This window comes from Comamonadaceae bacterium OTU4NAUVB1, assembly GCA_024372625.1.
In the GTDB taxonomy this organism is placed as follows: Bacteria; Pseudomonadota; Gammaproteobacteria; order Burkholderiales; family Burkholderiaceae_C; genus Variovorax.
Map to the genome: position 1 here is coordinate 401,872 of CP099605.1, position 57,671 is coordinate 459,542.

Below are 57,671 nucleotides of genomic sequence, written 5' to 3' on the forward strand. Positions count from 1 at the left end.
GAGCGCGCGTGCAGGCCGAGCGCGACCTTCAGGTCCTCGGCCTTGAACTCGTCGCCATGGCGCGCGAGCAGGTCCTGGTAGACGCCCAGCTTGAGCGGCAGGAAGCGGGCGCCGAACATCGACGGGTAGAGCTCGAACAGGCGCTGGAGCACCGGGTGGACCTTGTTGCGCGACGACGGCTGCTGCGATTGACCCTTCGGTTGTCCCTGTGCCTGCCCCTGCCCCTGCCCTTGGGCGGGCCGGCGCGGCGGCCGGGCGGCGTCGGGGTGGCGGTGCGAGCCACCGTCGCGGCGCGGACCGGGGACCGCGCCGGCATCGGCGGGAGCGGCCGCTGCGCGCTCGCCTGGGTGCTCGGCGACCTGATCGCCACCGTCGCCGGCGGTGCCGCCTTCGGCGTCGGGCGTGCCGGCGTGGTCGGCGGCGCTGCCGGCGGCGTTCGCGGACGCCTGGCCGGAGCGGCGTCGGCCGCGTCCGCCACGCGAGCGCCGCGCGCGCGGGGCGCCGGTCGCGGCGCCGGCTTCGGCATTGCCGCCGTCGTTGCCGCCGTGGTCCGTGCCTGCATCGGCGCCATCGCCGGCGTGGTCATGGGGGCTGCCGTCGGCGACGACGGCGTCGGACGCGCCGGTCCGTTCTTCGCGGGGCGACGCGGTCGGGCGCGTCGCGGGCTCGGCGGCGGCCGGTGCCTGCGGCGAGGGGGAGGAGGTGGCGTCGGGAGCGTCGGTCATCGGAATGCGGTGGTGGGAAAGGGAAAGGGCGCGCGCCGGGCGCGGCGCATCGCGTCTCGCGGCGTCGGCCCTGGGAGGCGTCGACCGGTTCGGCGGATTCGAGGAAGAAAGGATGGAAGGACGGCGGTGTGGTCGGCGCGCGGGTCAGCGTGGCCGGAACATGCGGAACCGATTGTCGGGCGTGATCGCGAAATAGTCGGCCGGGCCCCCCGCGCGCAGGATCGGCTCGGCCGCGGCGGTGTCGTAGACGCCGTCCTTGAGGAGGGTTCGCGCGATGTGCACGCCCACCACCTCGCCGAGCACCAGCCAGGTTTCCACGGGCGTTTCGTCGACGCCCTGGAGCTGCACGATCTGCGTCAGCCGGCACTCGAAGGACACCGGGCTCTCGGCCACGCGCGGCACGGCGATGGTGCGCGAGGCGACCGGCGTCACCCCGGCCAGCTCGAACTCGTCGACCTCCGGCGGCACGGCCGCGCAGCTCGCGTTCATGCGCTCGGCCAGGGGCCGCGTGACCAGGTTCCAACCGAACTCGCGCGTCTCGCGGATGTTGCGCAGGGTGTCCTTGGCGCCGATGCTGGCGAAGCCGACGATCGGCGGCGTGTAGTTGAAGGCGTTGAAGAAGCTGTAGGGGGCGAGGTTCAGCCGGCCCCCGGCGTCCCGCGAGGAGATCCAGCCGATCGGGCGCGGGCCGACCATCGCGTTGAACGGGTCGTGCGGCAGGCCGTGGCCCCGGGCGGGTTCGTAGAAGTGGAAGTCGGTGGGGGCTCGCGGGGCGTCGGACATGGCGTTCCTGGAAAGGGGAGGGCGGTGGATGGGAGGAAGGAGCGGGCGTCGCGCGCCGGGGCTCAGGGCATCGCGATCGCGTCGGCGTTCGCCGACGGCGGCTCGGTCGGGGTCGCCGTGGCGACCGAGCCGGCCGCGCGCCCGGCGCCACGCAGGATCTCGCGCGCCACCGCCTCGGCCACGCGGATGCCGTCGACGCCGGCCGAGAGGATGCCGCCGGCGTAGCTCGCGCCCTCGCCGGCGGGGAACAGGCCGCGCACGTTCGGGCTCTGGCAGTCGGCCTCGCCGCGCGCGATGCGGATCGGCGAGGAGGTGCGCGTCTCCACGCCGGTGAGCACCGCGTCGTGCATGTCGAAGCCCCGGATCTTGCGGCCGAAGACCGGGAAGGCCTCGCGCATCGCGTCGATGGCATAGCCCGGCAGCGCCGCGTGCAGGTCGGTGGGCGTCACGCCGGGGGTGTACGACGGCACCACCTCGCCCAGCGCGGTCGACGGCGTGCCGGCGACGAAGTCGCCCACCAGCTGCGCCGGCGCGCGGTAGTCGCCGCCGCCCAGCACGAAGGCGTTGGATTCGAGCTGCCGCTGCAGCGCCATGCCCGCCAGCGGCGAGCCCGTGGCGCCGTGCTCCCAGCCGGGAAAGTCTGACGGCTCGATGCCCACCACGATGCCGGCGTTGGCGTTGCGCTCGTTGCGCGAGTACTGGCTCATGCCGTTGGTGACCACGCGCCCGGGCTCGCTGGTGGCCGCGACCACCGTGCCGCCCGGGCACATGCAGAAGCTGTAGACGGCACGGCCGTTGGCCGCGTGGTGCACCAGCTTGTAGTCGGCCGCGCCCAGCAGCGGGTGGCCGGCGTGGCGGCCCCAGCGCGCGCGGTCGATCACGCCCTGCGGGTGCTCGACGCGGAAGCCGATGGAGAACGGCTTGGCGTCGATCCGCACGCCGCGCGCGTGCAGCATCTCGAAGGTGTCGCGCGCGCTGTGGCCCAGCGCCAGCACGACGTGGTCGCAGCGCAGCTCGCGCTCGGCGCCCGTGCGCTGGTCGCGCACCGTGAGGCCGCGCAGGTGGCCGTCCTCGATGCGCAGGTCGCTCACGCGCTGCTCGAAGCGGACCTCGCCGCCCAGCGCGATGATCTGCTCGCGCATGTGTTCCACCACCTTGACCAGCTTGAAGGTGCCGATGTGCGGGTGCGCGACGTAGAGGATCTCCGGCGGCGCCCCGGCCTTGACGAACTCCTCCATCACCTTGCGCCCGAGGAAGCGCGGGTCGCGGATCTGGCTCCACAGCTTGCCGTCGGAGAACGTGCCGGCGCCGCCTTCGCCGAACTGCACGTTCGACTCGGCGTCGAGCACGCCCTTGCGCCACAGGCCCCAGGTGTCGCGGGTGCGCTGGCGCACCGAGCGGCCGCGTTCCAGCACGATCGGGCGGAACCCCATCTGCGCCAGCAGCAGCGCGCTGAAGATGCCGCACGGCCCGAAGCCCACCACCACCGGACGCAGCGGCAGGCCCTCGGGCGCCCGCGCGGGCGGCAGGTAGCCCATGTCGGGCGAACGCGTCACGCGCGGGTTGCCGGCCAGCCGCGCGAGCAGCACGTCCTCCAGCGCGGCCGGATCGGGCCCGGCGAGCGTCACGTCGACGATGTGGACCTGCAGCAGGTCGGCCTTGCGGGCGTCGAAGCTGCGCTTGTGGACGTGGATGTGGCCGATGGCGCCGGCGTCGATGCCGAGCAGGCCCTGCACGGCGCGGTCGAGCGCGTCGGCGGGCGGATCGAGCGGGAGCTTGATTTCCGAGAGTCTGAGCATGGCGGGGCTTGTGTCTATCAAGCGTGCGATGGGGAAAAGAAGGAAGCGCCGGCTTTCCGTCGTGGACGGGAAGCCGGCGCAGCGATTTTCGTCGAAAGCCGCCCGGGGGTCCGTTCAGGCCGGCAGGAAGCCCTCGACCGACAGGTAGCGCTCGCCGGTGTCGTAGTTGAAACCCAGCACGACGGCATCGGCCGGCAACTCGGGCAGCTTCTGCGCGATGGCCGCCAGCGTCGCGCCCGAGGAGATGCCCACCAGCATCCCTTCCTCGCGGGCCGAGCGCCGCGCCATCTCGCGCGCGGCCTCGGCCTCGACCTGGACCACCCCGTCGAGCAGCGACACGTCGAGGTTGGCCGGCACGAAGCCCGCGCCGATGCCCTGGATCGGGTGGGGCGCCGGGCTGCCGCCGGAGATCACGGGCGAGGCCGACGGCTCGACCGCGAACACCCGCAGCGCCGGCCACCGCGCCTTCAGCACGCGGGCGACGCCGGTGATGTGGCCGCCCGTGCCCACGCCGGTGATCAGCGCGTCGAGGCCGTCGGGGAAGTCGGCGGCGATCTCCTCGGCCGTGGTGCGCGCGTGGACCTCGACATTGGCCGGGTTGTCGAACTGCTGCGGCATCCAGGCGCCGGGCGTGGCCGCGACGATCTCCCGGGCGCGCGCGATCGCGCCCTTCATGCCCTTCTCGCGCGGCGTCAGGTCGAAACTCGCGCCATAGGCCAGCATCAGGCGGCGGCGCTCGACGGACATGCTGTCGGGCATCACCAGCACCAGCCGGTAGCCCTTGACGGCGGCCACCATCGCCAGGCCGATGCCGGTGTTGCCCGAGGTCGGCTCGACGATCGTGCCGCCGGGGGCGAGGGCGCCGGAGCGCTCGGCGTCCTCGACCATCGCCAATGCGATGCGGTCCTTGATCGAGCCGCCGGGATTGGCGCGCTCGGACTTGATCCAGACCTGCTGCGCGTCCCGGGCCACGCCGGCGAAGAGCCGGGCGACGCGGACGTGCGGCGTGCGACCGATGGTCTCGAGGATGTTGCTGGCTTTCATGGTCGTGTCTCCTGGCAGGGAATATCGCCGGCGGGCGGCGGGGCGGGACGATTGTGGCGACATAATCCGCCCCGTGAAGCGGGCCAGACCGCCGCTGGTGCAAGTCTCGAAAGAGCGCACTGGAGGAACGTCCGGACTGCACAGGACAGCGCAGGAGCTAACGGCTCTCCACCGCGAGGTGAGGATCAGAGCAACAGAGACGAGTCGGCGAGGGGGTGACCCCGGGCCGGGTGAAACGGGCAATCTCTGCGCGCAGCAACACCAAGTAGGCCAGTATCGAGGTGGTTCCGCTGAGCTGGCGGGTAGGTGGCATCGAGCCGTCCGGGCGACCGGCGGCCCAGAGTAATGGCGGTCACGCCGGCATCGTCGCGAGACGGCGCCGGCGCACAGAATCCGGCTTATCGGCTCGCTTCACACTTTTCTTCTTCCGACGCCCCGACGCTTCAGCGCGGGCGTCCGAAGGCCTTCTCGATCTTCTTGTCGGTGCGGTACTGGCTCAGTGCGTAGACCGCCCAGATGGCCGCCGGCAGCCAGCCGATGAGGGTGATCTGCAGGATCAGGCAGATGATGCCGGCGATCGGCCGCCCGATCGTGAAGAAGGCGACGAAGGGCAGGAAGATGGCGAGCAGCAGGCGCATGGTTCGGTCGGTCGATAAGTTGACGATCGCGCCATGTTCGTCCGGTGCCCGGCGCCTGCCTGCCAGCCGAGGCCCCGTCCGCCCGCCCGTCCCGCTCAGAACCGCTCGTGCGGCAGGAGGTAGCGCCATTGCCCCGGCGCCAGTCCCGCGAGCGGCACGCGACCGATGCGGATGCGCTTCATCGCCAGGATGCGCAGTGCGACGCCGTCGCACATCTGCGCGATCTGCCCCGGCCACGCGCCCTTGATGGCGAAGCGCAGGCCGGTGCGCGCGCCGTCCTCGCTCTGGCGACCGATGCTCACGCGCGCCGGCAGCATCGCGCGGCCGTCCACCACCGGCGACTGGTTGAGCCGGTGCAGCGCCCGCGGGTCCACCGTGCCGGCGACGTCGACCATCACCTCGTTCTCGATCAGGCCGGCGTCCTCGACCAGCTTGCGCTCGATGCGCGGGTCCTGCGTGAAGGCGATCAGTCCGCCCGCGCCGGTCTCCAGGGGCGTCAGGCAGCGCTGGTCGACGAAGTGGCGCTGCAGGGTCGGGCGGCGAAAACCCTCGCCGTCGCCGTCGCTGCGCCGCTCGGGGAACACCAGCCGCCCGACCGGCGCGTCGAAGGCGATGCCCGGAGGCTTGTGCAGCAGCAGCGTGACGGCCTGCACCGGCTCGGGCCGCGCGGCGGCGTCGATCTCGATGCGCTGGTCCGCGCGCACGCGCGCGCCCGGCACCTCGACGACCCGGCCGTCGACGCGCACGGCGCCGTTCTCGATCAGCAGTTCGGCCTCGCGCCGCGAGCAGTCGCGCTGGGCCGCCACCTGCTTGGCCAGGCGGATGCCTTCGCCCTCGCTGCCGGCGGGGGGGCGCGGGCCGGCGATGCGCGTGCGACGGGGAAAGGGTTCGTTCATGGCGGGCGGGTCCGGGGAGCGTGAGGAAAAGGCGGAAGGCGAAATGGACAGGTCCGGCGGGGAGGGAGCGGCGCCACGGCGCTCGCTCAGGCGAGCGCCAGCCGGCGGATGCGCTCGACGTGCGCGGTCAGCGAGCGCGCCGCGACCGGCCACAGCCGCTCGGGCACGTCGGCATAGGCCATCGGCAGCCAGTCGTCGGGGCTGCCGTCCGGTCGCGCGCGCATGGCGGCGAGCACGCGCGCCTCGCGCCGCAGGCGGTGCATCCTCAGGGCGGCGATGGCGTCGCGCGCGGCGCCCAGCACGTGGCCGTGCGCGGGCAGGATGAACTCGATCCCGTCGGCGGCGCAGGCGGCGTCGAGCGCGTCGAGCGAACCGAGGTAGGCCGTCATGTCGCCGTCGGGCGGATCGACCACCGTGGTGCTGCCGTTCAGGACATGGTCGCCGGAGAACAGGAGGCCGTCCTCCTCCTGCACCAGGCACAGGTGGTTGGCCGCGTGGCCGGGCGTGTGGACGACGCGCAATGTGTAGCGCGCGGTGCCGTCGGCGTCCCGCAGCGTCAGGCGCTCGCCGTCGGCCAGGGCGCGGTCGGGCACGAAGTGGGAGGCCGCCCGAGCGGTCGGCGCCGAGGGCAGGCCCAGGATCGGCGGCCGTCCGGCGCACAGCGCCTGCAACAGCGCCGCGCCGGGCGCGTGGTCGGGGTGCGAGTGCGTGCAGACGATGGCGCGCACGTCGCCACCGGCGGCGCGGTGCAGGCGTTCGACGTGCGCCGCGTCGGCCGGACCGGGATCGATGGCGACGAAGCCGGTGGCCGCGTCGCCCACCAGGTAGGCGTTGGTGCCCGGGCCGGTCATGGCGCCGGGGTTGGGCGCGGTCAGGCGCCGCAGGCCGCGCAGCAGCGGCACGGCGACCTCGTGCTGCCAGTCGAGCGGATGCAGGATCTGGCCGTCCGGGCAGACCAGCGCCAGTTCGCCGAAGGGCGGCTCGTGCTCCATGTAGCGTGCCTCGCGTCCGCCGAGCAGGCCGGCGCGCGGGCAACTGGTGAACAGCGGCTGCTCCGCGACGCAGGCGGCCAGGACGGCGTCGACCGTGGGGTAGGCCGCCAGGTGCGCCAGCGTGCGCAGGGTCGGGAAGATCATGAGGAAGCCGCCGGCCTGGTGGCGCGCGAGCGCCGCGTCCGGTCGCACCCAGACCGGTTCGAACTGCTCGGTCTCGTCGGCCGACGGCGTCTGCCCCTCGGGCATGCGCGCCACCAGGAACGGCACGTCGAAGCGTTTGGGCAGGTCGCGGTCGGTGATCCAGCGGGCGAGGACGAACACGGCGTCGGCGGCCAGCCGCAGTCCGTGGGCGCCGCACTGGGCGGCGAAGGACGCGGTGCCGGCGGTCGTGGCGCGGTTCATGGCGGCGATCGTGGCCGCCGCCACCGGCGCGCCGTCGGCCGCCCGGCGCGCGAGCAGCACGCCCAGTTCCTCGAAGGTCTCGCGCAGCGCGGCGATGGTCTGCGTGAGCTGCGGGGCGCCCTGGGTCGGCCGGCGGTCGGCGAGGCCGTGGGCCGCGGCATCGCCGTCGTCGATGCGCCCGCCCGGGAAGACGTAGGCGCCGGGGGCGAAGCTGGCGCGGTCGGAGCGCCGCGTCATCAGCACCTCGATGCCCGCGGGCGTGTCGCGCAGCAGCAGGAGCGTGGCGGCCGGGCGCACCGGCGCGGGCTCGCGGTGCGGATGGAGTCGTTGGGCGGAGCGGACCATCGCCGGATTATCGGCATGGCAATATCCCCGCCTTCGCCGGACCTCCGGCACGCCACCGCTGCGAGACAGGCTCGCCCGTGCGGATCAACTGCGTCGTCCACGAGCACGGAGCCAGGCGTGCCGACATTCCCGTGGCGCGCATCGGCGAGCACCTGACGCGGCCGGGGCGCTTCGTGTGGGTGGCGCTCGCCGACGCCGCGCCCGACGAGCTGGCCGAACTGCAGCGCGCCTTCGGCCTGCATCCGCTGGCGGTGGAGGACGCGCACAACGGCCACCGGCGTCCCAAGGTCGAGGAGTACGGCGATTCGCTCTTCGTCGTGCTGCACCTGCTGGAAGCCGACACCGGGGGCGCGCAGACCACCGTGCAGGTCGGCGAACTCGACGTCGTCGTCGGGCGCAACTACCTGGTGTCGGTGCGCAGCCGCAGCACGCACGGCTTCGCCGAGGTGCGGGAGCGCTGCGAGCGCGAGCCGGCGCTGCTGCAGAACGGCCCGGGCTTCGTGCTCTACGCCTTGATGGACGCGGTGGTCGACCGCTGCTGGAGGCCGCCAACAAGCTGCTCGGCGTGCGCGTGCCCTCGGTGTGCATGGGCTCCCAGGAGTACTTCCGCGACGTCGTCGACCACCTCACGCGCATCAACGGCTCGGTCGAGGCGATCCGCGACACCATCGGCACCGCCATCCACGTCGACCTGTCGCTGGTCACCATCGAGGACGGCGAGGTCACCAAGCGGCTGGCCGCCTGGGCGGCGATCTTCGCCGTGTGCACCGCGCTGGCGGGCATCTGGGGCATGAACTTCGAGGTCATGCCGGAGCTGAAGTGGCGCTACGGCCATGTCGCCGCGCTGGGGCTCATCGCCGGGCTGTCGGGCCTGCTGTACTGGCGTTTCCGCAAGGCCGGCTGGGTCTGAGGCCTCTGCGGACGTCCCGCAGAGGCGGGGCGCGACCCATAATCCCTCGATGCGAATCCGCTTCACCAAGATGCAGGGCGCGGGCAACGACTTCGTCGTGCTCGACGAGACCCGCGCGCCGCTCGGCCTCTCGGCCGCGCACTACCGCTTCCTGGCCGACCGCCACTTCGGCGTCGGCGCCGACCAGATCCTCACCGTGCGCCCGCCGCCGGCCGGCGCCTCGCCGGAGATCGACTTCCGCTACGTGATCCACAACGCCGACGGCGGCGAGGTCGAGCAGTGCGGCAACGGCGCGCGCTGCTTCCTGCGCTTCGTGCGCGAGCGCGGTCTCACGCACAAGGCGGCGGTGCGCGTGCAGACGCTGGGCGGCGTCATCGAACCCCGCATGGCCGACGACGGCCGCGTCACCGTCGACATGGGCGCGCCGGTCTTCGAGCCCGGGCGCGTGCCCTTCGACGCCGCCGGCCTCGATCCGCATCCCGACGGCGACTGGCAGACCTGGCACCTGGCGCTGTCGACCCGGCCCGAGGACGCCACCGTGGCGCTGGCGATCGTGTCGATGGGCAACCCGCACGCGGTGCGCATCGTCGAGGACGTCGACACCGCGCCGGTCGAGCGGCAGGGTCCGCTCGTGGAGCACCACCCCCGCTTCCCGCAGCGCGTCAACGCCGGTTTCATGCAGATCGTCGATCGCGCGCGCGTGCGGCTGCGCGTCTTCGAGCGCGGCGCGGGCGAGACGCTGGCCTGCGGCACCGGCGCCTGCGCGGCGGTGGTCGCGGGCATCCGGCTCGGCCGGCTCGACGCGCGGGTCGACGTCCAGACGCGCGGTGGCGTGCTGACCATCGAATGGGCCGGCCCGGGCCATCCGGTCTTCATGACCGGCCCGGCCGTCACCGTGTTCGAGGGCGAGATCGAGGTGCCGGAGCTGCCATGACCCCGACCCGTCCCCCCGCGAGCGCCCTGCAGCCGATCACCGAGGACGACATCGTCGCCTACCTCGCCAACACGCCCGACTTCTTCGAGCGCCACGCGCAGCTGCTGTCCCAGGTGCAGCTCACCAGCCCGCACGGCGCGCGTGCCATCAGCCTTCAGGAGCGCCAGGCGCAGATGCTGCGCGAGAAGATCAAGGCGCTGGAGACCCGCGTGATGGACATGGTGCGCCACGGCACCGACAACACCGCGACGGCCGACCGCCTGCATGCCTGGACGCGCGGCCTGCTGGCCCTGCGCGAGCCGCGCGAACTGCCCGAATGCATCGCGGCCGACCTGCGCGAGATCTTCGGGGTCGCGCAGGTGGCGATCAAGGTCTGGGACTGCCATGGCGTCCACGCGCGCGAGCCGTTCGCCCAGGGCGCGAGCAGCGCGGCGCGGGCCTTCGCGGGCTCGCTGGTGCAGCCCTACTGCGGCGTCAACGCCGGCTTCGAGGCGGTCGGCTGGCTGGGCGATCCGCAGGCCGCGCAGTCGATCGCGCTGCTGCCGCTGCGTTCCGGCGCGGGCGAGGCGGCCTTCGGACTGCTGGTGCTGGCCTCGCCCGACGCGCAGCGCTTCCAGGCCGAGATGGGCCTGCATTTCCTCTCCCGCATCGCCGAGCTGGCCTCGGCGGCGCTGTCGCGGCTGCGGCACTGACGTGGCCCGCCCGAGCCTCGCGCCGGCGTCGGCCGAACCCGTCCCGCGCCCGGCGCTGATCGAGCGCTACCTGACGCACGTCCGGGTCGAGCGGCGGCTGGCCGCGCGCACCCTGGACATCTACGCCGAGCACCTGGACGCGCTGGCCGCGCGCGTCGCCGAGGCCGGCCTCGCGCTGGAGCAGGTGCAGACGGTCCATGTGCGGCGCTGGATGGCGCAGATGCACGGCGCCGGACGCGAGCCGCGCGGCATCGCCCTGGTGCTGTCGTGCTGGCGCAGCTTCTACCGGTGGATGGGCCACGAGCGGCTCGTCGAGGTCAATCCCGTGCAGGACGTGCGCGCGCCCAAGGCCGGGCGGCCGCTGCCCAAGGCGCTGTCGGTGGACGACGCCGTGCAGCTGGCCGACCTGCGCGACGCCGAGGCCGACCCGTGGGCCGAGGCGCGCGACCGTGCCATCGTCGAGCTGCTCTACGGCTGCGGCCTGCGCGTGGCCGAACTGGTCGACCTGGACGTGCGGGCGAGCCGCGAGGCGCGCGGCTGGATCGACCTCGACGCGCGCGACGCGCACGTGATCGGCAAGGGCAACAAGCCGCGCGTCGTGCCGGTCGGCGCCAAGGCGGCCGAGGCGCTGGCGGCCTGGCTCGCGGTGCGCGACGCCGGCGGCACCGCGCCGGTGCCGGCGGCACGGCCGGTGGAGCCGGCCGATGCGCGCGCGCTGTTCGTCGGGCGCCATGGCGCGCGGTTCTCCGCGCACGCCGTCTGGAAGATGCTCAAGGCGCGCAGCGCCCGGGCCGGCCTGGCCGCCACGGTGCATCCGCACATGCTGCGGCACTCGTTCGCGAGCCACGTGCTGCAGTCGAGCAGCGACCTGCGCGCCGTGCAGGAACTGCTCGGCCACGCCAACATCACGACCACCCAGGTCTACACGCGGCTGGACTTCCAGCACCTGGCCAAGGCCTACGACGCGGCGCACCCGCGCGCCCGGGCGATGCCCGAACGCGGCGCGGCGGCCGGGCCGGCGCCCGCGCCCGGCGGCGGGGACGAACCGGCGGACTAGGGCGCGTTAACACTATCTTCCCGACCCGCACAAGGTGGGGCAAGATCGCCCGATGCAACTCACCCGCGAGCAATTCGAGCAGATCGCCCCGCTGCTGCCGCGCCAGCGTGGCAATGTGCGCCTGGACAACTTCGACGTAGTCAATGCCATCCTCTTCGTCACGGCCAACGGCTGCAAGTGGCGCGCGCTGCCCGCGCATTACGGCCCCTGGCACACCATCTACACGCGCATGAGCCGCTGGGCCAAGGCGGGCGTGCTCGACCGGCTCTTCGAGCACCTGCAGCGCAAGCGCCTCCTGCGCGTGCGCATCGAAGCCCTCAGCCCGGACTCCACCGTCGTCAAGGTGCACCCCGACGGCACGGGTGCGCTCAAAAAAGCGGACCTCAAGCCATCGGTCGCAGCCGAGGCGGCTGGAGCACCAAGCTTCATCTGGTTGCCGCGACCGCGCGAGATGTCCTCACCTGGAGTTTGACGCCGGGGCAGGCAGGCGATGCGCCCGAAGGACGGCGGCTCATCGCGGCCCTCGGGGCCAGCCCGGTGCAGGCGCGGGTGGCCCTGCTCATGGACAGCGCCTACCAAGACGATGCCACGCGTGCGCTGGCCGAGTCGCGCGGCTTCGTGGCGGTGGTGCCGCCGAGCCCGCAACGCAAGCAGCCCTGGGTGCTCGACCGGGCACGCTATCGCAGGCGCAACGAGGTCGAGCGTCTCTTCCGGCGGCTCAAGGCCTGGCGAGGGGTCTTCACCCGGTATGACAAGACCGATGGCATGTTCGCCGCCTTCATCACCGTGGCGCTTATCGCTGAGGCTTTGCGATTGCGTTAACACGACCTAGGCGCGGGGCGAACCGCCGCCGTGTCCGCGAAAAGGGGGAATCCCCGGGGCCTGCAGCGCCGGAGGCCACTCGATAAACTGGCCGGTTCTCCAGTTCCCGTTTCAAGGCATCCCATGGCCCTCATCCCCGCCACCATCCTCACCGGCTTCCTCGGCTCCGGGAAGACCACGCTGCTCAAGCGCATCCTCACCGAGGCCCACGGCCAGAAGATCGCCGTGATCGAGAACGAATTCGGCGAGGAGAACATCGACAGCGACATCCTCGTGACGGAGTCCAAGGAGCAGATCGTGCAGATGAGCAACGGCTGCGTCTGCTGCACCATCCGCGAGGACCTGCGCGAGGCCCTGCAGCTGCTCGCGGCCAAGAAGCGCAAGGGTCTGCTGGACTTCGACCGCGTCGTCATCGAGACCACCGGCCTGGCCGATCCCGGTCCGGTGGCGCAGACCTTCTTCATGGACGACGAGATCGCCGAGAGCTACCTGCTCGACTCCATCCTGACGCTGGTCGACGCCAAGCACGCGCCCCAGCAGCTCGACGACCGCCAGGAGGCCCGGCGCCAGGTGGGCTTCGCCGACCAGATCTTCATCAGCAAGAGCGAACTGGTCTCGGCCGAGGAGACCGAGGCGCTGATCCATCGCCTGAAGCACATGAACCCGCGCGCGCCGCAGCAGAAGGTGCATTTCGGCGAAGTGCCGCTCGCGAGCGTGTTCGATCTGCGCGGCTTCAACCTCAACGCCAAGCTCGACATCGACCCGGACTTCCTCAAGGAGGACGACGACCACGCCGGCCACGACCACGCGCCCGGCGAGGCCTGCGACCATCCCTCGCACGCCCACGACCATGACCACGCCGGCCACCACCATCGCCACGACGACGACGTCAAGAGCTTCGTCTACAAGGCCGACCGCGCCTTCGACCCGGCCCGGCTGGAGGACTTCCTGGGCGCCGTCGTCAACATCTACGGCCCGCGCATGCTGCGCTACAAGGGCGTGCTCCACATGCAGGGGACCGACCGCAAGGTGATCTTCCAGGGCGTGCACCAGCTCATGGGCAGCGACCTGGGACCGCAGTGGGGCGCCGACGAGGCGCGCCAGAGCCGCATGGTGTTCATCGGCATCGACCTGCCGCGGGAAATCCTGGAGCAGGGGCTGACGCAGAGCCTGGTCTGATCCATAGAACGAAAGCACTGCGTCGAAAACGACTTCGTAGATACAATCTCGCGCCTGTCGGGCAGCCACGGACGGCCCCGCCGGCATCCCTGGCGATGGCCCGCCGGACGGGCGCCACGGGTTCCGGCACGCGCAGCCCGTGTTCCAGCCGTCTTCCGAAGGAGCCAGCCCCCATGAGCCACCCCGTCGTGAACGCACCGGCCGCCCTGCGCGGGCCGACGGGCGCGCAGGCTCCGGATCCATCGAAGGCATTCCATGCGGCTGCCTCGTCCCATCAACCCGTCGGCGCCCGCGCCGTCCCATCTGCTCCATCGCTCCCATGAAAAAACCGGCTGCCGCCACCCCGACGCCCCCGGCGACACCTCCCGTCGCCGCCCCCGCGGCACCCGCCGCCCGCGGCGGACGCGTCTCCCGCCTGTCGCAGCTGACCGTGCCCTCGATGGCGCAGTCGGTCGCCTCGACGGCCGCCAAGTCGAGCTTCACGCAGGTCGCTTCCACGGCGCTGGTGCCGCCGCCGCCGATGGTGGTCAAGAAGGACCCCAAGCTCGCCAACAACTGGAAGACCAAGGCCGCCCATGAGCTCGAGGACGCCGAGGTCATCGCCATGCCCGACGCGGAGTACATGAACGACAAGCAGATGGCGTTCTTCCGCCTGAAGCTGATCGAGCTCAAGCGCGGCATCCTGGAGAACGCCGGCGAGACCACCGAGCACCTGCGCGAGGACACGGTGGTCGTGCCCGATCCGGCCGACCGCGCCACGATCGAGGAGGAGCACGCGCTCGAGCTGCGCACGCGCGACCGCGAGCGCAAGCTGCTCAAGAAGATCGAGCAGTCGATCCAGCGCATCGACTCGGGCGACTACGGCTACTGCGACGAGACGGGCGAGCCCATCGGCGTGGGCCGGCTGCTGGCGCGTCCGACGGCCACGCTGTCGCTGGAAGCCCAGCAGCGGCGCGAGCTCAAGCAGAAGATGTTCGGCGACTGAAGCCCCGCGCTGCCACCGCGACCTCCCGACGTCCCTGCCGCTCCACCCCCGCCACCGCATGTCCAAGGAAGAACCCGGTCGCCTGCTGTCCAAGATGGCGAAGTTCGTGCGCAATCCGCTCAAGGACTGGGCCGATCTCGACGCGCGCGAGCCCGTGGCGGGAGAGCCCAACTACAGCCGCGAGATGGTCCGGGAGATGATCGAGCGGCGCCAGCGCAACGATTCGGTGCGCCGGCGCGAGTTCGACGCGCTGCGCCGCCTGCGCCAGCGCGGCGGGGTCACCGCCACCGACCTCGACCCGATGTCCTCGCTGTCCGCCGGCACCGCGCCCGGCCGCACCGAGGAGCGCGCCCAGACCCTGCGCAAGATCGACGAGATCGAGGCGCAGATGTCCAGGCACTGGTGGAAGAGCGATCCCAAGGCGGGCGACGGCAGCGATTCGGTGGTGCACCCGGAAGTGCTGGCGGCGCAGCGCGTGCGTGCCTACGCCGACACCACGCCCGGCATCCAGCCCGACCACCAGCCCCCGGCCCTGGCGCCGCAGGCCGCGCCGTCGCGCCTCGCCGGGTCCGCGCCGGGCGTCGCGGCCGGGGTCGCGCCGGAGGCCGACGACCCCGCGTTCGTCGCCTCGCCCATCTACGACGGCGCGCTCGACGAGGCCGCCCTTCGGTTCTCCCGACGCGACGACGCCGGTGCCGAGGCGATCCTGCTGCAGGCCGTGGGCGACGACGGTGCGCTGGCCGACCATGCCGACACCTGGCTCACCCTGCTGGACCTCTATTGCGCCACCGGTGAACCCGGAAAGTTCGAGGCCGCGGCCGCGCGTTACGCGCAGCGCCTGCGGCACAAGGCCCCGCAATGGACCTCGCTGCCGGTGCGCGCGGCCGATGCCGCCCTCGCGCAGACGCTGTCCGACGTGGCCGGCGACGACGTGCCCCCGGCCGACTGGCACAGTCCGCCACGCCTCGGCCGGTCCGACCTGTCCCAGCTCACGCGCGCCCTGTCGGCCGCCGGCGCGTCCTGGACGCTCGACTGGCGCGCGCTCACATCCATCGACGCCGATGCGACCGGGCCGCTGCGGATCCTGCTGTCCCACTGGGCCGATTCGCCGGTCGACCTGCGTTTCCACGGTGCCGGCCGGTTCGATGCGGTGCTCGAGCGGGCCACGCCGCTGGGCGACCGTGAGGTGGCGCAGGCCTGGTGGCACCTGCGGCTGGCCGCCCTGCGCGTGACGCACGCGGTCGATCGCTTCGAGGTGGCCGCGCTGCACTACTGCATCACCTACGAGACGGCCCCGCCCGAATGGGAGGAGCCGCGCGGGCGCTACGCCGCGCTCGAGATGGCGCTCGACCTCGACCTCGACGTCGGTGCGGCGGAGGACGTCGCGATCCCGGCGGCGGGCGGCTTCGGGTCGCCGATGGCCGAGGGTGGCGTCGCGGGGCCCATGCTGGCGGGCGAGGTCGCCGGCGAGTCGCCGGCGGTCTGGGCGCGGCTGGACGCCGAACTGGCGCGCGCGGGCGGCGACAACGCCCGTGGCGGCGCCGTCGTCGCGTGCGACGCATTGATCCGCCTGGACTTCGCGGCCGCCGGTGCCCTGCTCAACTGGGTGGCGACGCACGAGGCGCGCGGCCAGCGCATTCGCCTCGTCGGCGTGCACCGGTTGGTGGCCGCGTTCCTGCGCGTCGTCGGCGTCGCCGAGCACGCCGACATCGCCCTGCGTCAGCCGTAGCGGCGGGAAGGGCGGGGCGTCGACCGCCCGCCCGGCCTTGCATTGCGTCGCGCCATCCCAAATTGGCTGCGATGGAACAATTTCACGGAACCACCATCGTCAGCGTGCGCCGCAAGACCCCCCAGGGCGACCAGGTCGCCATCGGGGGTGACGGTCAGGTCACGCTGGGCAACATCGTCATCAAGGGCACGGCGCGCAAGGTGCGCCGGCTGCACCACGGCAAGGTGCTCGCGGGCTTCGCCGGTGCGACGGCGGACGCCTTCACGCTGTTCGAGCGCTTCGAGGCCAAGCTCGAGAAGCACCAGGGCCAGCTCGCGCGCGCCGCCGTCGAACTGACCAAGGACTGGCGCACCGACCGCGTGCTGCGCCGCCTGGAGGCGATGCTGGCCGTGGCCGACGCCACCACCTCGCTGATCATCACCGGCAACGGCGACGTGCTCGAGCCCGAGGACGGCATCGTCGCCATCGGTTCGGGCGGCGCCTACGCCCAGGCGGCGGCCAAGGCGCTGCTGCTGCACAGCGACCTGACGGCCCAGCAGATCGTCAAGCAGTCGCTGGAGATCGCCGGCGACCTGTGCATCTACACCAACATGAACCACACCGTGGAGACGCTCTGACCATGTCCATGACGCCCCAGGAGATCGTCTCCGAACTCGACCATCACATCGTCGGTCAGCCCGAGGCCAAGCGCGCCGTGGCCATCGCCCTGCGCAACCGCTGGCGCCGCCAGCAGGTCGAGGAGAAGCTGCGCGTGGAGATCACGCCCAAGAACATCCTCATGATCGGCCCGACGGGCGTGGGCAAGACCGAGATCGCGCGCCGGCTCGCACGGCTGGCCGACGCGCCCTTCATCAAGGTCGAGGCGACCAAGTTCACCGAGGTCGGCTACGTCGGCAAGGACGTCGATTCCATCGTCCGCGACCTGGCCGAGATCGCCGTCAAGCAGACGCGCGAGAAGGAGAGCGCCAAGGTCCGCGAGCGTGCGCAGGATGCCGCCGAGGACCGCATCCTGGACGTGCTCCTGCCTCCGGCGCGCCTGGGCGACGGCGGCGCCACGTCGGGTGCCGGTGCCTCGGGCGACGGCAATCCCACCCGGCAGGCGTTTCGCAAGAAGCTGCGCGAGCACCAGCTCGACGACAAGGAGATCGAGCTCGACCTGGCAGAGAACCGGATGCCCCTGGAAATCATGGGGCCGGCGGGCATGGAGGAGATGACCGAGCAGTTGCGCGGCATGTTCGGCCAGATGGGCCAGGCCAAGCGCAAGACCCGCAAGCTCAAGATCGCCGAGGCGATGCGCCTCCTGGTCGACGAGGAGGCGGCCAAGCTGCTCAACGAGGAGGAGATCCGCGCGCAGGCCGTCCACAACGCCGAGCAGAACGGCATCGTGTTCATCGACGAGATCGACAAGGTCGCCACACGTTCGGAAGCCCAGGGCTCGGACGTCTCGCGCCAGGGCGTCCAGCGCGACCTGCTGCCGCTGGTCGAGGGCACCGCCGTGAGCACCAAATACGGCGTGGTGCGCACCGACCACATCCTGTTCATCGCCAGCGGTGCTTTCCACCTGAGCAAGCCGAGCGACCTGATTCCCGAGCTGCAGGGCCGTTTTCCGATCCGTGTCGAACTCCAGTCATTGTCGGTGTCCGATTTCGAGGCCATCCTGATGCAGACGCAAGCCTCGCTGGTCAAGCAGTACCAGGCCCTGCTCGCGACGGAAGGCGTCACGCTCGACTTCACGCCCGAGGGCATCACGCGCCTCGCGGGCATCGCCTTCGAGGTCAACGAACGCACCGAGAACATCGGCGCGCGGCGTCTTTCGACGGTGATGGAACGCCTGCTCGACGAGGTCAGTTTCGACGCCGCGCAGTTGGAAGGCCAGTCGATCACGATCGATGCCGCCTACGTCGATCAGCGACTTGAGGCCTTAAGTAATAACGAAGACTTGTCGCGTTTCATCCTCTGACGCAGCCCCGCGACAGGGGCGGTTCACGCATCACTTTCACTGCAAGAGCTAAGTGCTTCCCCAGCAACGGAAATCGCTTTCGATCCAGGTTTAGAAACGCCGCTAAGTCCTTGATTCCATTATCAAAAAAGCCATCCAACCCGTCTCGTGGCGGGGTGGTTTCCTGATACAGTGGGAAAAAGTGCAGATAAGTGGGAAAAAGTGCCGGATGCCGTCTCGTCGAGGCGCGCGGCCTGTCCTACCAAAAGGGTTTCGTGGTCGTGTTTCAAGGCGCTTCATCGCTGAGTCTGGATGCAAAGGGGCGCCTGTCGGTGCCGACCCGGCATCGCGACGTGCTGAGTGCCACGGCCGGGGGCCAGCTCACGATCACGCGCCATCCTCACGGCTGCCTGATGGTCTTTCCCCGTCCTGCCTGGGAGCAGTTCCGCGAGCGCGTCGCCGCGATGCCCCTGAAGGACCAGTGGCTCAAGCGCCTGTTCGTCGGCAATGCGATGGACGTCGAGATGGACGCCGCGGGCCGCGTCCTGGTGTCGCCCGAACTGCGCGCGGCCGCCCGCATCGAACGCGAGGCGCTGCTGCTGGGCATGGGCAGCCATTTCGAGCTGTGGGACAAGGCGACGCACGACGAGCAGGAAGCCAAGGCCCTGGCCGCCGGGCTGGCCGAGTCCGCCGCCTTCAACGACCTCGCGTTCTGACGCGGCGAAAGAGAATCCGCGTTGGACCAACCCACTGCATGGACCCACACGACCGTCCTCCTCGACGAGGCGGTCGAGGCGCTCGTGGGCGGACGTCCCGCGCAGGCGCTCGAGGGCACGTTCGTGGACGCCACCTTCGGGCGCGGCGGGCACACGCGGCGCCTGCTCGAGCGGCTGGCGCCGGCGGGCCGGCTGATCGCGTTCGACAAGGACGCCGAGGCGGTGGCCGAGGCCGCCCGCATCGAGGACCGGCGTTTCTCGATCCGCCACGAGGGTTTCGCGAACCTCGGGGCGCTGGCGCCGGCCAGCGTGGCCGGACTGCTCCTGGACCTGGGGATCAGTTCGCCGCAGATCGACAACCCCGCGCGGGGTTTTTCTTTTCGTTTCGACGGCCCGCTCGACATGCGCATGGACACGACGCGCGGTGAAAGCGTGGCCGCCTGGCTGGCGACGGCCGAGACACAGCAGATTGCAGAGGTGATTCGTGACTATGGGGAAGAACGGTTTGCTGTTCAGATTGCAAAGGCGATTGATGCTCGCCGACAGGAACGGGGCCCAGTTTCAACCACCGCCGAGCTGGCCGAGCTCGTGGCTGGCACGGTCAAAACCCGCGAGCCGGGCCAGAACCCTGCAACGCGCACATTTCAGGCTCTTCGGATTTTCATCAACGCCGAGCTTGAAGAACTGCAACAGGCGCTCGAGGCCAGTCTGAAGGTGCTGGCGCCGGGTGGCCGCCTGGCGGTGATCAGCTTCCACTCGCTGGAGGACCGCATCGTCAAGCAGTTCATCGCCGGGCACGCCAAGGAGGTGTACGACCGCCGTGCGCCGTTCGCCGTGCCCAAGGCGATGCGGCTGCGGGCCCTGTCGCGCATCCGTCCGTCGCCCGCCGAGGTGGCGGGCAACCCGCGCGCGCGCAGCGCGATCCTGCGCGTGGCCGAACGCACCGGGGAGGCCTGAGGCCATGGTGCGGCTCAACGTCCTGCTGCTCATCGCCGTGCTCGCCTCGGCGCTCTACCTCGTGCACACCGAGTACCGCTCGCGCCTGCTGTTCACCGAACTCGACCGTCTCACCACCGAAGGGCATCGCCTGGAGGTCGACGGCGAACGGCTGCAGGTCGAGAAACAGGCGCAGGCCACGCCGCTGCGCGTCGAGAAACTGGCCAAGGAGCAACTGAAGATGCGCACCACGACGCCCGCCATCACGCAGTACGTGCGCCAGGACGGCACGGTCATCCCGCCGATCCCGCAGGCGGCGCCTGCCGCGCCGGCCGGATCGAAGCCGGGCGCGACCGCCGCGCGGAGGGCCGGCTGATGGCCCGCCGCAGCCCCAGCGTCCAGTACACGACCAGTCCCTTGCTCGCGAGCAAGACGCCGGTCTGGCGCAGCAAGTTCATCGTCGCGGCCATCGCGCTGGGCTTCGCGGTGCTGGCGGGCCGCGCGGCCTACGTGCAGGTCATCGGCAACGACTTCTTCCAGCGCCAGGGCGCGGTGCGCTTCGCCCGCACGCTGGAGATGCCGGCCAGCCGCGGCCGCATCTTCGACCGCAACGGGGCGCTGCTGGCCTCCAGCGTGATCGCGCCGAGCATCTGGGCCATTCCGGAGGACATCGAGCGCGACGACCCGGACGTGAAGGCCAAGCTCCGGCTCGTCGCCAAGCTGCTGGAGATGCCGCAGAAGGACTTCGACAAGAAGCTCCAGGACGAGGACAAGACCTTCGTCTGGATCAAGCGCCAGGTCGATGCGCCGATCGCCAAGCAGATCGCCGACCTCAACATCAAGGGCATCTACCAGCGCAAGGAATACAAGCGCCAGTACCCCAACGGCGAATCCGCCGCGCACGTGGTGGGCTTCACCAACGTCGAGGACCACGGCCAGGAAGGCATCGAGCTGCAGTTCGATCGCGAACTCGCCGGCCGCGCGGGCTCGCGCCGCGTCATCAAGGACCGGCTGGGCCGCGTGGTCGAGGGCGTGGGCGAGACCGTGCCGCCGCTCGACGGCAAGGACATCCAGCTGAGCGTGGACAGCAAGGTCCAGTTCTTCGCCTACCAGAAGCTGCGCGACGCCGTGATCGCGCGCCGGGCCAAGGCCGGCAGCGTGGTGGTGCTCGACGCCGTCACCGGCGAGGTGCTGGCGCTGGCCAACTACCCGAGCTACGTGCCCGACAAGCGCCAGAACCTCACCGGCGAACAGTTGCGCAACCGCGCCCTGACCGACACCTTCGAGCCCGGCTCGACCATGAAGCCCATCACCGTGGCCATGGCGCTGGAGGCCGGCCGCGTCCGGCCCTCGACCCTGATCGACACCGGCCCCGGGCGCTACCAGCTCGGCGGCTTCACCATCAGCGACACGCACAACTACGGCACCCTGAGCGTCGAGGGCGTGATCCAGAAGTCGAGCAACGTCGGCGCGCTGAAGATCGCGCAGAAGATGACGCCGCACGAGATGTGGGACACCTTCACGGCGCTCGGCTACGGCCAGAAGCCGCAGATCCAGTTCCCCGGCGCCGTCACCGGGCGCGTGCGGCCGTGGAAGAACTGGAAGCCGGTCGAGCAGGCGACGATGGCCTACGGCTACGGCCTGTCGGCGTCGCTGTTCCAGATGGCGCATTCGTACACCTCGTTCGCCCACGACGGCCGGCTGATCCCGCTGACCATCCTGCGCAGCCCCGAGCCGGCCGTCGGCGTGCCGGTGTTCTCGCCCGACAACGCGCGCGCGGTGCGCAAGATGCTGCAGATGGCGGCGGCGCCCGGAGGCACCGGCCCGCTCGCGCAGACGGTGGGCTATTCGGTGGGCGGCAAGTCGGGCACGGCCCACAAGCAGGTCGGGCGGGGCTACGCGAGCAACAAGTACCGCGCCTGGTTCACCGGCATGGCGCCGATCGACAAGCCGCGCATCATCGTCGGCGTGATGATCGACGAGCCGAGCGACGGCGTGTACTTCGGCGGCCTGGCCGCCGCGCCGGTCTTCAGCGAGGTCGTGCAGCAGACCCTGCGCGCGATGAACGTGGCGCCCGACCTCGCGGTCAAGCCCCTGGTCGTGACCCAGGGCGTGGACGAGAGCTTCTGATCCCGGACGCCCGCCTCACCATGAAGACCTTCGACACCCCGCACGACGCCGCACGCTGGCTGCAGGACCACGTGCGCGGCGCCCTGCGGGCCGACAGCCGCGCCATCGGTGCGGGCGACGGCTTCGTCGCCTGGCCGGGCGCGGCGACCGACGGGCGTGCCCATGTCGCCGCGGCCCTGGCGCGCGGCGCGGTGGCCTGCCTGGTCGAGCGCGAAGGGATCGAGGCCTTCGAGGACGGCTTCGGCGCCGCTCCCGGCGACGAGCGCATCGCCGCCTACGCGGGGCTCAAGGCCGCGACCGGACCGGTCGCCGCCGCGTTCCATCTGGCGCCTTCCGCCCAGCTCGACGTCATCGCGGTGACCGGCACCAACGGCAAGACCTCGACCGCCTGGTGGCTGGCCCAGGCCCTGTCGGAGGCGCGCGGCATCGACGCCGCGGCGGTGGTGCCCACGCCTTGCGGCGTGATCGGCACGCTGGGCATCGGCGTGCCGCCGGCGCTCGTCCACACCGGCCTCACCACGCCCGACCCGGTCGCGCTGCAGCGCGCCCTGCGCGATTTCGCCGACCGTGGCTTCGGAGCCTGCGCGATCGAGGCGTCCTCCATCGGCATCGCCGAGCGGCGCCTGGACGGCACGCGCATCGCGGTGGCGGTGTTCACCAATTTCACCCAGGACCACCTCGACTACCACGGCAGCATGGACGCCTACTGGCGGGCCAAGGCCGAGCTGTTCCGCTGGCCCGGCCTGCGCGCGGCGGTGGTCAACATCGACGACGTGCACGGCGCGGCGCTGGTGGGCGAGCTGGTCGACCAGGGCACCGGCGCGCTCGACCTCTGGACCGTCTCGGCCGCCGGCGCCCCGGCGCGACTGTCGGCCCACGCGGTGGGCTATGGCGCCCAGGGCCTGGGCTTCGAGGTGCGCGAGAACCCGGTCACCGGCGAACCCTCCTCGGGCCCGGTGCGCCTGGAGACGGCGCTCATCGGCGACTACAACGTCGCCAACCTGCTGGGCGTGATCGGCACGCTGCGCGCGCTCGGCCTGAGTCTGGCGCAGGCCGTGGACGCCTGCCGTGGACTGGACAGCGTGCCCGGGCGCATGGAACGCGTCGAGGCGCCCGGCCGGCCCCTGGCGGTGATCGACTACGCCCACACGCCCGACGCGCTGGACAAGGCGCTCGCCGGCCTGCGGCCGCTGGCGGCGGCGCGTGGCGGTGCGCTGTGGTGCGTCTTCGGCTGCGGCGGCGACCGCGACGCCGTCAAGCGGCCGCTGATGGGCGCCGTCGCCGAGCGCGGCGCCGACCGGGTCGTGCTCACCAGCGACAACCCGCGCAGCGAGAAGCCCGCCGCGATCCTCGGGCAGATCCTGCTCGGCCTGACGCGCCCCGAGGCGGCCCGGGTCGAGTCCGACCGCGCCGCGGCGATCGCCCGCACGCTGGCCGAGGCCGCGCCGCGCGACGTCGTGCTCGTCGCCGGCAAGGGCCACGAGGCCTGGCAGGAGATCGCGGGCGAGCGCATCCCATTTTCCGATCGGGCGCACGCGCTCGAAGCCTTCGCGCGCGGGAGCGCCGCATGAACCAGAGAGAGAGTTTCGTCGTTGAAGAAGAGAGCACATCGATGAGCGCCATGACCACGCTGGGTGGGGCGCTGCAGTGGATTCCGGGCGCGCGGCTCGTCGGCGACGCCGCGACGCCTTTTGCGCGCGTCCATACCGACACGCGCACGCTGGCCGCAGGCGACCTGTTCGTCGCGCTCAAGGGCGAGCGCCATGACGCCAATGCCTTCCTGGCCGATGCGCGCGCGCGCGGCGCCGTCGCGGCGCTGGCCCATGGCGGGCTCGAGGCCGCCGGCCTGAGCGGCCTGGAGGTGCCCGACACGCTGGCCGCGCTCGGCGCCCTGGCCGCCGGCTGGCGCGCGCGATTCACGCTGCCGCTGGTGGCGGTCGCCGGCAGCAACGGCAAGACCACCGTCACCCAGATGATCGCGTCGATCCATCGCGCGGCCTGCGGCGAGTGCGCCTTCGCGACCGAGGGCAACTTCAACAACGAGATCGGCGTGCCGCTGACGCTGCTGCGTCTGCGCGCCGCGCACCGCCTGGGCGTCGTGGAGCTGGGCATGAACCATCCGGGCGAGATCGCGCGGCTGGCCACCATCGCCCGCCCGACCATCGCGCTGGTCAACAACGCGCAGCGCGAGCACCAGGAGTTCATGGCCACGGTCGAGGCCGTGGCGCACGAGAACGGCGCCGTGCTGTCCGCGCTGCCGGCCGACGGCACGGCCGTGTTCCCGCACGACGACGAATTCACGCCGCTGTGGCGCTCGCTGGCGCACGAGGGCGCCACGCGCCGCTGCCTGACCTTCGGCGTCCAGGCCGATGCGGACGTCGCCCTGGAGCACGCCGAGTGGCAGGGCGGCGCCTGGCACGTGCGGGCGCGCACGCCGGTCGGCGCGCTGGCCACCACGCTGCGCATCGCCGGTCATCACAACGTGGTCAACGCACTGGCGGCGGTCGCCTGCGCGCTGGCCTCGGGCGTGTCGCTCGACCCCATCGCGCAGGGACTGGCCGCCTTCGAGCCGGTCAAGGGCCGTTCCCGCGCCAGCGAGATCGGGCGTGCCGACGGCCGCACGCTGACATTGGTGGACGACACCTACAACGCCAATCCCGACTCCGTGCGTGCGGCCATCGACGTGCTGGCCGCGCTGCCGGGCCCGCGCCTGCTGGTGCTGGGCGACATGGGCGAGGTCGGCGACCAGGGCGCGCGCTTCCATGCCGAGGTCGGCGCCTGGGCGCGCGAGCGCGGCGTCGAGACGCTGTTCGCGCTGGGCGACGAATCGGCCGGCAGCGTCGCGGCCTTCGCCGCCGCCGGTGGCATCGACGGCCGGCACTTCGACGCCGTCGAGCCGCTCAACGCCGCCGTGCTGGCGTGCCTCCCGACGACGGCCAGCGTGCTGGTCAAGGGCTCGCGCTTCATGCGGATGGAACGGGTGGCGCAGGCCATCGCCGCCACGGCGCAACCGCGTCCGCAACCGGGAGGCCGGCCATGAGCGATCGTCATGCACCGCGCGCAACCCCATGCTGCTGAGCCTGGCCCAATGGTTGCAGACGCTGTCCCCCGAATTCGGGTTCCTGCGGATCTTCCAGTACCTCACCTTCCGCGCGCTGATGGCCGCGCTGACCTCGCTGCTGCTCGGCCTGGCCGCCGGCCCGTTCGTGATCCGTCGCCTGACGCTGCTCAAGATCGGCCAGCCGGTGCGCGGCTACGGCATGGAGACGCACCTCTCCAAGAGCGGCACGCCCACCATGGGGGGCGTGCTGATCCTCTTCGCCATCGCGTTTTCCACCGTGCTGTGGTTCGACCTGGCCAACCGTTTCGTCTGGATCGTGCTGTGGGTGACGCTGGGCTTCGGGGCGATCGGCTGGGTCGACGACTGGCGCAAGGTCGTGCGCAAGGACCCCGAGGGCATGCGTTCGCGCGAGAAGTACATGTGGCAGTCGCTGGTCGGCCTGGTGGCGGGCTTCTACCTGCTCTTCAGCATCTCCGAGAGTTCCAACTGGCGCGTGCTGGAACTGTTCGCCGACTGGGTGCGCTCGGGCTTCGCGCTGGAGTTCTCGCCCAAGATCAACCTGCTGGTGCCGCTGTTCAAGGAGATCAGCTATCCGCTCGGCGGCATCGGTTTCGTGATCCTGACCTACCTGGTGATCGTGGGCGCCAGCAACGCCGTGAACCTGACCGACGGCCTCGACGGGCTCGCGATCATGCCGGTGGTGATGGTCGGCTCGGCGCTGGGCGTGTTCGCCTATGTCACGGGCAGCTCGGTCTATTCGCGCTACCTGCTGTTCCCGCACATCCCCGGCTCGGGCGAGCTGCTGGTGTTCTGCTCGGCGATGGCCGGCGCCGGACTGGCCTTCCTGTGGTTCAACACGCACCCGGCGCAGGTCTTCATGGGCGACGTGGGCGCGCTGGCCCTGGGCGGCGCGCTGGGCACCATCGCCGTCATCGTGCGCCAGGAGATCGTGTTCTTCGTGATGGGCGGCATCTTCGTGGTCGAGGCGATCTCGGTCATGACGCAGGTGATGTACTTCAAGTACACCAAGAAGCGCTTCGGCCAGGGCCGGCGCATCCTCAAGATGGCACCGCTGCACCATCATTTCGAGAAGAGCGGCTGGCGCGAGACCCAGGTGGTCGTGCGCTTCTGGATCATCACGATGCTGCTGTGCCTCGTGGGCCTTTCCACGCTGAAGCTGCGCTGACGCCATGAAGCACCTCCAAGACCTCCACGTGCTGATCCTGGGCCTGGGCGCTTCCGGCCTGGCGATGGCGCGCTGGTGCGCGCGCCACGGCGCGCGCGTGAGCGTGGCCGACACGCGCGCGACACCGCCTCAGCTCGCGGCCCTGCGCCGCGACGCGCCGGACGCGGCCTTCGTCGGCGGAGCGTTCTCCGCCGCCCTGGTCGAGGGCACGCCGGTGCGCGCGGTCTACCGCTCGCCGGGCCTCGCGCCCGCGGACATCGCGCCGGTCGTGGACGCGGCGCGCGCCATCGGCCTGCCGGTGGGTGGCGAACTCGACCTGTTCGCCCAGGCGCTGCAGGACCTGCGCGAGGTCGACGACCCGGCCGCCGGTGCGGAAGACGGCGCCGGCGCTCCGGCCGCCGTCCACGCTCCCGATCCCGATGGGGAGCCGGACATCGAGCCCCGCACCGAGACCGGCCCGGCCGCCGCGCCCGGCTCCGCGCCCGCGAGCCCGCCCGGTCCCGAGGTCGCGCCCGGCTCGGTGCCCGATCCCGCGCCTTCGGCCGCGCCCGGCGCGACCGCGCCGCCCGGTGCCGACGATCCACCGTCCGCCGTGGGGACGTCGTCGGTGACGGCGCCCGCGCCGGACCGCGAGGCCGCCGCGTCGCCGCATTCCGCCGCGCGCGAAGCCGCCGCCTTCGTCGCCCGCATCGCCGAACGCTCGATGGCCGCGCCGGCCGCCGAGGACGAGGCGCCGATGGCGGCCGTCGTGCCCGACGCCACGCCGGTGCCCGCCGGCTATCGCCCGGTGGTGCTGGCCATCACCGGCACCAACGGCAAGACCACCGTCACCTCGCTCACCGGCCAGCTCGTCGAGCGCGCCGGCCGCAGCGTGGCGGTGGCCGGCAACATCGGCCCGACGCTGCTCGACACGCTCGCCGGCCACCTCGACGCCGGCACGCTGCCCGAGGTCTGGGTGCTGGAGCTCTCCAGCTTCCAGCTCGACGGCGTGCAGGGCTTCGAGCCGACCGCCGCCACGGTGCTCAACCTCAGCCAGGACCACCTCGACTGGCACGGCGACATGGCGGCCTACGCGGCCGCCAAGGCGCGCGTCTTCGGCGACCAGGGCCTGATGGTGCTCAACCGCGACGATCCGGCCGTGATGGCCATGCTGCCCGCGCCCCTGCGCGTGCGTCTGCAGCGCCCCCGGCTGCGCGCCCACGTCACCTTCGGTGCCGGCCTGCCGCGTCGTCCCGGTGACTACGGCATCGAGCACGTCAACGGCATGGCCTGGCTGGTGCGCGCGCTGGAGGCCGACGAGACGCTGAAGCGCCGTCGCGGTGCCGTCGCCGGCGAGGAGGAGATCATCCTGCAGCGCCTGATGCCGGCCGACGCGCTGCGCATCCGTGGCCAGCACAACGCGCAGAACGCCTTGGCGGCGCTGGCCCTGGCCGGCGCGGCCGGTTGCGCGCTGGCCCCGATGCTCTATGGCCTGCGCGAGTACCGGGGCGAGCCCCATCGCGTCGAGCCCATCGCCATCGTCGACGAAGTCGAGTACTTCGACGACAGCAAGGGCACCAACGTGGGCGCCACCGTCGCCGCGCTGGGTGGACTGGGCGCCGAGCGCCGCGTCGTCGCCATCCTCGGCGGCGAGGGCAAGGGGCAGGATTTCGCGCCGCTGGCCGCGCCGGTCGAGCGTTTCGCGCGCGCGGTGGTGCTGATCGGACGCGACGCGCCGCTGATCGAGCGCGCGCTGGCCGCCACGGGCGTCGCGCTGCTGCGCGCCGCCTCGATGGACGAGGCCGTGACGCTGGCTGCGGGCCGGGCCCGGCCGGGCGACGCCGTGCTGCTGTCGCCGGCCTGCGCCAGCTTCGACATGTTCAGGGACTACGCCCACCGCGCCGCCGTCTTCGTGGCGGCGGTGGAGGCACTGGCCGACGGGTCGGCGACGGCGTCGCTGGACGCGGACACCGAGGAGAACCATTCATGAGCCGCAACGCCGCCACGGCCGATCCCTCCGCCGACGCGCCCGATGCGTCCGATGCGCCCGCCGGCCGCCTGCGCCGCTGGTTCGGCCGTGCCGCCAAGTCGGGCATTGACGCGTTGCCGATGCACCTGCCGGTGCGCCTGGGCGGCGCCGACGTGGCGCAGACCAAGGCCGCGCCGGTGCGCGTGCTGGGCTTCGACCAGGCGCTGGTGTGGGTCACCTTCGCGCTCATGGCCTGGGGGCTGGTGATGGTGTATTCGGCCTCCATCGCCATGGCGGACAACCCGCGCTTCGCCCGCGCGGGCAACGGCCCGACCTTCTACCTGGTGCGCCACGGCCTGTTCATCGCGATCGCCTTCGTCACGGCGCTGCTGGCGTTCCAGATCCCGATGAAGACCTGGGAGCGCGTCGCGCCGTGGCTGTTCGTGCTGTCGATCCTGCTGCTGGTGGCGGTGCTGGTGCCGCACGTGGGCCGCGTGGTCAACGGCGCGCGGCGCTGGCTTCCGCTGGGGATCATGAACTTCCAGCCCTCCGAACTGGCCAAGCTGGCCATGGTGCTCTACGCGTCGAGCTACATGGTGCGCAAGATGGAGATCAAGGAGCATTTCTTCCGGGCGGTCTGGCCGATGGGCGCGGCGGTGGTGATCATCGGCATGCTGCTGCTGGCCGAACCGGACATGGGCGCGTTCATGGTCATCGCGGTGATCGCCATGGGCATCCTGTTCCTGGGCGGCGTCAACGCGCGCATGTTCTTCGTCATCGCCGCGCTGATGCTGGTGGCCTTCGGTGTCATGGTGATGACCAGCGAATGGCGGCGCCAGCGGCTGTTCGCCTACCTCGATCCGTTCAGCGAGGCGCACGCGCTGGGCAAGGGCTACCAGCTGTCGCACTCGCTCATCGCCATCGGGCGCGGCGAGGTCTTCGGCGTCGGCCTGGGCGGCAGCGTCGAGAAGCTGCACTGGCTGCCCGAGGCCCACACCGACTTCCTGCTGGCCGTGCTGGGTGAGGAATTCGGCCTGGTCGGCGTGCTGCTGGTGCTGGGCATGTTCCTGTGGCTCACGCGCCGCGTGATGCACATCGGCCGTCAGGCGATCTCGCTGGACCGCGTGTTCTCCGGCCTGGTGGCGCAGGGCATCGGCATCTGGATCGGCTTCCAGTCGTTCATCAACATGGGTGTGAACCTGGGCGCGCTGCCCACCAAGGGCCTGGGCCTGCCGCTCATGAGCTTCGGCGGCTCGGCCATCCTGATGAACCTGGTGGCGCTGGCCGTGGTGCTGCGCATCGACTACGAGAACCGCGTGCTGATGCGCGGTGGCCGCCTGTGACCCGCACGGCGCTCGTCATGGCCGGCGGCACCGGCGGCCACATCTTCCCGGGCCTCGCCGTGGCCGAGGCCTTGCGCGAGCGCGGCTGGCGCGTGCACTGGCTGGGCGCGCCGGGCGGCATGGAGCAGCAGCTGGTGCCCCCGCGCGGTTTCGCTTTCGAGCCCGTGCGGTTCGGCGGCCTGCGCGGCAAGGGCGCGCTGACGCTGGCGCTGCTGCCGGTGCGCCTGCTGCGCGCCTTCTGGCAGAGCGTGGGCGTGCTGCGCCGCGTGAGGCCCGACGTGGTGGTCGGCCTGGGCGGCTACATCACCTTTCCGGGCGGGCTGATGAGCGCGCTCGTGGGCCGTCCGCTGGTGCTGCACGAGCAGAACTCGGTCGCCGGCCTGGCCAACCGGGTGCTGGCGGTGGTCGCCCACCGGGTCTTCACCGCCTTCCCGGACGTCATCCAGGGCGCCGAGTGGATCGGCAACCCGCTGCGCGCCGCCTTCGTCGACAAGCCCGAGCCGGCCGCGCGCTTCGCCGGGCGCACCGGTCCGCTGAAGCTGCTGGTGGTCGGTGGCAGCCTGGGCGCGCAAGCGCTCAACGCCATCGTGCCGCAGGCGCTCGCGCGCATCGCGCCGGAGGCCCGCCCGAGCGTGATTCACCAGAGCGGCGCGAAACAGATCGACGAGCTGCGTGCCAACTACGCCGCCGCCGGTGTCGCGGCCGAGCTCACCCCCTTCATCGAGGACACCGCCGCCGCCTATGCCGACGCCGACCTGATCGTCGCGCGCGCGGGCGCCAGCACCGTCACCGAGATCGCGGCCGTCGGCGCCGCAGCGCTGTTCGTGCCTTTCCCGTCGGCGGTGGACGACCACCAGACCACCAACGCGCGCTTCCTCGTCGAGGCGGGCGGTGGCTGGCTGGTCGCCCAGCCCGACCTCACCCCCGAACGCCTGGCCGATTTGCTACAGACAACCGAACGCTCCACGCTGGTGGACAAGGCGCAGCGCGCCCGCACGATGAAGAAGACCGAAGCGGTCGACCGGATGGTCCGCGCCTGCGAGGAGCTCGCCGACCGGCGCGCCGCCCGCCGCGCCGCACGTGAGGGACGCGCCTCGTGAAGCACGCCATCCGTCACATCCATTTCGTCGGCATCGGCGGCGCCGGCATGAGCGGCATCGCCGAGGTGCTGCTCAACCTCGACTACCGTGTCTCCGGCTCCGACCTGTCCGACAGCGCCACGCTCAGGCGCCTGGCCGGGCTGGGCATCGCGACCCACGTGGGCCACGACGCGTCGAACATCGAGGGCGCGGACGCGGTGGTCACCTCCACCGCGGTGCAGGCCACCAATCCCGAGGTGATCGCCGCGCGCGAGAAGCGCATCCCGGTGGTGCCGCGCGCCATGATGCTGGCCGAGCTGATGCGCCTGAAGCAGGGCATCGCCATCGCCGGCACCCACGGCAAGACCACCACCACCAGCCTGGTGGCCAGCGTGCTGGCCGCCGCCGGGCTCGACCCGACCTTCGTCATCGGCGGACGCCTCAACAGCGCCGGGGCCAACGCGCAGCTGGGCGGCGGCGACTACATCGTGGTCGAGGCCGACGAGTCCGACGCCTCGTTCCTGAACCTGCTGCCGGTGATGGCGGTAGTCACGAACATCGACGCCGACCACATGGAGACCTACGGGCACGACTTCGGCAACCTGAAGAAGGCCTTCGTCGATTTCCTGCACCGCATGCCGTTCTACGGCGTGGCGATCCTGTGCACCGACGACGCGGCGGTGCGCGAGATCGTTCCCCAGGTCACGTGTCCGGTCACCAGCTACGGCTTCAACGAGGACGCCCAGGTGCGCGCGGTGGACGTGCGCGCGGTCGGCGCGCAGATGCACTTCACGGCCCAGCGCCGCAACGGCGTGACGCTGCCCGACCTGGACGTGGTGCTCAACCTCGCCGGCGAGCACAACGTGCTCAACGCGCTGTCGGTGATCGCGGTGGCGGTCGAGCTCAACGTGCCCGACGCGGCGGTGCTTCAGGGCCTGGCCGAGTTCAAGGGCGTCGGTCGCCGCTTCCAGAGCTATGGCGACGTGCCGATCGCGAACGCGGGCGACTTCGGCGATTTCACCCTCATCGAGGACTACGGCCACCACCCGGTGGAGATGGCCGCGACCATCGCCGCGGCGCGCGGCGCCTTCCCCGGGCGCCGGTTGATGCTGGCGTTCCAGCCGCACCGCTACACCCGCACGCGCGACTGCTTCGAGGACTTCGTCAAGGTGCTGGGCACGGCCGACGCCGTGCTGCTCGGGGAGGTCTATGCCGCGGGCGAGGCGCCCATCGTGGCGGCCGACGGCCGCGCCCTGACGCGCGCCTTGCGCGTGGCCGGCAAGGTCGAGCCGGTGTTCGTCGACGAGATCGGCGCGATGGCGCAGGCGGTGCTGGACAACGCACGCGCCGGCGACGTCGTGGTGTGCATGGGCGCCGGCTCCATCGGCACCGTGCCGGGCCGCGTGGTCGAGCTCGGCGGCACGGCGCCACCTCCGGCTTCGGGCCAGTTCACGCGGGAAGGACGCGTCCTGTGACGACGACGAACACCACCATCGACGCCCCGGTCGCGCCGGTGATCGACATCGTCGCGCTCGGCAAGGTCGCCGTCCTCCAGGGCGGCACCTCGGCCGAGCGGCCGATCTCCCTGCTGTCGGGCGCCGGCGTGCTGGAGGCGCTGCGCTCGCGCGGCGTCGACGCGCACGCCTTCGATCCCGCCGAGCGCGACCTCGCCGAACTGCGGCGCGAGGGCTTCGCGCGCTGCTTCATCGCACTGCACGGCCGCCATGGCGAGGACGGCACGGTCCAGGGCGCGCTGGAACTCCTGGGCATTCCCTACACCGGCTCGGGCGTGATGGCCTCCAGCGTGGCGCTCGACAAGGTCATGACCAAGCGCATCTGGCTGGCCGACGGCCTGCCCACGCCGCGCTACGTGCGCCTGGCCGCCGACCTGCAGGGGCCCGAGCAGGTTCGCGCGGTGCCCGAGGTGCTGGGCCTGCCGCTGATCGTCAAGCCGCCGCGCGAGGGTTCGTCGATCGGCGTGACCAAGGTGAGTGGCCACGCGCAGATGCAGGACGCGGTGACCCTGGCGGCCCGGTACGACGCCGACGTGCTGTGCGAGGAGTTCGTCGAGGGGGAGGAAGTGACCTGCGCGGTGCTGGGGGCCGGCGCCGCGGCCCGGGCGCTGCCGGTGGTGCGCATCGCGGCGCCCGAGGGCGCCTACGACTACCAGAACAAGTACTTCACCGACGACGTGAAGTACCACTGCCCGAGCGGACTGCCCGAAGCCGAGGAGGCGGAGATCCGCCGCATCACGCTCGCGGCTTTCCGCACGCTCGGCTGCCGCGGCTGGGGCCGTGCCGACGTGATGATCCGCGCGAGCGACCGCAAACCCTTCCTGCTGGAGATGAACACCTCTCCGGGCATGACCACCCACTCGCTGGTTCCGATGTCCGCGCGCGCCGCGGGCATCGGCTACGAGGACCTCTGCCTGCGCGTGCTCGCCGCGGCGGCGCTCGACTCGGCGGGCGCGCACTGACCATGGCCACCACCGCACCCACCCCCTTCGACATCCGGCTGATGAACTTCACCGCGACGCTGGTGTTCGTGCTGTTCGCGCTGACGCTGGTCGGGGCGGGCGCCTGGTGGGTGCTGCGCCAGCCCTTCTTCCCGATCGCCGCGCTCAAGGTCGATGGCGAGGTCACGCACAACAGCGCCGTCACGCTGCGCGCCAACGTCGCGCCGCAGCTCGCGGGCAACTTCTTCACCGTCGACCTGGCGCGCGCGCGCGCGGCCTTCGAGTCCGTGCCCTGGGTGCGCCAGGCGGTGGTGCGGCGAGAATTTCCGAACAAGCTTCGCGCCACGCTGACCGAGCACGTGCCGGTCGCGCACTGGGGCGAGGAGGCCGGCTCCCGCCTGGTCAACGGCTACGGCGAGATCTTCGAGGCCAACGTGGGCGAGGTCGACGACCACAAGCTGCCGCGCCTGGACGGCCCGCCCGAGCAGGCCGGACAGGTCCTGGGCATGTACCGCATGCTGGTGCCGCTGTTCGCGCCCTACGAGATCGGCATCGAGGAACTCGGCCTGTCGAGCCGTGGCAGCTGGCACGTGCTGCTCGATACCGGGGCCATGATCGAGCTCGGGCGCGGGCGCAGCGAGGAGGTCGCCGCGCGCACCGAGCGCTTCCTGCGCACGGTGGCGCAGGTGGCGGCCCAGTACGGCCGCACGGTGGCGTCGATCGAGGGCGCCGACCTGCGCCACCACGAGGGTTACGCGCTGCGCATGCGCGGCGTCACCACCGTCGCGAGCGAGCCCCCCAAGAAAAAATAAGCGAACAGCGAGGACACACACACATGCCCAGGGAATACAAGGACCTCGTCGTCGGTCTCGACATCGGCACCGCCAAGGTGATGGTGGTCGTGGCCGAGGTGCTCGGCGGCGGCGCGCTCAAGCTCGCGGGGCTCGGCGTCGCGCCCAGCAACGGCCTGAAGCGCGGCGTGGTGGTGAACATCGACGCCACCGTCCAGAGCATCCAGCAGGCCCTGAAGGAGGCCGAACTGATGGCCGACTGCAAGATCGGCCGCGTCTACACCGGCATCACCGGCAGCCACATCCGCGGCATCAACTCCAGCGGCATGGTGGCGGTCAAGGACAAGGAAGTGACCGCGGCGGACGTCGCCCGCGTGGTGGAGACGGCGCGCGCCATCAACATCTCCAGCGATCAGCGGCTGCTGCTGGTGGAGCCGCAGGAGTTCGTCATCGACGGACAGGACGTCAAGGAGCCCATCGGCATGAGCGGCATGCGGCTGGAGGCCAAGGTGCACATCGTCACCGGCGCCCAGAGCGCGGCGGAGAACATCATCAAGTGCGTGCGCCGCTGCGGCCTGGAGGTCGACCAGCTGATGCTCAACCCGCTGGCCTCCAGCCTGGCCGTGCTGACCGAGGACGAGCGCGAGCTCGGCGTGGTGCTGGTGGACATCGGCGCGGGCACCACCGACGTCGCCATCTTCACCAACGGCGCGATCCGCTTCACGGCCGTGATCCCGATCGCCGGCGACCTCATCACCAGCGACATCGCCATGGCGCTGCGCACGCCGACCAAGGACGCCGAGGACATCAAGGTGGAGAGCGGCTGCGCCAAGCAGCTGCTGGCCGATCCGGACACCCAGGTCGAGGTGCCCGGCCTGGGCGACCGCGGCCCGCGCATGCTCAGCCGCCAGGCGCTCGCCGGCGTCATCGAGCCGCGCGTCGAGGAGATCTTCTCGCTCGTGCAGCAGGTGGTGCGCGAGTCGGGCTACGAGGAGGTGCTGTCCTCCGGGGTGGTGCTCACCGGCGGCAGCGCGGTGATGCCGGGCATGGTCGAGCTGGGGGAGGACATCTTCCTGAAGCCCGTGCGCCGCGGCATCCCGAAGTATTCGAGCGCGTTGTCGGACATGGTGGCGCAGCCGCGCGCGGCCACCGTCATGGGCCTCCTGGAGGAGGCCCGCTTCGGGCGCATGCGCGGCTACAAGGTCGCGCAGAAGAACGGCTCGGTCAAGACCGCCTTCGGGCGCTTCAAGGACTTCATCGTGGGGAACTTCTAGCCATGCCCGTCCACACATTGGGGTTCGCCCATCGTCACCCGCCCCTGCATTTCAACGAACGATGGCGACGCACCGGCCCGCCCGCGGCGAACGCTTCCGGCCACGAACGGCAGACGACGCAATTTCCAGAAACAACGGCAACACAGCAAACGCATATCCAAGGAGTCAGAAATGGCCATCGAAATGATTGAAGTCGAAGAGTTCAACCAGGGCACGCAGATCAAGGTCATCGGCGTGGGCGGCGGCGGCGGCAACGCGGTCGCGCACATGATCGAGCGCGGCGTCCAGGGCGTGCAGTTCTCCTGCGCCAACACCGACGCGCAGGCGCTCTCGCGCAGCAACGCGCCCAAGCTGATCCAGCTGGGCAGCAACGGCCTGGGCGCGGGCGGCAAGCCGGCCAAGGGCCGCGAGGCGGCCGAGGCGGCGATCGACGAGATCCGCAGCGCCATCGACGGCGCGCACATGCTCTTCATCACCGCCGGCATGGGCGGGGGCACCGGCACCGGCGCCGCGCCCGTGATCGCGCGCGTGGCCAAGGAGATGGGCATCCTCACGGTCGGCGTGGTGACCAAGCCCTTCGACTGGGAAGGCGGCAAGCGCATGAGCAACGCCGACGAGGGCCTGGCCGAACTCGAAGCCAACGTCGATTCGCTGATCGTCATCCTCAACGAGAAGCTGCTCGACGTGCTGGGCGACGACGTGACGCAGGCCGAGGCCTTCGCGCACGCCAACGACGTGCTGAAGAACGCCGTCGGCGGCATCTCCGAGATCATCAACGAGTACGGCGGCGTGAACGTCGACTTCGAGGACGTGCGCACCGTCATGGGCGAGCCGGGCAAGGCCATGATGGGCACGGCCGCGGCCAGCGGCCCGGACCGCGCCCGCATCGCCGCCGAGCAGGCCGTGGCCTGCCCGCTGCTCGAGGGCATCGACCTGTCGGGCGCCAAGGGGGTGCTGGTGCTGGTGACGGCGTCGAAGAACTCGCTCAAGCTGGCCGAGTCCAAGCTGGCCATGAACACGATCCGCGCCTACGCCTCGGCCGACGCGCACGTGATCTACGGTGCCGCCTACGACGAGGCCCTGGGCGACGAGATGCGCGTGACCGTGGTCGCCACCGGCCTCTCGCGTCCGGCCGACGCGCGTCGCCAGGCGCCCGCGCTGGAAGTCATCCGCACCGGCACCGACAACATCCCGTTCCCGATGCCTTCCCTGGGCGGGCTGGGTCAGGCCGGGCAGGGCCACCACCAGCCCAACTACGAAGGCATGGCGGTGCCCAGCGTGTGGCGCACCAACCGCACCATGGCCGCGGCCAAGGTCGACGCGCTGTCCTCCGGCGGCATGGACGACTTCGAGATCCCGGCGTTCCTGCGCCGTCAGGCCGACTGATGACCGGGCGGCCGCCGCCGTGCGTTCCCGTCGCGGGACGCACGCGGTGTCCCGCACCGGGCCGGGGCGCGACGCCGCGCACGGCCCGCTCCTATGGCGGACATAGCGGGTGCGCCATCGCCGGGCGCCGCCCGCACTCCTAGAATCGCCGCCGTGCTGCAACAACGAACCATCAAGACCATCACCCGTGCCGTCGGCGTCGGACTGCACAGCGGCCAGCGCGTGGAACTCACGCTGCGGCCCTCGGCGCCCGACACGGGCATCGTGTTCCGCCGCGTCGACCTGCCCGAGCCGGTCGACATCCCGATGACGGCCGAGGCGGTCACCGACACCCGGCTCGCCTCGACGGTCTCGCGCGGCGGCGCGAAGGTGCAGACGATCGAGCACCTCATGTCGGCCTGTGCCGGCCTGGGCATCGACAACCTGGTCATCGACATCACCGCCGACGAGGTGCCCATCCTCGACGGCTCGGCGTCGTCGTTCGTCTTCCTGCTGCAGAGCGCGGGCATCGAACGCCAGCAGGCGCCGCGGCGCTTCATCAAGGTGCTCGAGCCTGTCGAGGTGCGCGAGGGTCAGGACGCCAACGCCAAATGGGCGCGGCTGGAGCCGCATCACGGCTTCAAGCTGAGTTTCGAGATCGATTTCGATCACCGCGTGGTCGACTCCACGGGCCAGCGCTTCGAGTTCGATCTCGGCCTGGGCTCGTACAGCCGGGACATCGCGCGCGCGCGCACCTTCGGCTTCACGAAGGAGGTCGAGTACATGCGCAGCCGTGGCCTGGCGCTCGGCGGCGGGCTCGACAACGCCATCGTCATGGACGACACCAAGGTGCTCAACGCCGGCGGATTGCGCTACGACGACGAGTTCGTGAAGCACAAGATCCTCGACGCGATGGGCGACCTGTACGTGGTCGGGCGGCCGCTGCTGGCTTCCTACAGTGCGTTCCGCTCGGGCCACGCGCTCAACAACAAGCTGCTGCGCGAGCTGCTCGCGCATCCCGACGCCTACGAGATCGTCACCTTCGACGACGAACGCCGCGCCCCGCGCGGGTTCGCCGAAGTCGCGCGCGCCTGGTAGGGCGCTCGCACGGATCACGCGCCATGCTGCTGTTCCGCTGGGCGATCCTGCTGTTGCTGCTGATCGCGGGGGTGTCCTTCGCCTTCTACGCCGGCACCGGGCAGACGAGGTATCGACGTTTCGGCTGGATCACGCTGAAGTGGACGCTGCTGGCGGCGTTCGGCTTCTTCGCCGTGCTGATCGCCGAGCGCGTGGCCTGAATCCGCGCGCCCGGCCGCTCCGTCAGCGCGTGCGGCCCTGGCGGTACATGCCCGAGGTGCTGCGCGTCAGGCCCGCGGCTTCGCTCAGCCGCGCCATCGAGCTGCCCACGTGGGCGTGCGTGATCGCGATGCCCAGCGCATCGGCCGCGTCGCTGCCGGGCAGCCCGGGCAGGTCCAGCAGACGTTTCACCATCTCCTGGACCTGTGCCTTGGCGGCCTGGCCATGGCCGGCGACGGCACGTTTCATCTGCAACGCGGTGTACTCGGCCACCGGCAGATCGCGCGTGACGAGCGCCGTGATGCAGGCGCCACGCGCCTGACCCAGCAGCAGCGTCGACTGCGGGTTGACGTTCACGAAGATGATCTCGACGGCGGCCTGGTCGGGCTGGTAGCGCGCGGCGACTTCGCCGATGCCGTCGAACAGCACCTTCAGGCGCGCGGGCAGGTCGCCGAGCGTCATGTGGCGGGTGGTGATGGTGCCGCTGGCCACGTAGCGCAGCGACGCGCCCTCGGCGTCGACCACGCCGAAGCCGGTGGTCTGCAGGCCGGGGTCGATGCCGAGGATGCGCATGGATCGGGACGACGACCACGCGCCGCGGGACACGCGGCGTGGTCGCAAAAGGAAGTAGGGGACCGCGACTGTAGTCGACGCCGCCCGCCCGCGCGCGCCGGCCGCGCGGCCGGCCGGGGGCGTCGGCGCTCAGAAGCGGTGGCGCACGCCGATGGTGTAGCCGTTGCGGCTGCGGGGGCCGCCGGGGGTCGTGGTGCCGTTGAGGTTGGCATCGCCCTTCAGCCGCGTGGTGTCGAGTTCGACGTACGCATCGGTGCGCTTGGAGAACGCGTAGTCGGCCGCCATCACGAAGAAGGTCGCCCGCGCGTCGCCGGCGAGGGTCGGCCCGGACTGCTTGGTGCGGAACAGATGGGCGCCCAGGTTGAGCTGCGGCGTGATCTGGTAGCCCACGCCCAGCTTGGCGATCTGGCGCTTGTCGGCCGCCAGGAAAGCCGGACCGCCGAAGTTGCCGTTCGACGGTGAGGTGCCGCTCCACAGCGACGACAGGATCGCCAGGTCGACCGGCGCGGTCAGCAGGCCGCCGTCGAGCTTGTTCTGGCCGAGGCCGGCGTTGAAGTACCACCGGTTCACGCGGTAGGAACCGCCCAGGGTCCAGGCCTCGATCTTGCGGCCCGATCCGAAGACGTAGTTCTGCACCGCGCCGCCGATGGCCAGGCCGCCGCTCGCATAGCGCAGGTAGCCGCCGGCGGTGCGGCCGCCGGTGGGCGCGTCCTCTCCGGGCGAATACTGCACGCCGGCGCGCAGCGGGCCGTAGTCGATCACGTACTTGATCATGTTGCTCGCGCGGGCGCTCAGCGAGAAACCGATCTCGGGCTTGAAGGCCTCGAAGTAGGGTGAGTAGGGGAACGACGCATAGGTGGTGGTGACGACGTCGAACAGCACGTTGTACTGGCGACCGAACGTGAGGCGGCCGAAGCTGGCGCTCTGCAGGCCGACCCAGGACTGCTGGAAATAGTTGGTGGTCGCCGGGCTGCCGGTATCGGCCAGGAAGCGGTTCTCCAGGTTGGCGAGCACCTTCAGGCCGTTGCCGAGGTCCTCGGTGACGTTGATGCCCCAGCGGCTCTGCGACATGCCTCCGCCGACCATCTGCGTGAGCTTGCCGTCGCCCGACGCGCCCTCGTTGGTGGTGTGGCGGATGGCGGCGTCCACGATGCCGTAGAGCTGCACCGTCGACTGCGCCCATGCGGAGGGCGCCGACACGGCGATGAGCGCGCTGGCCAAGAGCGGTTTCGTATGCATCCGTCCACCTCGTCTTTGTTGTCGAGCAGGAACTTTATGAGAAATGCGTCATATCGGTGCGTCTCATCGTGTCATCGATTTCCCCGATGGGACGCGGCGGCGCGTTCCGTTAGACATCGCCTCGCGAAGCGGCCGAAGGGCGCGCCGACAGGGTGCGGTGCGGCGCCCGGACCGACGCGCGGTCGTCGACGGCCTCCGGCCGAGCGACCCGGCGTGGCGTCCGGCGACGATGATCGATGTCATGCAAGACGACCTCTCCCGCGATGCCGCCGCCATGGCGCGGCCAGCCTCGCCATGGCCCTTCCGTTGGCGCTTCGATGCCCGTGCCGCGGGCGGGGCGCTGGTCGTGTTCGTGCTACTGGTGGGCATCGCGACGGCGGGGGCGCGCACCGGATGGCTGCGCGGTTTCTTCGGCGACGTGCTGGCGGTCGCATGGCTGTACCTGTGCTTCAAGGCATTGATCGACACGCGGGCCTGGCCGCTCGCGCTGGCGGCCTTCGGCGTGGGTTGCGCGCTGGAATGGTCGCAGTACCTGGCCCGCCTGTGGCATTGGCACATCGCCCATCCGGTGCTGCGCGTCCTGGTGGGCAGCACGCCGGACTGGATGGACGTCCTGGCCTACGCGATCGGCGCCCTGGGGGTGCTGGCGCTCGAAAGGGCGGCGTCGCGCCGCCGCTGACGAGGGTTCAGGGCAGTTCGACGGCCGGCATGCGCGCGGCGATGGTGGCGGCGCGCGCGTTGAGGTAGGGGGAGTTGGGCCGGCGCTCGAACGACTTCGGGCTCGGCAGCATCACGGCCAACCGGGCCGCTTCGCCGGCGCTCAGGCGCGTCGCGGCTTTGCCGAAGTAGTGCCGTGCCGCGGCTTCGGCGCCGAACACGCCTTCGCCCCATTCGACGCTGTTGAGGTAGATCTCCAGGATGCGGCGCTTGCTCAGCAGCAGCTCGAGCGTGGTTGCCAGCATGACCTCCTGGCCCTTGCGCAACAGCGTGCGCTCGCCCGACAGCAGCAGGTTCTTGGCCAGCTGCTGCGTGATGGTCGAGCCGCCGTGCACCTTGACCGGTGCCGGCTCCCTGCCGCGTGCGCGCACCTGCGCGGCGCGCCGCGCCGCGATCTCCTCGGCCCTGGCGTTGCGCGCGCGGGCGCGCTCGATCGCTTCCCATTCGACGCCGCGGTGGTAGACGAACTCGGCGTCCTCGCTGGCGATCACCGCGCGCTTGAGGGTGTCGGCGATGCGGTCGTAGGGCACCCATTCCTGGGCCCACGCGGGCTGCGCGTCGCCACGTCGCGCGGGCGCGTCGCCGGTGCGTCCCTGCGTCGCGATCCGCCAGGCTTCCGAGCGCTGGAACGCGGTCGATTCGGGATCGACGACGGCCATGGCCGCGATGCGCGCGACGAAGAAGAGTTGCAGGGCCAGTCCGGCCACGGCCAGGCAGGCCAGCCAGCGAACGATGGCGCGCAGGGCGCTCAAGTGCCGCGCGCCGGCACGGTGGCACGCAGGACCTCGCGCAACTCGGCGAGCACCTGCGCCGCCGGCGGGCGCACGCCGCGCCAGCGCTCGAAGGCCTCGGCCGCCTGCTCGACCAGCATGCCCAGGCCGTCGCGCGGCACCGCGCCGTGCGCCTCGGCCCAGGCCAGGAAACCGGCGGCCGCCGGGCCGTACATCATGTCGATGGCGAGGGCGCCCGGGCGCAGCACGCGCGCCGCCACGGGCACCGCGCCGCCCGAGAGGCTGGACGCGGTCGCGTTGACGACGAGGTCGAAGTCGCCCGGCACCGCCTGCAGCTCGCAGGATTCGAGCCGCGTGCCATGCGCGTGCGCGAGGCCGGTGTGCCGGCGCACCAGGGCGATAGCCTTGTCGAGCGTGCGGTTGGCGACCGTCACGCGCCGCGCACCCGCCTCGATCAGCGGACCCAGCACGCCGGCGGCCGCGCCGCCCGCGCCGATGAGCAGCACGTCGCGCCCGGCCAGCGCCACGCCGGCATTGCGCACGATGTCGTTGACCAGGCCGGCGCCGTCGGTGTTGTCGCCGCTGACCGCGCCGCCCGCGGACGGGTCCTCGAAGACCAGCGTGTTGACCGCCCCGGCCAGCGCCGCGCGCGCGCTCAGGCGGCCGGCGGCGACCTCGGCGGCGTCGAACTTGAACGGCACCGTGACGTTGCAGCCGCGTGCCGTGCCCGACGGATCGGCACGGAAGGCGGCGACCGCTTCGGCGAATCCGCCCAGCGGCACCAGGCGGCGCTGGTAGTCGAGCGCCTGGCCGGTGAGCGCGGCGAAGCGGGCCTGGATCCACGGCGAGCGGCTGTGCTCGATCGGGTTGCCCATGACGCAATAGAGATCCATGGCGGGTGTTTCTTCGTTGGCGTGGCCGCGATCCTAGCGGCTCGTCCGGAGGGTCTCGTCGTGGCCGAACTGGAAGCGCGAGGGCAGCACGATCTGGTCGGCCTGCGCGCGCATCGCATCGGGGAAGCGCCCGAAGCCCCCGATGCTGGTCACGATGGCCTGGGCGCGGCGGTCGAGCAGGTCGATGCCCGAACCCTGCAGGATCTCGGCGCCGAGCAGGCGACCTTCGGCGTCGACGGTCACGAGCATGGTCAGGTCTCCATAGAGCTTGCGTCCGTCGAGTTCGGGGAAGTTCTGCGTGCCGCGCGCCTCGATGCGCCGGCGCAGGCGATCGACGTAGGCCGCGTAGGCGGCCTCGCGCGTCGACGGGCTGACGTAGCGCTTGCGAGGCTGGGCGCCGTCGCGGTTCAGGCGCCGCTCGATCTCCGCGAGCTGATCGACCAGCTGCCGCTGGCGGTCCTCGGGCGCGAGGCTGGCCTGGATCTCGGCCGGCGACGTCTGGGGGCGGGGCGGCGTCGGCGGCGTGGCGACGGACTGCTCGGCCGGCGCGGCGCGCGTCAGCATGGCGAGCGCCTCGGCCGGTGCCGCCTCGGCCTGACGCCGCGCGTCCTCGGCCGCGTCGCCCTCGGCGGCGAAGGCCGAGCGCGGCAGCGGACTGGTCGATCGCCCCCGCTGCGTGGCGCCCCCGCCGGCCAGCGTGTGCAGCGCGATGGCCGAGAGGCGGTCGGGTGCATCGGGAGCGTCCTTCGGGCGCGCATTGACGAGGACCACCTCGAGCGGTGATTGCTCCGGCGACCGCGCGACGTCGGACGGGCCGGCCAGGCGCACGGCCAGCACCGCCGCGTGCAGCGCCACCGAGACGCCGAGCGCGATGGGGAGGACGCCCGGGCGCGGTGGTTTCATGGCTGCAGGGCGGCGGCGCGCAACCGCCCGACCTCAGGCCGGCGTGCCGGCGGGCGCGGGCGCCGCGGCCGGTGGCTCGGCATCGTCCAGGTCCACGGCGATGGCGATCGGTCCCGCCACCACGTCCTCTTCCTCGCCCGCGTCGTCCGCCGGTCCCTCCGCAGCGTCGGTGTCGGGCACGTCGAGCCGTTCCAGCACGGTCCCGTGCACGTCCAGCGCGATCTCGTCGATCTCGCCCAGCTTCACGCGCAGGCGGGCGCCGCGCGGTTGCTGACCCGCCACCGGGAACACCAGGGGCAGCGCCTCCGCGCGCACCAGCGCGCCGTTGGGCAGGTCCTTGATCACGCTCACGTCGAGCTCGGTGATGCCTTGCTGCTGGAGGTACTTCAGCGTCCAGAAGCGTTCCATGCCGCCCTGGTAGGCGTTGTAGGTGGCGTAGGCGGCATCGAAGCCCGAGAGGATCGAGAACAGGTCCGCATCCTTGGGCTTGAAGGGTGCGACCAGCGCGGCGGTCCGGCCGTGGCGCGCGGCCGCGATGATCTGCCACTGGTTGACCAGGTCGGTGTAGCGGCGCAGCGGCGAGGTGCTCCAGGCATAGCTCTTCACGCCCAGGCCGGCGTGCGGCAGCGAGCGCGTGCCCATGCGCACCTTGATGCCGGGCGCCAGGCTGGCCTGGCTGCGGTAGAGCCCGGGCACGCCGAGTTCGCCGAGCCAGGCGCCCCAGCTGCTGTTGGCCAGGATCATGGCCTCGGCCACGATGAGGTCGAGCGGTGCGCCGCGCTGGCGCGTCGTGATGGCGACCGGCTCGTCGCCCACCGGCTCGCCGCCATCGCCGGCGAGGCGGAAGTTGTAGTCGGGCCGGTTGAAGTTCTCCGGCTTGCCGCGCGCCACCTCGCGCTGCGCCTTGAGCTGCTTCGCGAGCCGGAACAGGAAGGACAGCGGACCGCGCAGGGCGGCGACGTCCTCGGGCGTGCCGGGGCTCGCGACGTCCACGTCCTCCAGCCACGCCTGCGTGATGACGCCGTCGAGCACGTCGTGGCGCAGGTTGGCGACGATCGGCACGCGTTCGAGCTTCGTCTCGGTGCCCTGCAGTTCGAGCGTGGCCTCGTCGAAACGCGCGTAGAGCGACACCGCCGGACGCTCGCCGCCCGCGAGCAGGGTGTAGGTCTGCACGACCTCTTCGGGCAGCATGGTGATCTTGTGACCGGGCATGTAGACCGTCGACATGCGCGATCGCGCCACCTGATCGACGGCACCGCCCGGCACCAGCGCCAGGCCGGGCGCGGCGATGTGCACGCCCACCGTGACCGTGCCGCTGCCCAGGCCCTGCACCGACAGGGCATCGTCGATCTCGGTGGTCTGGGAATCGTCGATCGAGAAGGCCGCGACGCCCTCGGCCAGCGGCAGGTCGTCGGCGATCGCCGGGGCGGCCAGCGCCGGGAAACCGGTGCCCTTGGGGAAATTCTCGAACAGGAAGCGCCGCCAGTGGAACTGGTAGGGCGAGTCGATGGCGCCGGCGCGTTCGAGCAATTCGAGCGGCGCACGCTGCGCCGTGCGCGAGGCCTCGACCACGGCCTTGTATTCGGGCGCGTTCTTGTCGGGCTTGAAGAGGATCTTGTAGAGCTGGTCGCGCACCGGCGCCGGGCAGTCGCCGGCCACCAGTTGCGCCGCCCACTCCGCGATCTGCGCGAGCACCTGCTTCTTCTTCTCGATGGCCGCGAGCGCCTGCTGGACGATCTCGGCGGGCGCCTTCTTGAAGCGCCCCTTGCCCGCGCGGCGGAAGTAGTGCGGCGCGTCGAACAGCGCGAACAGCGCGGCGGCCTGCTGCACCAGCGTCGGGCTGGCCTGGAAATATTCCGCGGCGAGGTCGGCGAAGGAGAATTCGCCCTCCGGCGCGAATTCCCAGGCCAGGTCGAGGTCCATGGCGGCGACCAGCTCGCGCGCCTGCGCGATCAGCTCGGCCGGGGATGGCTTGTCGAAGCGCAGCACGATGTGCGCGCTCTTGGCCTTGACCCGCTTGCCGGTGTCGAGTTCGACCTGGGCGGAGGCCTCGGCCTCGGAAATGACACGTCCGCCAAGGTACTTGCCGGCTTCTTCGAACAATACAAACATGGGCGGGATTCTCCCATGCCCGTTTCCGGGGTCAGGCCGGCTCGAGGAAGGCGAGCACGTCGTCCAGGTGCCGCGCCTCGAAGTCCGACAGCGCGTGGTCGCCCCCTTCGAGCAACCGGATCCGGCTGCCTGGATAGCGTCCGATCATCTCGCGCCAGTCGAGGACTTCGTCGCCCTTGGCGACGATGGCGAAAGTGAGCTCGGGACGGCTCGGCGCGCCGACTTCCAGGGCACGCAGTTCGTCGATGAACCGCGCCTGGAAATGGAAGTGCTGCGTCGGGTCGTGCCAGGCGGTCTGGTCGCCGATGTGTCGCGCGAGATCGCGCGCCGGATCGACCGCCGGGTTGAGCAGCACCGCCGGGCAGCCCGTCCGGACCGCGACATGGGTCGCGTAGAAGCCGCCCAGCGAGGAGCCGATGACCGCCATGGTGTCGCGCGGCCAGTGCGCGATGCCGTCCATGAGCAGCGCCATCGCCTCGCGCGGAGAGGGCGGCAGCTGCGGGCACCACCAATGCACGTCCGGATGGCGCTCGGCCATGCGGTCGGCGACCAGTCGTGCCTTGGTCGAGCGCGGGGACGAGCGGAAGCCGTGCAGGTAGAGCAGGTGGGTGGTGGGCATGGCGGCATGCTAGCGCCGCTTGCGTCGCGCGGTGAGTGCGGACCCGCGCCAATGAAAAGGCCCCGCCAGGGCGGGGCCGGGAAGGACGGTGGCGCCCTCGGACTATTGAAGTCGGTAGGTCGCGATCTTCTTGCTCATCTCGACCTGCCGCGCATTGCGACCCCAGAGCTCGAACATGTTGAGCGTCGTGCCCTGCGCGTACTGCGTGGGAGAGGCCGCATCGCAATGCACGTCCGCCGCGCCCTGCTTGGAGCATTGAATGAGCGCCTTGCGCGCTGTGATCGACACGCTGGTGACGTCGTTGTAGCGCATGCCCTGGACGCCGTTGATCGTGGGTGCACGACCGTAGGCGCTCAGCGAGGTCGGCGCCAGCGCGCCGTTCGGCACCGTCCAGCCGGCCGTGTCGCCGGCGGCACTGAAATCGACGACGTTGGGCTCGGCGGGATCGAGTGCGCCGAACAGCAGGTTGCCCGATGACGAAGCGGCCGTCTCCGCGATCAGCTCGGCGCGCAGTGCCGGGGTGACGTCGGCGAACGCGAGCTGCCGGATCTCGGCGATCGATTGCGCGCGCGACAAGGTGCGGTACGTCTGCACGACGTTGGCCGTCTGCGGATCGACATGGAAGAATTCCAGCGTCCAGGTGCTCTGGTCCTTGAGGTTGCGCAGGCCGCTCTCGTCGTACTGGGGGCTGGCGATGAAGAAGTTCTCCTTGCTTGCCGGATTGCCGGCGGTGGTGGCGAGCTTATAGGCGGCTGCCAGCCGGTAGATGTTGGTGCCGGTGGGGGTGGTGCCGTTCAACGCCACCAGATAGGACAGGCCGGCACTCGGCACGTACGTGAGCCGGTCGCCCAAGGGCGTGGTGACCAGGACCTTGGAGAAGACCGGATTGCCGCTGCCGTCGAGCCGGTTGTCGATGCTGACGTTGTAGCCGGTGGTGAAGGAACTCAGCGTGGGCGTGTTGATGAGGTCGCGATCCTCCGAGATGGGCCGCACGCTCGCGCCGTAGCGATTGCCATTGCCCACCAGCTTGAGCATGCCGCCGACGTTGCGCGCGAGGAGCGTGTCGTTGTCGGCATTGCCGGTGGCATCCAGCCAGCGATAACTCACCACGACGTCGCCGTTGGTGCGCAGGAACTCGACGTTGCCGCGCTCCCATTTCAAGCCGGTGGCGCCGCTGCGGAACAGGCTGGCGAACGAACCTCGGTTGTTGGCATCGCGACCGACGCCGCTGCCATTGCTGGCGTAGGTGGCCGGATCGTCGTTCAGGAACAGCGTGCGGCAGGCTGGGGCCACCACGTCGGCCGCGGTGCCGCTGGTCGTGCCGGCATCGTTGCCATGGTTCACGCGCTGCGACGCGGGCAAGGCGTAGCAGGCCGTCATGCGCCCCAGCAGGTCGGCCACCAGCGCGGGCGATGGCACCGCCTCGAGTTGTTCGGCCGTGACGGCGGGCAGCACCGACACGGTGGCATCGTCGGTGCGGTAGATGAGCGACAGCGATTCCTCACCGGGCGTTCCGGGCCGTGCCTTGACCGTGATCTCGATGTTGGCCGCGACGCCATCGGGCCGTACGCTCACCGAGATGGCATCGAGCACCTTGTCCTGGCCGGTGCCGTCGGCATTGAAGACGCCCGACATCGGGTCGAACGAAGGCGTGTCGAGTGCGCTCAGGAGCGGCCGCAGCGTCGTGAGCAGTTCCCCGGTCTGCCGGCCGATGGTGGAAGCCGTCACGGTGTCCGGTTGCCTGACGATGGCACCGGCCAGGCTGGCCGGGTTGCCATCGGGCGAGAGCTGCGACACCACGATCGTCGTCAGGGGCGTGACGTTGGCGATGCCGCCGACGGCGCTGGCGGTCGTGCCGTAGAGCTGGACCTCGTCGCGGCTGGCCTTGACGACGAGCGGCGCCTGTACGCCGGGCGGCAGCGTGCAGGCATAGGCTCCCTTCGGATCGGTGCGCGTTTCGCAGACCGTCGAGCCGCTGCGGTCGACGACCGTGACGCTCGCATCGGCGAAGGCCGCGCCGGTCGCGGCCACGCCGCTCAGCCGTGCGACGACCGGACCTCCCGAGCCACCCGGGTTGCCGGCACCACCCGCGTCGCCGGTCGCACCGCTCGCACCCGTCCCGCCTCCCGCTGGCGTGTTGTCACCGCCATCTCCACCGCCACCGCCGCAGGCGACGAGCGCAAGCACCGCGCCGAGCGCCAGCGTCGAGCGGATCATCCGATTGGTTTTCATGAAAAAACTCCTCCCTTTGCATTTGTTACATTGGTTTTCTATGAGAAACGAAATGTCTTATGAGAAAGCATTTGTTGCATCGCATGAACCCGTGATTCCACGTCCATGGCCGCAGGAACCAGCGCTTATGCTTGGTCTCATGCATACCGAGGTATTCAATGAGCCTCCGAAGCCCTGCACGGTGCTGGTCGTCGAGGACGACGTGCGCGCCCGCAACGCCTTCGAGCGCAGCATTCGTGCGAGCCCTCGGTTGTCCTGGCTCGCCGGGCTCGGCACGGTGCGCGAGGCGCTGGCATGGCTGGCCGGCGGGTCGCCGGCGCCGGACCTCCTCCTGGTGGACCTGGGACTGCCCGACGGCAGCGGCCTGGCGGTGATTCGCGAGACGGTGGCCCGCTTCCCGGCCTGCGATCCGCTCGTGATCTCGATCCATGGCGACGCGGCGAGCGTGCTGGCCAGCATCGAGGCCGGCGCCGTCGGCTACCTTCATAAGGACGCGTCGCCCGAGGACATCGCGCAGACGCTGCTGGACGTGAAGGCCGGAGCCTCCCCCATCTCGCCCATGATCGCGCGCGGCATGCTCGCCAAGTACCGCAGCCTGCATCTGGCGGCGACGACCGGCGCCGGTGCGCGTGGCGAGACGATGGTCGCCGCGCGTGGCCCGACGTCTCCCAAGGCCGGCGCGACGGCGCTCCTGTCGATGCGCGAGCAGGAGGTGCTCGACCTGATCGCCCGAGGTTTCTCCTACGCGGAGATCGCCCGCGTGAAGGGATTGAGCGTCAACACGATCCAGACGCACATCAAGAACCTCTATGGCAAGCTGGCCGTGCATTCGAAGAACGAGGCCGTGTACGAGGCGACACGGCTCGGGCTCCTGCACCACCTGGACTGAGCGATGCGCGCGATGTGGCGCGCCCTCGTGCTCGTGTTCGCGGTGCTGTGGGTCGCCACCGTTCGCGCGGACACCCCGGACGCGCGCGTCCCGGGTCCGCGCATGCTGCGCACGGCCACCGTCGCCAGCACGGTCGACGGCGTCGTCCGGCAGGCGCATGTGACGCTGCCCTATCACTGGGACCGCGTGCACGACGGCCGACCGGGCGAGGCGATCTTCACGCTGCCGTTCGCCTTGCCCCAGGCGCCGGCCGAGCCCTGGGGCCTGTTCATCCCCCGCGTGGGCAGCGCGTTCGACGTCGCCGTCAACGGCAGCGTGCTCCAGGCCTATGGCGATCTCGCGCGCGCGCACGGGGCCGACCACGCCAAGGTGCCGATCTATCTGCCGGTGCCGTCCCGGCTGCTGCACGCGGGCGACAACGTGCTGGAGATCCGCGTGCGTGCCGATTCGGGCCGTCGCGCGGGCCTGGCCGCGCCGACGATCGGCCCCGCGAGCCTGGTGCGAGAGCGGCTGTTCGCCCCGGCCTATGCCTGGCGCTTCACCGGCGCCGTGCTGCTCTCGGCGTTCAGTCTGGTGGTGGGGACGATCGCGCTGGCCCTGTGGCTCACGCAGGTCGATGCCGCGGCCACCGACCCCGGTGGCGGACGACCGCGGCGCGAATCCCTCTACTTCTGGGCGGCGCTGGCGGAGTTCTGCTGGGCCTTGCGCGTGGCCGATGGCGCCATCGTCGAGCCACCCCTGCCCTGGATCGCCTGGGGCATGCTGATGACGGTCTGCTATTCCGGCTGGGCGGCGTCGTGCGTGATGTTCTGCCAGCACCTCGCCGGCTGGCAGGATCGGCCCGGGACACGATGGCTGCGGCTCGCGGTGGCGGTGATCTTCTCCGTGGCGGTGCTCGCCTGCCACGTGGCGCTGACGCGGGGCGAGCCTTTCTGGCTGACGGGCTGGCTGGGCGTGGAGATCGTCGCGATCACGGGCTACGTCGTGTTCTTCATCGGCGCGACGCTGCGGCGGCCGAATCCCGCGCGGGTGCTGGTGGCGTCGGTCCTGGCGATCACCCTGGCGGTGGCGGTGCGCGACTGGCTCGTCATCCGCATGAGCGACGCCTACGGCGAGACGACCTGGGTGCGCTACACCTCCGTGCTGTTCGGTCTCGCGCTGCTGGGCCTCGTGCTGATGCGTTTCCGTGCGGCCAGCACCCAGTCGCGCGAGTTGCTGCGCACCCTCGCCGTGCGGGTCGACGAGCGCGAGCGCGAACTGGCCGCGGCCTACGAACGCCTGGAGACCGGCGCGCGTGCCCAGGAACGCACGCGGGAGCGCGAACGCATCCTGCGCGACATGCACGACAGCGTCGGCTCGCACATCAGCACGGCGATCCGCCAGTTGCAGTCCGACGCGGTCCGTCCGGCCGAGGTGCTGCACACCTTGCGCGATTCGATGGACCACCTCAAGCTGTCCATCGACGCACTGCAGCTGGCGCCGGGCGACGTGCAGGGGCTGCTGGCCGGGCTGCGTCACCGCTTCGAGCCGCGCCTGGCGGGCTCGGGCCTGGTCATCGAATGGGCGGTGGACGTGCTGCCCGCGCTGCCCCGGCTCGACGCCCCGGCCCTGCGGCAACTGCAGTTCCTGCTGTTCGAGGCACTGTCGAACGTGCTCCAGCACGCACGCGCCCAGGTGTTGCGCATCGAGGCGACGTCGGTTGGCGACGCGGTGCGCATCCGCGTGCTCGACGACGGCGTCGGATTCGCGGCGGCCGAGACGCCGCGCTCGCTCGCGTTGCGCGCGGCTGCGATCGGCGCGGCGATCGACGTGCAAAGCCGGCCCGGGCGCACGGTCGTCCAGGTCGATCTGGCCTGAGAAGGAAGCGCCCGCATCGATAATCCGGCCCATGTCCGCCGTCTTCCAGCAACCCTCCCTCGCACGGCGCATCGCCCCCATCTTCCAGGGCTTCGACGGCCTGCTGGCGTTCGCGGTGGTGATGCTGGCGTGCGCCGGGCTGCTCACGATGTACTCGTCGGGCTTCGACCACGGTTCGCGCTTCATCGACCATGGCCGCAACATGCTGATCGCGGGCGTCATCCTCTTCGTCGTGGCGCAGGTGCCACCGCAGCGTCTCATGCTCTTCGCGGTGCCGCTGTACCTGGCGGGCGTCGGTCTGCTGATCGCGGTGGCGCTCTTCGGCATCACCAAGAAGGGCGCCACGCGCTGGATCAACGTCGGGATGGTGATCCAGCCGAGCGAGATCCTGAAGATCGCCACGCCGCTGATGCTCGCCTGGTGGTTCCAGCGGCGCGAGGGACAGGTGCGTCCGTTCGACTTCGCCGTGGCGCTGGTGCTGCTGATGATCCCGGTCGGGCTCATCATGAAGCAGCCCGACCTGGGCACCTCGCTGCTGGTGATGGCCGCCGGGCTGTCGGTGATCTTCTTCGCCGGCCTGAGCTGGAAGCTGATCGTGCCGCCGGTGGCGATCGGCCTCGTGGCGGTGGCGCTGATCGTCGGCTTCGAGTCCCGGCTGTGCGCCGACGGCGTCGACTGGCGCGTGCTGCACGACTACCAGAAGCAGCGCGTGTGCACCCTGCTCGACCCGACCAAGGACCCGCTGGGCAAGGGCTTCCACATCATCCAGGGCATGATCGCCATCGGCTCGGGCGGGGTCGGCGGCAAGGGGTTCATGCAGGGCACCCAGACGCACCTGGAGTTCATCCCCGAGCGCACCACCGACTTCATCTTCGCGGCCTACGGCGAGGAGTTCGGACTGGCGGGCAACCTGATCCTCATCGCCGCGTTCACCTTCCTGATCTTCCGCGGACTGGCCATCGCCCTGTCGGCGCCGACGCTCTTCTCGCGCCTGCTGGCGGGCTCGGTCACGATGATCTTCTTCACCTACGCCTTCGTGAACATGGGCATGGTCAGCGGCATCCTCCCCGTCGTCGGCGTCCCGCTGCCCTTCATCAGCTACGGCGGCACGGCCATGGTCACGCTCGGCCTGGCGCTCGGCATCCTGATGTCCATCTCCCGCGCCAGGCGCCTGATGCAGACCTGAGCGCGGCGCGTGCCGCGCCTGTTCGCGCAGCCCGGCGCCGAGCGCCGCGGCTTCTCCGCGAATGACACGGGACCGGCTCCGCCGGGCCGCTGCCATTGCTCCTTTGAAGGAGCGGGCGCCGCCACACGAAGCGGGCAAGCCTCGGGGTGGCCCCATTCTCCCCGGCAGGGGGAGGCCAAGCGGACACCGAGTGCCGCGCGGCCAGGGGGCGGGCCATAATTTCCACCATGATCTCCCGCGAACCTACCATCGAACGCCTCGCCACGGCGCAACAACTCCTCCTCACGCCCTTCGGCCTCGACGAGTCGCACCTGAGTCGGGCGCTGGCGGAGATCAAGGCGCACCAGGTCGACGACGCCGACCTCTACTTCCAGTACACGCGCAGCGAGGGCTGGAGCCTGGAGGAGGGCATCGTCAAGACGGGCAGCTTCAGCATCGACCAGGGCGTGGGCGTGCGCGCCGTGAGCGGCGAGAAGACCGCCTTCGCCTATTCCGACGACATCTCCGAGGCCTCGCTGCTCGACGCGGCGCGCACCGTGCGCTCCATCGCCGCGACCGCGCGCGGCGGCCGCGCCAAGGTTCCCGGGCGCAAGATCGCGTCGAGCCGTTCGCTCTACGACGGCGTCGATCCCATCGCCACGCTCGACAGCACGTCCAAGGTCCAGCTGCTGGAGAAGGTCGAACAGCTCGCGCGCAGCCGCGACCCGCGCATCGCGCAGGTCATGGCCGGTCTGGCGAGCGAGTACGACGTCGTGCTGGTGGCGCGCGCCGACGGCACCCTGGCCGCCGACGTGCGTCCGCTGGTGCGGCTGTCGGTGACGGTGATCGCCGAACAGACCATCGCCGGAAAGGTCCGTCGCGAGGTCGGCTCGGGCGGTGGTGGCGGCCGCTTCGGTCTGGCCTACTTCGACGACGCGCACATCGCCGAGTATGTCGACCAGGCCGTCAAGGCGGCGCTGACCAACCTCGAGGCGCGACCGGCGCCGGCGGGCGAGATGACCGTCGTGCTCGGCCCCGGCTGGCCCGGCATCCTGCTGCACGAAGCCATCGGCCACGGCCTGGAGGGCGACTTCAACCGCAAGGGATCGAGCGCGTTCTCCGGCCGCATCGGCGAACGCGTGGCGGCCAAGGGCGTCACCGTGCTCGACGACGGCACCATCGCCGACCGCCGTGGTTCGCTCAACGTCGACGACGAGGGCAATGCCAGCCAGCGCAACGTGCTCATCGAGGACGGCATCCTCAAGGGTTACATCCAGGACTCGCTCAACGCCCGCCTGAGCGGCGTCAAGCCCACCGGCAACGGCCGTCGCGAGAGCTACGCCCACATGCCCATGCCGCGCATGACCAACACCTACATGCTCGGCGGCGACAAGGACCCCGGAGAGATCGTCGCCAGCATCGAGAAGGGCCTCTACGCCACCAACTTCGGCGGCGGCCAGGTCGACATCACGAGCGGCAAGTTCGTCTTCTCGGCGAGCGAGGCGTACTGGGTCGAGAACGGCAAGATCCTCTATCCGGTCAAGGGCGCGACCATCGTGGGCAACGGTCCGGACGCACTCACGCGCGTTACGCTGATCGGCAACGACATGGCGCTCGATTCGGGCGTGGGCACGTGCGGCAAGGAAGGTCAGAGCGTGCCCGTGGGTGTCGGCCAGCCGACCCTGCGCATCGACGGCCTGACCGTCGGCGGCACCGCCTGAGACGATTCCGACAGGGTTTGCGAGACGTTTCGCCCTCCAAGGCCCTGTGCTACATTGCCCTCCCATGTCGCTGCGCGCCGCTTTCTTCTTTTCGTACTTCTGGTTCCGGACCCCCGGCGGCCCAGAGACGAGCGCGTAAGACACACGCCCAACCCCTCTGAAAACCGCCGGTGCTCACGCCCCGGCGGTTTTTTTATGTCCCTTCGATTCCCATCCTCCAGGAGCTCCGCGATGACCCATCCTTCCGCCCCGACCAGCGACAGCTGGTATGCGCACGTCGAGAAGACCAGCCAGACCGACGACGAACGCATCAAGGACATCAACGTGCTCCCGCCTCCCGAACACCTCATCCGCTTCTTCCCCATCCGGGGCACGCCGGCGGAGACGCTGATCACCGGGACGCGCCGCCGCATCCACGACATCATGGCCGGCACCGACGACCGGCTGCTGGTGATCATGGGACCGTGCTCGATCCACGACCCGGCCGCCGCGCTCGAGTACGCCCGGCGCCTGAAAGCGGAGCGCGAGAAGTACGCCGATTCGCTGGAAATCGTGATGCGCGTGTACTTCGAGAAGCCGCGCACCACGGTGGGCTGGAAAGGCCTCATCAACGACCCGTACCTCGACGAGAGCTTCCGCATCGACGAAGGCCTGCGCATGGCGCGCCAGCTGCTCATCGACATCAACCGCATGGGCCTGCCCGCGGGCAGCGAGTTCCTCGACGTGATCTCGCCGCAGTACATCGGCGACCTGATCTCCTGGGGTGCGATCGGCGCGCGCACCACCGAGAGCCAGGTGCACCGCGAACTCGCCTCCGGCATCTCGGCGCCCATCGGCTTCAAGAACGGCACCGACGGCAACATCCGCATCGCCACGGACGCCATCCAGGCGGCGGCGCGCGGGCATCATTTCCTGTCGGTCCACAAGAACGGCCAGGTCGCCATCGTGCAGACGAACGGCAACCCCGACTGCCACGTCATCCTGCGCGGTGGCAAGGCGCCCAACTACGACGCCGCCAGCGTGGCGGCGGCCTGCGCCGACCTGGAGGCGTCCAAGCTGCCCACCCGCCTGATGGTCGACTGCAGCCACGCCAACAGTTCCAAGCAGCACCAGAAACAGCTGGAAGTCGCCGACGCGGTGGCCGTCCAGATCGCCGGGGGCAGCCGCAGCGTCTTCGGCGTGATGCTGGAGAGCCACCTGAATGCAGGCGCGCAGAAATTCACCCCGGGCCGCGATCCGATCGCCGGTCTGGAATACGGCAAGAGCATCACCGACGCCTGCCTGGGGTGGGACGATTCGGTGCGCGCGCTGGACGTGCTGTCGCAGGCGGTGAAGCGGCGCCGGGGCTGAGCCCCCGGCGCGCGCCTCGGCCACGGCCGCCTTCAGGCCCGGGCGTCGAGTGCGGTGAGCAGCCGCTCGTGCACGCCGCCGAACCCGCCGTTGCTCATGCAGACGATGTGGTCCCCCGGCTGCGCGGCAGCGACGACGCGCGCGACGAGCGGCTCGATGGTCATCTCCACCCGCGCCCGCGCGCCCAGTGGCGCCAGCGCGGCGGCCGCGTCCCAGTCCAGCCCGGCGGCGTGGCAGAACGACAGATCGGCCGCCTCCAGGCTCCACGGCAGTTGCGCGGCCATGGCGCCGAGCTTCATGGTGTTGCTGCGCGGCTCGAACACGGCCAGGATGCGGTCGGTGCGCCGGCCCGCGTCGTCGAGCTTGCGGCGCAGGCCGTCGAGCGTGGTGCGGATGGCGCTCGGATGGTGCGCGAAGTCGTCGTACACGGTGATCTCGCCCGCCGTGCGTCTCACCGTGCCCCGCAGTTCCATGCGGCGGCGCACGTTGCGGAAGCCACCGAGCGCCGCCGCGGCCTCGGCGGGCGCCACGCCGACATGCTCGGCCGCGGCGATGGCGGCCAGCGCGTTCATGCGGTTGTGTTCGCCCGAGAGCGACCAGGCGACGTGGCCGACCGTCTGGCCCGCGAACGTCACGTCGAAGTCGTCGTGCGCGCCGCGCGCCTGCCACCGGGGAGCGTCCCGGTCGTGAAGGCCGTCCGCTTCGCCGAAGCGCACCACCTCGCTCCAGCAGCCCTGCGCCAGGACGCGCCGCAGGCTGTCCTCGGTGCCGTTGACGACCACGCGCCCGCTCGAGGGCACGGTGCGCACGAGGTGGTGGAACTGGCGCTCGATCGCGGCGAGGTCGTCGAAGATGTCGGCGTGGTCGAACTCCAGGTTGTTCAGGATGGCGGTGCGCGGGCGGTAGTGGACGAACTTGCTGCGCTTGTCGAAGAAGGCGGTGTCGTACTCGTCGGCCTCGATGACGAAGCAGGACGGGTCTCCCAGGCGAGCGGAGACGCCGAAATCCAGCGGCACGCCGCCCACCAGGAAACCCGGCGCGCGGCCGGCGCGCTCGAGGATCCAGGCGAGCATCGACGTGGTGGTCGTCTTGCCGTGGGTGCCGGCGACGGCCAGCACGTGGCGGCCCTGCAGGACGTGCGCGGCCAGCCACTGCGGCCCGCTCGTGTAGGCGGTCCCGGCGTCGAGGATGGCCTCCATCAGCGGGAACTTGGGCGTGCCGTCGGCCAGCCGGGCGCGCGAGACGACGTTGCCGACGACGAAAATGTCGGGCCGCAGGGCCATCTGGTCGGCCCCGAAGCCCTCGATCAGTTCGATGCCGAGCGCGCGCAACTGGTCGCTCATCGGCGGGTAGACGCCGGCGTCGCAGCCGGTCACGCGGTGTCCGGCTTCGCGCGCCAGGGCGGCGAGGCCACCCATGAAGGTGCCGCAGATGCCGAGGATGTGAATGTGCATCGGTCGATTCTAGGGACGCGCCCTGGGGTAATCCCTGCGGATCGCGCCATGCAGGGCAGAATGGCCGGATGGACACGCCCAAGCGCGAAATCGCCGCCGTCGCGGCCCGGCTCGTGGTCGAGGAGGGTCTGGAATATGGCCCTGCCAAGCGTCGCGCGCTGCGCGAGATGGGGCTGAACGCGCGCACCGCGCTGCCTCACAACGACGAGGTCGAAGCCGAAGTGCGCGACTACATCCAGCTGTTCTGCGCGGACACCCAGCCCCGGGAACTGCGGGCGCTGCGCCTGCTGGCGCTCGAATGGATGGAGCGCCTGCAGGTCTTCCGCCCGCACGTGGGCGGCGCCGTCTGGCACGGCACCGCGACGCGGCTGTCCGATGTCTACATCCAGCTGTTTTGCGACGACTCCAAGTCCGCCGAGATCGCGCTGATCGATCACCACGTCGACTACGAGCCGCGCATGGTGACGGGCTTCCACGGCGAGAAGGTCGAGGCGCTGAGCGTCCATGCGCCCAGCCGCCTGCTGGGCGAGGAGATCGGCGTGCACCTGCTGGTCTACGACTTCGACGACCTGCGCGGAGCGCTGCGGCCGGACTCGCAGGGCCGCACGCCGCGCGGCGACATCGCCGCATTGCGGCGGCTCGTGGCAGAGGACGCCGCCGCATGACGGCGCCCGGAGCGCCCGTGGATGCCGATGCCCTCGACGTCGGCAAGCGCCGCCGCAGGATCCTCGCGGGCGGGGTCGCGCTGGCGGCGGCCGGACTGGGCGCGGGAACGGCGTTGTGGCGCCATCGCGTGGCCCCCGAGGGCGGGGACGAGGCACTGGACCCGGTGTTCTGGACGACGCGCCTGGAACGCCCCGAAGGCGGCGAACTGGACCTCGCCAGCCTGCGCGGCAGGCCGACACTGGTCAATTTCTGGGCCACGTGGTGCCCGCCCTGCGTCGAGGAACTGCCGTTGCTCGACGCGTTCTTCCGCGAACAGCGCGCGTCCGGCTGGCAGGTGGTGGGTCTGGCGATCGACCGGCCCGACGCCGTGCGCCGCTTTCTCGGGACCACGCCCGTGAGCTTCCCGGTCGGCATCGCCGGACTGTCCGGCACCGACCTCGTGCGGCGCCTGGGCAACACGGCCGGTGGGCTGCCGTTCACGCTGGTGCTGGGGGCCGACGGCCGGGTCGCAGTGCGTAAGATGGGTCGTCTCGATCGCGCAGACCTCACCGCCTGGCGTGCAAGACTTCACGGTTAGAATCCGCCCCCGCCAGCAGAAGTTGGCGCTCGAACGCCGGAGTAGGCCGACGTAGGTCGACGTAAGAAGTCATACCGCGTTCCTGCCGCCTCGCTCCAGGCTACTTATTTCCGACGGGCCGGACATTCCGGCAATGGAGTCCCATGGATCTGCGCAAGCTCAAGACACTGATCGATCTGGTGTCCGAATCGAATATTTCCGAACTGGAGATCACCGAGACCGAGGGCAAGGTCCGCATCGTCAAGGGTGGCGTCGCCGCACCCGTGCAGTACGTCCAGTCCGTGGCGGCGCCCGCCGCGGCGGTGGCCGGTCCGGCTTCCGCCGCGGAACCCGTCGCCGCCGTGGCGGCCGCGGCCGCCGGCCATGTGGTCAAGTCGCCGATGGTGGGCACGTTCTATCGCTCGTCGAGTCCGGGCGCCGCGGCGTTCGTGGAGATCGGCAGCCAGGTGAAGGAGGGCGACACGGTCTGCATCATCGAGGCGATGAAGATCCTCAACGAGATCGAGGCCGACAAGTCCG

Annotated in this window: 50 protein-coding genes, 1 other RNA gene and 2 pseudogenes (2 of these 53 only partly in view); 37 read left to right on the forward strand and 16 right to left on the reverse strand. The window is 71.1% G+C overall.

Going from position 1 to position 57,671, the window contains the following annotated elements; all coding sequences use genetic code 11:
- The 4 genes and pseudogenes from NF681_05275 to cysK form a co-directional block, all read right to left on the reverse strand.
- Positions 1-260 (reverse strand): annotated as a pseudogene (locus NF681_05275) (ProQ/FINO family protein) (it extends 463 nt beyond the left edge of the window).
- Positions 261-869: 609 nt separating this feature from the next.
- Positions 870-1,508: a flavin reductase family protein gene (locus tag NF681_05280; GenBank protein UST54613.1), complete on the reverse strand. Its 639-nt coding sequence runs from the start codon at positions 1,506-1,508 to the stop codon at positions 870-872.
- Between the two features lie 62 nt (positions 1,509-1,570).
- Positions 1,571-3,307, reverse strand: a complete 1,737-nt coding sequence (locus tag NF681_05285) for an NAD(P)/FAD-dependent oxidoreductase (protein UST54614.1) — start codon at positions 3,305-3,307, stop codon at positions 1,571-1,573.
- 114 nt (positions 3,308-3,421) lie between these two features.
- Entirely contained in the window at positions 3,422-4,351 is a 930-nt protein-coding gene (cysK, locus tag NF681_05290; protein ID UST54615.1) for a cysteine synthase A, read from the reverse strand.
- Between the two features lie 75 nt (positions 4,352-4,426).
- Between cysK and rnpB the strand changes: the two genes are divergently transcribed.
- An RNA gene (rnpB, locus tag NF681_05295) (RNase P RNA component class A) lies at positions 4,427-4,768 on the forward strand.
- 26 nt (positions 4,769-4,794) lie between these two features.
- On the opposite strand, the gene NF681_05300 is transcribed toward rnpB, so the two are convergent.
- From NF681_05300 to NF681_05310, 3 genes are all read right to left on the reverse strand, one after another.
- The gene (locus NF681_05300; protein UST54616.1) at positions 4,795-4,989 is read right to left on the reverse strand and encodes a YqaE/Pmp3 family membrane protein; all 195 of its coding nucleotides are present in this window, start codon (positions 4,987-4,989) and stop codon (positions 4,795-4,797) included.
- 95 nt (positions 4,990-5,084) lie between these two features.
- Positions 5,085-5,885, reverse strand: a complete 801-nt coding sequence (locus tag NF681_05305; protein UST54617.1) for an RNA pseudouridine synthase — start codon at positions 5,883-5,885, stop codon at positions 5,085-5,087.
- Between the two features lie 86 nt (positions 5,886-5,971).
- Positions 5,972-7,627 (reverse strand): MBL fold metallo-hydrolase, encoded by a 1,656-nt coding sequence (locus tag NF681_05310; GenBank protein ID UST54618.1) that lies wholly within the window; start codon positions 7,625-7,627, stop codon positions 5,972-5,974.
- Positions 7,628-7,704: 77 nt separating this feature from the next.
- On the opposite strand from NF681_05310, the pseudogene NF681_05315 reads away from it, so the two are divergent.
- From NF681_05315 to NF681_05445, 27 genes and pseudogenes are all read left to right on the forward strand, one after another.
- Positions 7,705-8,537 (forward strand): annotated as a pseudogene (locus tag NF681_05315) (magnesium and cobalt transport protein CorA).
- A gap of 49 nt (positions 8,538-8,586) precedes the next feature.
- A complete protein-coding gene (gene dapF / locus NF681_05320; protein ID UST54619.1) occupies positions 8,587-9,471 on the forward strand; it encodes a diaminopimelate epimerase in 885 nt (294 codons plus the stop codon).
- Positions 9,468-10,163: a DUF484 family protein gene (locus NF681_05325; GenBank protein UST54620.1), complete on the forward strand. Its 696-nt coding sequence runs from the start codon at positions 9,468-9,470 to the stop codon at positions 10,161-10,163. The genes dapF and NF681_05325 overlap by 4 nt, the downstream gene beginning before the upstream one ends.
- Before the next feature lies 1 nt (position 10,164).
- Positions 10,165-11,220, forward strand: coding sequence for a tyrosine recombinase XerC (locus NF681_05330; GenBank protein ID UST54621.1), 1,056 nt, complete (start codon positions 10,165-10,167; stop codon positions 11,218-11,220).
- Between the two features lie 52 nt (positions 11,221-11,272).
- Positions 11,273-12,042, forward strand: a protein-coding gene (locus NF681_05335) for an IS5 family transposase (GenBank protein ID UST54622.1) whose coding sequence is annotated in 2 segments (ribosomal slippage) — positions 11,273-11,597 and positions 11,597-12,042 — 771 coding nt in all. Because the reading frame shifts where the segments join, the coding sequence is not laid out codon by codon here.
- Between the two features lie 123 nt (positions 12,043-12,165).
- Positions 12,166-13,221, forward strand: coding sequence for a GTP-binding protein (locus NF681_05340; GenBank protein ID UST54623.1), 1,056 nt, complete (start codon positions 12,166-12,168; stop codon positions 13,219-13,221).
- A gap of 319 nt (positions 13,222-13,540) precedes the next feature.
- On the forward strand, positions 13,541-14,206 hold the full coding sequence (gene dksA / locus NF681_05345; protein ID UST54624.1) for an RNA polymerase-binding protein DksA: 666 nt from the start codon (positions 13,541-13,543) through the stop codon (positions 14,204-14,206).
- A 58-nt stretch (positions 14,207-14,264) separates the two neighbouring features.
- Complete coding sequence (locus tag NF681_05350; GenBank protein ID UST54625.1) at positions 14,265-15,935, forward strand: STAS domain-containing protein; 1,671 nt, start codon at positions 14,265-14,267, stop codon at positions 15,933-15,935.
- Between the two features lie 71 nt (positions 15,936-16,006).
- Positions 16,007-16,552 carry an ATP-dependent protease subunit HslV gene (gene hslV, locus NF681_05355; GenBank protein ID UST54626.1) on the forward strand — a complete coding sequence of 182 codons (546 nt, stop codon included), beginning with the start codon at positions 16,007-16,009 and terminating at the stop codon, positions 16,550-16,552.
- A gap of 2 nt (positions 16,553-16,554) precedes the next feature.
- The gene (hslU, locus tag NF681_05360) at positions 16,555-17,895 is read left to right on the forward strand and encodes an ATP-dependent protease ATPase subunit HslU (protein ID UST54627.1); all 1,341 of its coding nucleotides are present in this window, start codon (positions 16,555-16,557) and stop codon (positions 17,893-17,895) included.
- Between the two features lie 260 nt (positions 17,896-18,155).
- Positions 18,156-18,590: a division/cell wall cluster transcriptional repressor MraZ gene (mraZ, locus tag NF681_05365; protein ID UST55677.1), complete on the forward strand. Its 435-nt coding sequence runs from the start codon at positions 18,156-18,158 to the stop codon at positions 18,588-18,590.
- A gap of 21 nt (positions 18,591-18,611) precedes the next feature.
- Positions 18,612-19,547 carry a 16S rRNA (cytosine(1402)-N(4))-methyltransferase RsmH gene (gene rsmH / locus NF681_05370; protein ID UST54628.1) on the forward strand — a complete coding sequence of 312 codons (936 nt, stop codon included), beginning with the start codon at positions 18,612-18,614 and terminating at the stop codon, positions 19,545-19,547.
- A gap of 4 nt (positions 19,548-19,551) precedes the next feature.
- Positions 19,552-19,902 (forward strand): cell division protein FtsL, encoded by a 351-nt coding sequence (gene ftsL, locus NF681_05375; protein ID UST54629.1) that lies wholly within the window; start codon positions 19,552-19,554, stop codon positions 19,900-19,902.
- Positions 19,902-21,656 carry a penicillin-binding protein 2 gene (locus tag NF681_05380; GenBank protein UST54630.1) on the forward strand — a complete coding sequence of 585 codons (1,755 nt, stop codon included), beginning with the start codon at positions 19,902-19,904 and terminating at the stop codon, positions 21,654-21,656. The genes ftsL and NF681_05380 overlap by 1 nt, the downstream gene beginning before the upstream one ends.
- Before the next feature lie 20 nt (positions 21,657-21,676).
- The gene (locus NF681_05385) at positions 21,677-23,227 is read left to right on the forward strand and encodes a UDP-N-acetylmuramoyl-L-alanyl-D-glutamate--2,6-diaminopimelate ligase (protein ID UST54631.1); all 1,551 of its coding nucleotides are present in this window, start codon (positions 21,677-21,679) and stop codon (positions 23,225-23,227) included.
- 41 nt (positions 23,228-23,268) lie between these two features.
- Entirely contained in the window at positions 23,269-24,696 is a 1,428-nt protein-coding gene (gene murF / locus NF681_05390) for a UDP-N-acetylmuramoyl-tripeptide--D-alanyl-D-alanine ligase (GenBank protein UST54632.1), read from the forward strand.
- Positions 24,697-24,724: 28 nt separating this feature from the next.
- Positions 24,725-25,903 (forward strand): phospho-N-acetylmuramoyl-pentapeptide-transferase, encoded by a 1,179-nt coding sequence (gene mraY, locus NF681_05395; GenBank protein UST54633.1) that lies wholly within the window; start codon positions 24,725-24,727, stop codon positions 25,901-25,903.
- 4 nt (positions 25,904-25,907) lie between these two features.
- Positions 25,908-27,872, forward strand: coding sequence for a UDP-N-acetylmuramoyl-L-alanine--D-glutamate ligase (gene murD / locus NF681_05400; protein ID UST54634.1), 1,965 nt, complete (start codon positions 25,908-25,910; stop codon positions 27,870-27,872).
- Entirely contained in the window at positions 27,869-29,194 is a 1,326-nt protein-coding gene (gene ftsW, locus NF681_05405; protein ID UST54635.1) for a putative lipid II flippase FtsW, read from the forward strand. Before murD ends, ftsW begins: the two co-directional genes overlap by 4 nt.
- A 17-nt stretch (positions 29,195-29,211) precedes the next feature.
- Positions 29,212-30,294 (forward strand): undecaprenyldiphospho-muramoylpentapeptide beta-N-acetylglucosaminyltransferase, encoded by a 1,083-nt coding sequence (gene murG, locus NF681_05410; GenBank protein ID UST55678.1) that lies wholly within the window; start codon positions 29,212-29,214, stop codon positions 30,292-30,294.
- Complete coding sequence (murC, locus tag NF681_05415; protein ID UST54636.1) at positions 30,291-31,748, forward strand: UDP-N-acetylmuramate--L-alanine ligase; 1,458 nt, start codon at positions 30,291-30,293, stop codon at positions 31,746-31,748. Before murG ends, murC begins: the two co-directional genes overlap by 4 nt.
- A 41-nt stretch (positions 31,749-31,789) precedes the next feature.
- Entirely contained in the window at positions 31,790-32,749 is a 960-nt protein-coding gene (locus NF681_05420) for a D-alanine--D-alanine ligase (GenBank protein ID UST55679.1), read from the forward strand.
- A gap of 2 nt (positions 32,750-32,751) precedes the next feature.
- Positions 32,752-33,540, forward strand: a complete 789-nt coding sequence (locus NF681_05425) for a cell division protein FtsQ/DivIB (protein UST54637.1) — start codon at positions 32,752-32,754, stop codon at positions 33,538-33,540.
- Between the two features lie 23 nt (positions 33,541-33,563).
- Positions 33,564-34,793: a cell division protein FtsA gene (ftsA, locus tag NF681_05430; protein UST54638.1), complete on the forward strand. Its 1,230-nt coding sequence runs from the start codon at positions 33,564-33,566 to the stop codon at positions 34,791-34,793.
- A gap of 171 nt (positions 34,794-34,964) precedes the next feature.
- Positions 34,965-36,179, forward strand: coding sequence for a cell division protein FtsZ (gene ftsZ / locus NF681_05435; protein ID UST54639.1), 1,215 nt, complete (start codon positions 34,965-34,967; stop codon positions 36,177-36,179).
- A gap of 153 nt (positions 36,180-36,332) precedes the next feature.
- Positions 36,333-37,256, forward strand: a complete 924-nt coding sequence (gene lpxC / locus NF681_05440; GenBank protein ID UST54640.1) for a UDP-3-O-acyl-N-acetylglucosamine deacetylase — start codon at positions 36,333-36,335, stop codon at positions 37,254-37,256.
- Between the two features lie 23 nt (positions 37,257-37,279).
- Positions 37,280-37,456 carry a hypothetical protein gene (locus tag NF681_05445; protein ID UST54641.1) on the forward strand — a complete coding sequence of 59 codons (177 nt, stop codon included), beginning with the start codon at positions 37,280-37,282 and terminating at the stop codon, positions 37,454-37,456.
- A gap of 22 nt (positions 37,457-37,478) precedes the next feature.
- Here the strand turns inward: NF681_05445 and ruvC are convergent, their stop codons facing one another.
- Positions 37,479-38,027, reverse strand: a complete 549-nt coding sequence (gene ruvC, locus NF681_05450) for a crossover junction endodeoxyribonuclease RuvC (GenBank protein UST54642.1) — start codon at positions 38,025-38,027, stop codon at positions 37,479-37,481.
- 129 nt (positions 38,028-38,156) lie between these two features.
- Complete coding sequence (locus tag NF681_05455; GenBank protein UST54643.1) at positions 38,157-39,266, reverse strand: porin; 1,110 nt, start codon at positions 39,264-39,266, stop codon at positions 38,157-38,159.
- 241 nt (positions 39,267-39,507) lie between these two features.
- Between NF681_05455 and NF681_05460 the strand changes: the two genes are divergently transcribed.
- A complete protein-coding gene (locus tag NF681_05460) occupies positions 39,508-39,945 on the forward strand; it encodes a DUF2809 domain-containing protein (GenBank protein UST54644.1) in 438 nt (145 codons plus the stop codon).
- Between the two features lie 7 nt (positions 39,946-39,952).
- Here NF681_05460 and mtgA read toward each other — a convergent pair whose 3' ends face one another.
- The 6 genes from mtgA to NF681_05490 all read right to left on the reverse strand — a co-directional run bounded on the left by mtgA (position 39,953) and on the right by NF681_05490 (position 47,473).
- Positions 39,953-40,726: a monofunctional biosynthetic peptidoglycan transglycosylase gene (gene mtgA / locus NF681_05465; GenBank protein UST55680.1), complete on the reverse strand. Its 774-nt coding sequence runs from the start codon at positions 40,724-40,726 to the stop codon at positions 39,953-39,955.
- A 5-nt stretch (positions 40,727-40,731) separates the two neighbouring features.
- Positions 40,732-41,607, reverse strand: a complete 876-nt coding sequence (aroE, locus tag NF681_05470) for a shikimate dehydrogenase (GenBank protein UST54645.1) — start codon at positions 41,605-41,607, stop codon at positions 40,732-40,734.
- 33 nt (positions 41,608-41,640) lie between these two features.
- Positions 41,641-42,510, reverse strand: a complete 870-nt coding sequence (locus NF681_05475) for an energy transducer TonB (protein ID UST54646.1) — start codon at positions 42,508-42,510, stop codon at positions 41,641-41,643.
- Positions 42,511-42,543: 33 nt separating this feature from the next.
- A complete protein-coding gene (locus tag NF681_05480; GenBank protein UST54647.1) occupies positions 42,544-44,622 on the reverse strand; it encodes an RNB domain-containing ribonuclease in 2,079 nt (692 codons plus the stop codon).
- 31 nt (positions 44,623-44,653) lie between these two features.
- On the reverse strand, positions 44,654-45,241 hold the full coding sequence (locus NF681_05485; protein UST54648.1) for an esterase: 588 nt from the start codon (positions 45,239-45,241) through the stop codon (positions 44,654-44,656).
- A 102-nt stretch (positions 45,242-45,343) separates the two neighbouring features.
- Positions 45,344-47,473 carry a carboxypeptidase regulatory-like domain-containing protein gene (locus NF681_05490; protein UST54649.1) on the reverse strand — a complete coding sequence of 710 codons (2,130 nt, stop codon included), beginning with the start codon at positions 47,471-47,473 and terminating at the stop codon, positions 45,344-45,346.
- A gap of 139 nt (positions 47,474-47,612) precedes the next feature.
- Between NF681_05490 and NF681_05495 the strand changes: the two genes are divergently transcribed.
- From NF681_05495 to NF681_05515, 5 genes are all read left to right on the forward strand, one after another.
- Entirely contained in the window at positions 47,613-48,362 is a 750-nt protein-coding gene (locus NF681_05495; GenBank protein ID UST54650.1) for a response regulator transcription factor, read from the forward strand.
- A 3-nt stretch (positions 48,363-48,365) separates the two neighbouring features.
- The gene (locus tag NF681_05500) at positions 48,366-50,219 is read left to right on the forward strand and encodes a histidine kinase (GenBank protein UST54651.1); all 1,854 of its coding nucleotides are present in this window, start codon (positions 48,366-48,368) and stop codon (positions 50,217-50,219) included.
- Positions 50,220-50,250: 31 nt separating this feature from the next.
- Positions 50,251-51,405 (forward strand): rod shape-determining protein RodA, encoded by a 1,155-nt coding sequence (gene rodA / locus NF681_05505; protein ID UST54652.1) that lies wholly within the window; start codon positions 50,251-50,253, stop codon positions 51,403-51,405.
- 227 nt (positions 51,406-51,632) lie between these two features.
- Positions 51,633-53,105, forward strand: a complete 1,473-nt coding sequence (gene tldD, locus NF681_05510; GenBank protein UST54653.1) for a metalloprotease TldD — start codon at positions 51,633-51,635, stop codon at positions 53,103-53,105.
- A gap of 231 nt (positions 53,106-53,336) precedes the next feature.
- Positions 53,337-54,455 (forward strand): 3-deoxy-7-phosphoheptulonate synthase, encoded by a 1,119-nt coding sequence (locus NF681_05515; GenBank protein ID UST54654.1) that lies wholly within the window; start codon positions 53,337-53,339, stop codon positions 54,453-54,455.
- A 32-nt stretch (positions 54,456-54,487) separates the two neighbouring features.
- On the opposite strand, the gene mpl is transcribed toward NF681_05515, so the two are convergent.
- Positions 54,488-55,909 carry a UDP-N-acetylmuramate:L-alanyl-gamma-D-glutamyl-meso-diaminopimelate ligase gene (gene mpl, locus NF681_05520; protein UST54655.1) on the reverse strand — a complete coding sequence of 474 codons (1,422 nt, stop codon included), beginning with the start codon at positions 55,907-55,909 and terminating at the stop codon, positions 54,488-54,490.
- 68 nt (positions 55,910-55,977) lie between these two features.
- Here mpl and NF681_05525 point away from each other — a divergent pair, with 68 nt between their 5' ends.
- From NF681_05525 to accB, 3 genes are all read left to right on the forward strand, one after another.
- A complete protein-coding gene (locus tag NF681_05525; GenBank protein ID UST54656.1) occupies positions 55,978-56,574 on the forward strand; it encodes a hypothetical protein in 597 nt (198 codons plus the stop codon).
- Positions 56,571-57,152, forward strand: coding sequence for a TlpA family protein disulfide reductase (locus tag NF681_05530; protein UST54657.1), 582 nt, complete (start codon positions 56,571-56,573; stop codon positions 57,150-57,152). Before NF681_05525 ends, NF681_05530 begins: the two co-directional genes overlap by 4 nt.
- A gap of 143 nt (positions 57,153-57,295) precedes the next feature.
- Positions 57,296-57,671, forward strand: the 5' portion of a protein-coding gene (gene accB / locus NF681_05535; GenBank protein UST54658.1) for an acetyl-CoA carboxylase biotin carboxyl carrier protein. Its footprint extends 74 nt past the window's final position; the window shows 376 of its 450 coding nt (coding positions 1-376); its start codon is at positions 57,296-57,298; its stop codon lies off the right edge, out of view.

Coding starts and splice junctions, on each gene's coding strand:
- ftsA (UST54638.1), top strand. CDS start 33,564: ATGCCCAGGGAATACAAGGACCTCGTCGTCGGTCTCGACATCGGCACC.
- murG (UST55678.1), top strand. CDS start 29,212: ATGGCCGGCGGCACCGGCGGCCACATCTTCCCGGGCCTCGCCGTGGCC.
- NF681_05530 (UST54657.1), top strand. CDS start 56,571: ATGACGGCGCCCGGAGCGCCCGTGGATGCCGATGCCCTCGACGTCGGC.
- rodA (UST54652.1), top strand. CDS start 50,251: ATGTCCGCCGTCTTCCAGCAACCCTCCCTCGCACGGCGCATCGCCCCC.
- NF681_05385 (UST54631.1), top strand. CDS start 21,677: ATGAAGACCTTCGACACCCCGCACGACGCCGCACGCTGGCTGCAGGAC.
- NF681_05285 (UST54614.1), bottom strand. CDS start 3,307: ATGCTCAGACTCTCGGAAATCAAGCTCCCGCTCGATCCGCCCGCCGAC.
- NF681_05490 (UST54649.1), bottom strand. CDS start 47,473: ATGAAAACCAATCGGATGATCCGCTCGACGCTGGCGCTCGGCGCGGTG.
- hslU (UST54627.1), top strand. CDS start 16,555: ATGTCCATGACGCCCCAGGAGATCGTCTCCGAACTCGACCATCACATC.
- NF681_05305 (UST54617.1), bottom strand. CDS start 5,885: ATGAACGAACCCTTTCCCCGTCGCACGCGCATCGCCGGCCCGCGCCCC.
- NF681_05485 (UST54648.1), bottom strand. CDS start 45,241: ATGCCCACCACCCACCTGCTCTACCTGCACGGCTTCCGCTCGTCCCCG.
- NF681_05475 (UST54646.1), bottom strand. CDS start 42,510: ATGAAACCACCGCGCCCGGGCGTCCTCCCCATCGCGCTCGGCGTCTCG.
- NF681_05460 (UST54644.1), top strand. CDS start 39,508: ATGCAAGACGACCTCTCCCGCGATGCCGCCGCCATGGCGCGGCCAGCC.
- NF681_05380 (UST54630.1), top strand. CDS start 19,902: ATGGCCCGCCGCAGCCCCAGCGTCCAGTACACGACCAGTCCCTTGCTC.
- ftsW (UST54635.1), top strand. CDS start 27,869: ATGAGCCGCAACGCCGCCACGGCCGATCCCTCCGCCGACGCGCCCGAT.
- NF681_05515 (UST54654.1), top strand. CDS start 53,337: ATGACCCATCCTTCCGCCCCGACCAGCGACAGCTGGTATGCGCACGTC.
- NF681_05425 (UST54637.1), top strand. CDS start 32,752: ATGGCCACCACCGCACCCACCCCCTTCGACATCCGGCTGATGAACTTC.
- NF681_05480 (UST54647.1), bottom strand. CDS start 44,622: ATGTTTGTATTGTTCGAAGAAGCCGGCAAGTACCTTGGCGGACGTGTC.
- aroE (UST54645.1), bottom strand. CDS start 41,607: ATGGATCTCTATTGCGTCATGGGCAACCCGATCGAGCACAGCCGCTCG.
- ruvC (UST54642.1), bottom strand. CDS start 38,027: ATGCGCATCCTCGGCATCGACCCCGGCCTGCAGACCACCGGCTTCGGC.
- hslV (UST54626.1), top strand. CDS start 16,007: ATGGAACAATTTCACGGAACCACCATCGTCAGCGTGCGCCGCAAGACC.
- tldD (UST54653.1), top strand. CDS start 51,633: ATGATCTCCCGCGAACCTACCATCGAACGCCTCGCCACGGCGCAACAA.
- NF681_05495 (UST54650.1), top strand. CDS start 47,613: ATGCATACCGAGGTATTCAATGAGCCTCCGAAGCCCTGCACGGTGCTG.
- NF681_05325 (UST54620.1), top strand. CDS start 9,468: ATGACCCCGACCCGTCCCCCCGCGAGCGCCCTGCAGCCGATCACCGAG.
- NF681_05280 (UST54613.1), bottom strand. CDS start 1,508: ATGTCCGACGCCCCGCGAGCCCCCACCGACTTCCACTTCTACGAACCC.
- murD (UST54634.1), top strand. CDS start 25,908: ATGAAGCACCTCCAAGACCTCCACGTGCTGATCCTGGGCCTGGGCGCT.
- mraY (UST54633.1), top strand. CDS start 24,725: ATGCTGCTGAGCCTGGCCCAATGGTTGCAGACGCTGTCCCCCGAATTC.
- dapF (UST54619.1), top strand. CDS start 8,587: ATGCGAATCCGCTTCACCAAGATGCAGGGCGCGGGCAACGACTTCGTC.
- NF681_05350 (UST54625.1), top strand. CDS start 14,265: ATGTCCAAGGAAGAACCCGGTCGCCTGCTGTCCAAGATGGCGAAGTTC.
- ftsL (UST54629.1), top strand. CDS start 19,552: ATGGTGCGGCTCAACGTCCTGCTGCTCATCGCCGTGCTCGCCTCGGCG.
- NF681_05340 (UST54623.1), top strand. CDS start 12,166: ATGGCCCTCATCCCCGCCACCATCCTCACCGGCTTCCTCGGCTCCGGG.
- NF681_05455 (UST54643.1), bottom strand. CDS start 39,266: ATGCATACGAAACCGCTCTTGGCCAGCGCGCTCATCGCCGTGTCGGCG.
- NF681_05500 (UST54651.1), top strand. CDS start 48,366: ATGCGCGCGATGTGGCGCGCCCTCGTGCTCGTGTTCGCGGTGCTGTGG.
- mpl (UST54655.1), bottom strand. CDS start 55,909: ATGCACATTCACATCCTCGGCATCTGCGGCACCTTCATGGGTGGCCTC.
- murF (UST54632.1), top strand. CDS start 23,269: ATGAGCGCCATGACCACGCTGGGTGGGGCGCTGCAGTGGATTCCGGGC.
- NF681_05300 (UST54616.1), bottom strand. CDS start 4,989: ATGCGCCTGCTGCTCGCCATCTTCCTGCCCTTCGTCGCCTTCTTCACG.
- cysK (UST54615.1), bottom strand. CDS start 4,351: ATGAAAGCCAGCAACATCCTCGAGACCATCGGTCGCACGCCGCACGTC.
- NF681_05525 (UST54656.1), top strand. CDS start 55,978: ATGGACACGCCCAAGCGCGAAATCGCCGCCGTCGCGGCCCGGCTCGTG.
- NF681_05310 (UST54618.1), bottom strand. CDS start 7,627: ATGGTCCGCTCCGCCCAACGACTCCATCCGCACCGCGAGCCCGCGCCG.
- NF681_05445 (UST54641.1), top strand. CDS start 37,280: ATGCTGCTGTTCCGCTGGGCGATCCTGCTGTTGCTGCTGATCGCGGGG.
- dksA (UST54624.1), top strand. CDS start 13,541: ATGAAAAAACCGGCTGCCGCCACCCCGACGCCCCCGGCGACACCTCCC.
- ftsZ (UST54639.1), top strand. CDS start 34,965: ATGGCCATCGAAATGATTGAAGTCGAAGAGTTCAACCAGGGCACGCAG.